The 55755-nt window shown below is 68.2% G+C and carries 51 protein-coding genes and 1 tRNA gene (1 of these 52 running past the window's edge); 32 read left to right on the forward strand and 20 right to left on the reverse strand.

Annotation, left to right across the window (positions count from 1 at the left end; genetic code table 11):
* Positions 1 to 825, reverse strand: partial view of a Bug family tripartite tricarboxylate transporter substrate binding protein gene (locus PSQ40_RS05510; protein WP_409338551.1) — the 5' portion only. The gene continues 168 nt to the left of window position 1, outside the view; the window shows 825 of its 993 coding nt (coding positions 1-825); its start codon is at positions 823 to 825; its stop codon lies beyond the left edge, outside the window.
* Between the two features lie 126 nt (positions 826 to 951).
* Here PSQ40_RS05510 and PSQ40_RS05515 point away from each other — a divergent pair, with 126 nt between their 5' ends.
* On the forward strand, positions 952 to 1770 hold the full coding sequence (locus PSQ40_RS05515; protein WP_273949428.1) for an IclR family transcriptional regulator: 819 nt from the start codon (positions 952 to 954) through the stop codon (positions 1768 to 1770).
* Positions 1771 to 1838: 68 nt separating this feature from the next.
* Here the strand turns inward: PSQ40_RS05515 and PSQ40_RS05520 are convergent, their stop codons facing one another.
* Positions 1839 to 4682 carry a diguanylate cyclase domain-containing protein gene (locus PSQ40_RS05520; RefSeq protein WP_273949431.1) on the reverse strand — a complete coding sequence of 948 codons (2844 nt, stop codon included), beginning with the start codon at positions 4680 to 4682 and terminating at the stop codon, positions 1839 to 1841.
* Between the two features lie 324 nt (positions 4683 to 5006).
* Here PSQ40_RS05520 and PSQ40_RS05525 point away from each other — a divergent pair, with 324 nt between their 5' ends.
* From PSQ40_RS05525 to xseB, 4 genes are all read left to right on the forward strand, one after another.
* Positions 5007 to 5144, forward strand: coding sequence for a hypothetical protein (locus tag PSQ40_RS05525; protein ID WP_273949433.1), 138 nt, complete (start codon positions 5007 to 5009; stop codon positions 5142 to 5144).
* A gap of 10 nt (positions 5145 to 5154) precedes the next feature.
* The gene (locus PSQ40_RS05530; RefSeq protein WP_273949436.1) at positions 5155 to 6138 is read left to right on the forward strand and encodes a DUF6976 family protein; all 984 of its coding nucleotides are present in this window, start codon (positions 5155 to 5157) and stop codon (positions 6136 to 6138) included.
* A 274-nt stretch (positions 6139 to 6412) separates the two neighbouring features.
* Positions 6413 to 8161 (forward strand): exodeoxyribonuclease VII large subunit, encoded by a 1749-nt coding sequence (gene xseA, locus PSQ40_RS05535; protein WP_273949438.1) that lies wholly within the window; start codon positions 6413 to 6415, stop codon positions 8159 to 8161.
* The gene (gene xseB, locus PSQ40_RS05540; RefSeq protein ID WP_273949441.1) at positions 8158 to 8517 is read left to right on the forward strand and encodes an exodeoxyribonuclease VII small subunit; all 360 of its coding nucleotides are present in this window, start codon (positions 8158 to 8160) and stop codon (positions 8515 to 8517) included. Before xseA ends, xseB begins: the two co-directional genes overlap by 4 nt.
* A 92-nt stretch (positions 8518 to 8609) precedes the next feature.
* On the opposite strand, the gene PSQ40_RS05545 is transcribed toward xseB, so the two are convergent.
* From PSQ40_RS05545 to PSQ40_RS05555, 3 genes are all read right to left on the reverse strand, one after another.
* Positions 8610 to 9317, reverse strand: coding sequence for a response regulator (locus PSQ40_RS05545; protein WP_273949443.1), 708 nt, complete (start codon positions 9315 to 9317; stop codon positions 8610 to 8612).
* Positions 9314 to 11044, reverse strand: a complete 1731-nt coding sequence (locus PSQ40_RS05550; protein WP_273949445.1) for an ATP-binding protein — start codon at positions 11042 to 11044, stop codon at positions 9314 to 9316. The genes PSQ40_RS05545 and PSQ40_RS05550 overlap by 4 nt, the downstream gene beginning before the upstream one ends.
* Before the next feature lie 115 nt (positions 11045 to 11159).
* A complete protein-coding gene (locus PSQ40_RS05555; protein ID WP_273949448.1) occupies positions 11160 to 12128 on the reverse strand; it encodes a dioxygenase family protein in 969 nt (322 codons plus the stop codon).
* Positions 12129 to 12509: 381 nt separating this feature from the next.
* Between PSQ40_RS05555 and PSQ40_RS05560 the strand changes: the two genes are divergently transcribed.
* Complete coding sequence (locus PSQ40_RS05560; RefSeq protein ID WP_273949451.1) at positions 12510 to 13880, forward strand: dicarboxylate/amino acid:cation symporter; 1371 nt, start codon at positions 12510 to 12512, stop codon at positions 13878 to 13880.
* A gap of 157 nt (positions 13881 to 14037) precedes the next feature.
* Here PSQ40_RS05560 and PSQ40_RS05565 read toward each other — a convergent pair whose 3' ends face one another.
* The 6 genes from PSQ40_RS05565 to PSQ40_RS05590 all read right to left on the reverse strand — a co-directional run bounded on the left by PSQ40_RS05565 (position 14038) and on the right by PSQ40_RS05590 (position 19609).
* Positions 14038 to 14793 (reverse strand): hypothetical protein, encoded by a 756-nt coding sequence (locus tag PSQ40_RS05565; protein WP_273949453.1) that lies wholly within the window; start codon positions 14791 to 14793, stop codon positions 14038 to 14040.
* Between the two features lie 85 nt (positions 14794 to 14878).
* A complete protein-coding gene (locus tag PSQ40_RS05570) occupies positions 14879 to 16153 on the reverse strand; it encodes an ROK family transcriptional regulator (RefSeq protein ID WP_409338552.1) in 1275 nt (424 codons plus the stop codon).
* Complete coding sequence (locus PSQ40_RS05575; protein WP_273949457.1) at positions 16101 to 16568, reverse strand: RbsD/FucU family protein; 468 nt, start codon at positions 16566 to 16568, stop codon at positions 16101 to 16103. The genes PSQ40_RS05570 and PSQ40_RS05575 overlap by 53 nt, the downstream gene beginning before the upstream one ends.
* 58 nt (positions 16569 to 16626) lie before the next feature.
* Positions 16627 to 17451: an ATP-binding cassette domain-containing protein gene (locus PSQ40_RS05580; protein ID WP_273949460.1), complete on the reverse strand. Its 825-nt coding sequence runs from the start codon at positions 17449 to 17451 to the stop codon at positions 16627 to 16629.
* Positions 17451 to 18401: an ABC transporter permease gene (locus tag PSQ40_RS05585; RefSeq protein ID WP_273949463.1), complete on the reverse strand. Its 951-nt coding sequence runs from the start codon at positions 18399 to 18401 to the stop codon at positions 17451 to 17453. The genes PSQ40_RS05580 and PSQ40_RS05585 overlap by 1 nt, the downstream gene beginning before the upstream one ends.
* Before the next feature lie 197 nt (positions 18402 to 18598).
* A complete protein-coding gene (locus PSQ40_RS05590; RefSeq protein WP_273949466.1) occupies positions 18599 to 19609 on the reverse strand; it encodes a sugar ABC transporter substrate-binding protein in 1011 nt (336 codons plus the stop codon).
* 182 nt (positions 19610 to 19791) lie between these two features.
* On the opposite strand from PSQ40_RS05590, the gene PSQ40_RS05595 reads away from it, so the two are divergent.
* Positions 19792 to 20727 carry a carbohydrate kinase family protein gene (locus PSQ40_RS05595; RefSeq protein ID WP_337961818.1) on the forward strand — a complete coding sequence of 312 codons (936 nt, stop codon included), beginning with the start codon at positions 19792 to 19794 and terminating at the stop codon, positions 20725 to 20727.
* A 57-nt stretch (positions 20728 to 20784) separates the two neighbouring features.
* Here PSQ40_RS05595 and PSQ40_RS05600 read toward each other — a convergent pair whose 3' ends face one another.
* Positions 20785 to 21327: a nucleoside 2-deoxyribosyltransferase gene (locus PSQ40_RS05600; protein ID WP_273949468.1), complete on the reverse strand. Its 543-nt coding sequence runs from the start codon at positions 21325 to 21327 to the stop codon at positions 20785 to 20787.
* A 163-nt stretch (positions 21328 to 21490) separates the two neighbouring features.
* Here PSQ40_RS05600 and PSQ40_RS05605 point away from each other — a divergent pair, with 163 nt between their 5' ends.
* Positions 21491 to 22177 (forward strand): SOS response-associated peptidase, encoded by a 687-nt coding sequence (locus PSQ40_RS05605; protein WP_273949469.1) that lies wholly within the window; start codon positions 21491 to 21493, stop codon positions 22175 to 22177.
* Positions 22178 to 22405: 228 nt separating this feature from the next.
* Here PSQ40_RS05605 and PSQ40_RS05610 read toward each other — a convergent pair whose 3' ends face one another.
* From PSQ40_RS05610 to PSQ40_RS05625, 4 genes are all read right to left on the reverse strand, one after another.
* Positions 22406 to 23533 (reverse strand): NAD(P)/FAD-dependent oxidoreductase, encoded by a 1128-nt coding sequence (locus tag PSQ40_RS05610; RefSeq protein ID WP_273949470.1) that lies wholly within the window; start codon positions 23531 to 23533, stop codon positions 22406 to 22408.
* A gap of 33 nt (positions 23534 to 23566) precedes the next feature.
* Positions 23567 to 25120: an amidase gene (locus PSQ40_RS05615; protein WP_273949471.1), complete on the reverse strand. Its 1554-nt coding sequence runs from the start codon at positions 25118 to 25120 to the stop codon at positions 23567 to 23569.
* Between the two features lie 109 nt (positions 25121 to 25229).
* Positions 25230 to 26225 carry a Bug family tripartite tricarboxylate transporter substrate binding protein gene (locus PSQ40_RS05620; protein WP_273949473.1) on the reverse strand — a complete coding sequence of 332 codons (996 nt, stop codon included), beginning with the start codon at positions 26223 to 26225 and terminating at the stop codon, positions 25230 to 25232.
* Positions 26226 to 26271: 46 nt separating this feature from the next.
* Complete coding sequence (locus tag PSQ40_RS05625; RefSeq protein ID WP_409338557.1) at positions 26272 to 27615, reverse strand: D-serine ammonia-lyase; 1344 nt, start codon at positions 27613 to 27615, stop codon at positions 26272 to 26274.
* A gap of 151 nt (positions 27616 to 27766) precedes the next feature.
* Here PSQ40_RS05625 and PSQ40_RS05630 point away from each other — a divergent pair, with 151 nt between their 5' ends.
* Entirely contained in the window at positions 27767 to 28726 is a 960-nt protein-coding gene (locus tag PSQ40_RS05630) for a LysR family transcriptional regulator (protein WP_273949478.1), read from the forward strand.
* Between the two features lie 120 nt (positions 28727 to 28846).
* A tRNA-Met gene (locus tag PSQ40_RS05635) sits at positions 28847 to 28923 on the forward strand.
* Between the two features lie 177 nt (positions 28924 to 29100).
* Here PSQ40_RS05635 and PSQ40_RS05640 read toward each other — a convergent pair.
* Entirely contained in the window at positions 29101 to 29997 is an 897-nt protein-coding gene (locus PSQ40_RS05640) for a LysR substrate-binding domain-containing protein (protein ID WP_273949481.1), read from the reverse strand.
* Positions 29998 to 30187: 190 nt separating this feature from the next.
* Here PSQ40_RS05640 and PSQ40_RS05645 point away from each other — a divergent pair, with 190 nt between their 5' ends.
* From PSQ40_RS05645 to PSQ40_RS05675, 7 genes are all read left to right on the forward strand, one after another.
* Positions 30188 to 30937, forward strand: a complete 750-nt coding sequence (locus tag PSQ40_RS05645) for an SDR family NAD(P)-dependent oxidoreductase (RefSeq protein ID WP_273949484.1) — start codon at positions 30188 to 30190, stop codon at positions 30935 to 30937.
* 38 nt (positions 30938 to 30975) lie between these two features.
* A complete protein-coding gene (locus PSQ40_RS05650; protein ID WP_273949486.1) occupies positions 30976 to 31962 on the forward strand; it encodes a TRAP transporter substrate-binding protein in 987 nt (328 codons plus the stop codon).
* A 91-nt stretch (positions 31963 to 32053) separates the two neighbouring features.
* A complete protein-coding gene (locus PSQ40_RS05655) occupies positions 32054 to 32569 on the forward strand; it encodes a TRAP transporter small permease (protein ID WP_273949488.1) in 516 nt (171 codons plus the stop codon).
* A 30-nt stretch (positions 32570 to 32599) separates the two neighbouring features.
* The gene (locus PSQ40_RS05660) at positions 32600 to 33859 is read left to right on the forward strand and encodes a TRAP transporter large permease (RefSeq protein ID WP_273949490.1); all 1260 of its coding nucleotides are present in this window, start codon (positions 32600 to 32602) and stop codon (positions 33857 to 33859) included.
* Positions 33860 to 33890: 31 nt separating this feature from the next.
* The gene (locus PSQ40_RS05665; RefSeq protein ID WP_273949493.1) at positions 33891 to 34745 is read left to right on the forward strand and encodes a transketolase; all 855 of its coding nucleotides are present in this window, start codon (positions 33891 to 33893) and stop codon (positions 34743 to 34745) included.
* The gene (locus PSQ40_RS05670; RefSeq protein WP_273949495.1) at positions 34742 to 35746 is read left to right on the forward strand and encodes a transketolase family protein; all 1005 of its coding nucleotides are present in this window, start codon (positions 34742 to 34744) and stop codon (positions 35744 to 35746) included. Before PSQ40_RS05665 ends, PSQ40_RS05670 begins: the two co-directional genes overlap by 4 nt.
* 106 nt (positions 35747 to 35852) lie before the next feature.
* Positions 35853 to 36266: a FlxA-like family protein gene (locus tag PSQ40_RS05675; protein ID WP_273949496.1), complete on the forward strand. Its 414-nt coding sequence runs from the start codon at positions 35853 to 35855 to the stop codon at positions 36264 to 36266.
* 108 nt (positions 36267 to 36374) lie between these two features.
* On the opposite strand, the gene PSQ40_RS05680 is transcribed toward PSQ40_RS05675, so the two are convergent.
* Entirely contained in the window at positions 36375 to 36962 is a 588-nt protein-coding gene (locus PSQ40_RS05680; protein WP_273949499.1) for a DUF7482 domain-containing protein, read from the reverse strand.
* Between the two features lie 296 nt (positions 36963 to 37258).
* Between PSQ40_RS05680 and PSQ40_RS05685 the strand changes: the two genes are divergently transcribed.
* The gene (locus PSQ40_RS05685) at positions 37259 to 38407 is read left to right on the forward strand and encodes a GGDEF domain-containing protein (protein ID WP_273949502.1); all 1149 of its coding nucleotides are present in this window, start codon (positions 37259 to 37261) and stop codon (positions 38405 to 38407) included.
* Positions 38408 to 38557: 150 nt separating this feature from the next.
* Here the strand turns inward: PSQ40_RS05685 and PSQ40_RS05690 are convergent, their stop codons facing one another.
* On the reverse strand, positions 38558 to 38722 hold the full coding sequence (locus PSQ40_RS05690; RefSeq protein WP_273949505.1) for a hypothetical protein: 165 nt from the start codon (positions 38720 to 38722) through the stop codon (positions 38558 to 38560).
* A gap of 262 nt (positions 38723 to 38984) precedes the next feature.
* Between PSQ40_RS05690 and PSQ40_RS05695 the strand changes: the two genes are divergently transcribed.
* The 3 genes from PSQ40_RS05695 (at position 38985) to PSQ40_RS05705 (ending at position 42258) form a co-directional block, all read left to right on the forward strand.
* Positions 38985 to 39875 (forward strand): GGDEF domain-containing protein, encoded by an 891-nt coding sequence (locus PSQ40_RS05695; protein WP_273949514.1) that lies wholly within the window; start codon positions 38985 to 38987, stop codon positions 39873 to 39875.
* Between the two features lie 37 nt (positions 39876 to 39912).
* Positions 39913 to 40650, forward strand: a complete 738-nt coding sequence (locus PSQ40_RS05700; protein WP_273949516.1) for a Crp/Fnr family transcriptional regulator — start codon at positions 39913 to 39915, stop codon at positions 40648 to 40650.
* 66 nt (positions 40651 to 40716) lie between these two features.
* Complete coding sequence (locus tag PSQ40_RS05705; protein WP_273949518.1) at positions 40717 to 42258, forward strand: methyl-accepting chemotaxis protein; 1542 nt, start codon at positions 40717 to 40719, stop codon at positions 42256 to 42258.
* Between the two features lie 89 nt (positions 42259 to 42347).
* Here the strand turns inward: PSQ40_RS05705 and PSQ40_RS05710 are convergent, their stop codons facing one another.
* The gene (locus PSQ40_RS05710; protein WP_273949521.1) at positions 42348 to 43031 is read right to left on the reverse strand and encodes a glutathione S-transferase family protein; all 684 of its coding nucleotides are present in this window, start codon (positions 43029 to 43031) and stop codon (positions 42348 to 42350) included.
* 218 nt (positions 43032 to 43249) lie between these two features.
* On the opposite strand from PSQ40_RS05710, the gene PSQ40_RS05715 reads away from it, so the two are divergent.
* The 11 genes from PSQ40_RS05715 (at position 43250) to hutG (ending at position 55730) form a co-directional block, all read left to right on the forward strand.
* Complete coding sequence (locus PSQ40_RS05715) at positions 43250 to 44179, forward strand: LysR family transcriptional regulator (protein WP_273949523.1); 930 nt, start codon at positions 43250 to 43252, stop codon at positions 44177 to 44179.
* Positions 44180 to 44613: 434 nt separating this feature from the next.
* A complete protein-coding gene (locus PSQ40_RS05720) occupies positions 44614 to 45579 on the forward strand; it encodes an ABC transporter substrate-binding protein (protein WP_273949525.1) in 966 nt (321 codons plus the stop codon).
* A 4-nt stretch (positions 45580 to 45583) separates the two neighbouring features.
* On the forward strand, positions 45584 to 46453 hold the full coding sequence (locus PSQ40_RS05725; protein WP_273949526.1) for an ABC transporter permease: 870 nt from the start codon (positions 45584 to 45586) through the stop codon (positions 46451 to 46453).
* Entirely contained in the window at positions 46450 to 47229 is a 780-nt protein-coding gene (locus PSQ40_RS05730; RefSeq protein WP_273949527.1) for an ABC transporter ATP-binding protein, read from the forward strand. Before PSQ40_RS05725 ends, PSQ40_RS05730 begins: the two co-directional genes overlap by 4 nt.
* 70 nt (positions 47230 to 47299) lie before the next feature.
* A complete protein-coding gene (gene hutC, locus PSQ40_RS05735) occupies positions 47300 to 48073 on the forward strand; it encodes a histidine utilization repressor (protein WP_273949927.1) in 774 nt (257 codons plus the stop codon).
* A gap of 52 nt (positions 48074 to 48125) precedes the next feature.
* On the forward strand, positions 48126 to 49706 hold the full coding sequence (hutH, locus tag PSQ40_RS05740) for a histidine ammonia-lyase (RefSeq protein ID WP_409338553.1): 1581 nt from the start codon (positions 48126 to 48128) through the stop codon (positions 49704 to 49706).
* Between the two features lie 61 nt (positions 49707 to 49767).
* Complete coding sequence (gene hutU / locus PSQ40_RS05745; RefSeq protein ID WP_273949530.1) at positions 49768 to 51492, forward strand: urocanate hydratase; 1725 nt, start codon at positions 49768 to 49770, stop codon at positions 51490 to 51492.
* Between the two features lie 30 nt (positions 51493 to 51522).
* The gene (locus PSQ40_RS05750; RefSeq protein ID WP_273949533.1) at positions 51523 to 52167 is read left to right on the forward strand and encodes a HutD/Ves family protein; all 645 of its coding nucleotides are present in this window, start codon (positions 51523 to 51525) and stop codon (positions 52165 to 52167) included.
* Positions 52168 to 52169: 2 nt separating this feature from the next.
* Positions 52170 to 53411 carry an imidazolonepropionase gene (gene hutI / locus PSQ40_RS05755; RefSeq protein ID WP_273949536.1) on the forward strand — a complete coding sequence of 414 codons (1242 nt, stop codon included), beginning with the start codon at positions 52170 to 52172 and terminating at the stop codon, positions 53409 to 53411.
* Between the two features lie 36 nt (positions 53412 to 53447).
* Positions 53448 to 54845: a formimidoylglutamate deiminase gene (locus tag PSQ40_RS05760; RefSeq protein ID WP_273949540.1), complete on the forward strand. Its 1398-nt coding sequence runs from the start codon at positions 53448 to 53450 to the stop codon at positions 54843 to 54845.
* 69 nt (positions 54846 to 54914) lie between these two features.
* Complete coding sequence (gene hutG / locus PSQ40_RS05765; RefSeq protein ID WP_273949543.1) at positions 54915 to 55730, forward strand: N-formylglutamate deformylase; 816 nt, start codon at positions 54915 to 54917, stop codon at positions 55728 to 55730.
* The last annotated feature ends 25 nt before the right edge of the window (positions 55731 to 55755 follow it).

A 55755-nucleotide genomic window follows, 5' to 3' on the forward strand; every position in this document is an offset into this window, starting at 1 on the left:
CAAGTGCTCGAGCACCGGGGCCGGGGTGCCGGCCGGGGCCAGGAAGCCGAACCAGGTGTTGGCCTCGAAGCCTTTGAGGCCCGATTCGGCCACGGTCGGCACCTGGGGCAGTTGGTTGGAGCGTTTGTCGGAGGTGACCGCCAGCGCCCGCAGTCGGCCCCCCTTGATGTGGCTGAGGGCGGTCGGGACCGAGGCGACATAGACGTCAATCTGTCCCCCCATGAGGTCGGTCAGGGCCTGGGCCGAGCCCTTGTAGGGCACGTGCTGCATCCGGATGCCAGCGGCCTTGTGCAACTGCTCCACGGCCAGGTGAGCGACCGTTCCATTGCCCGGGGTGCCAAACAGCAAGCGGTCCGGGGCCTTGCGGGCCGCGTTCAGCAACTCCTCGAGGTTTTTGAGCTTGGAGTCGACCGGCACCACGATGACCAGCGGGGCGGTGGCGGCCAGCACCACCGGCTTCAGGTCTTTCAAAGGGTCGTAGGGCAGCTTGGCGTAAAGCGTGGGGTTGATGGCCAGGTTGCTGGTTTGGCCCAGCACCAGGGTGTAGCCATCGGCCGGGGCCTTGGCCACCGCGTCAACGCCCAGGTTGCCACCGGCGCCAGGCTTGTTGTCCACCACCACGCTCCACTTCGGGCCATCGGACAGCTGCTGTCCGACTGCGCGGGCAATGATGTCGGTGCCCCCGCCAGCGGGAAAGGGCACCACCAGTCGGACCGGTTTGCTGGGAAAGGTGTCGGCCTGGGCCAGGCCGAAATGGGCGCCGAGGCCCAGCAGGGGCCAGGCCAAGAGGGTGGCCTTGAGCAGGCTGCGATGGGTGAGGTTCACGTTGTCTCCTGTGGTCAAACCGGGGGAAGGGAGGCCTGTTGGGGGCGGCCTTTGTCTTGGCGGTGGACTTTAGGAGTTCGTTTCAACAAGTACAATGCGGTTTCACTGTGCAGACCAAGGTCCACCATGCGAAACAAAAAACAAGCGCCTGAAGGGGGCGATCCAGGTCCGGCCGACGCCTCTGTGGCCACGGACAGCGACGCGGGGGCGGGCAGCCCGGGCGGGGTGGTGGCGGTCACGCGGGCGCTGCGCCTGCTGGAGGCCTTTGGCATGGACGACGCTTTCCTCAGCCTGGCCGAGTTGAGCCGCCGCACCGGCATGCACAAGACCACCGCCCTGCGCCTGGCCCGCACCCTGGCCGCCGACCACTACCTGGTGCAGCGCGACGACGGTGCCTGGCGCCTGGGCCGGGCCGCGGGCTGGCTGGGGGCCTGTTACCAGGCCACCTTCGATGTGCACGACCTGGTGGAACCCGTGCTGCGCGAGCTCACCATCCAGACCGGCGAAAGTGCGTCTTTCTACGTGCGCGAAGGCGAGCTGCGCACCTGCCTGGCGCGGGTCGATGGCCCGCGCACCATCCGCCACCATGTGCGCGTGGGGCTGGGGCTGCCCTTGAACCTGGGCGCGCCGGGGCGGGTCATCCTGGCGTTCTCGGGCGAGCCCGGCGAGCCCTACGAGTCGATTCGCCAGCGGGGCTACCACCTGTCCTTGGGCGAGCGCGAGCCCGAGGTGTCCAGCGTGTCGGCGCCGGTGTTTGGCCTGCACTGGAAGTTGCTGGGGTCGGTCTGCATTTCAGGGCCGACTTCGCGCCTCAACGAAGCGGTGTTGCTGGACCTGGCGCAGACCATCATCCAGGCGGCCAATCAGCTGTCCTACGCGCTGGGCGGCAGCCGCAAGCCCGCGCTGGCCGCAGGCCCGCTCAAGGCCAACGCCTGGCACCCCTGAGGCGCTGCCTGGGCTGCGCGCGGTCTGTGTGCGGTCTGTGCGCGGGGCCGTGGCCTCGGGGGTAACGCTCAGCGCGCGGCGCTCGCGGCGGCAGCCCCGTCGGCACGGGGTGGGCGGCCTTTGAGCCGGCGCTTGGCCTCGTACATGGCCTGGTCGGCCAGGGTCAGCAGCTGGCTGGGTTGCTGGCCATCGGTCGGGTGGAAGGCCACCCCCACGCTGGTCGAGACTTGCACCTCGGTGCCGGAGGGCAGGCGCACCGGCTGGCGCACCGCGTGTTCCACGCGCTGGATGATCAGCTGGGCTTCATCGGTCTGGTGCAGCGAATTCAGCAACAGCACGAATTCGTCGCCACCGAGGCGGGCCACGGTGTCGTGGGCCCGCACCGCGTCCAGCAGGCGCTTGGCCATGGCCTTGAGCAGCAGGTCGCCGGCCTCGTGACCGTGTTGGTCGTTGACGGCCTTGAAGCCGTTCAAGTCCAGGTAGCACACAGCGGTCAGGGTCTTGGCGCGCTCGTGCAGCGCAAAGGCCTGGCGCATGCGGTCCGACAGCAGCAGCCGGTTGGGCAGGTGGGTCAGCGGGTCGTGGAAGGCGATGTGCTCCACCTGCGCCTGGTACTGCTTCATCTCGGTGATGTCCTGCAGCAACCAGAGCGACTCGTTGCTGTCTTCTGACAGCTGGACCCCGTTGAGGTCGATCCACAACGTGTCGCCATTGGCCTTGCGCATGGGCATCTGGCGGCGGAAATGCTGGCCGCTGCGCAGGGTGGCGTAGGCATCGCGACCGAAGGCCTCATGGTCCTCCGGCGAGGCGTACAGGCATTCGGTGGGCTGGTTCAGCAGGGCGCCGGGCTCGTAGCCGAAGATGCGCTCCAGGGCGCGATTGCGCCAGACCATGCGCCGGTCTTTGACGCGGGCAATGCCCAGCATGTCGTTGTCCAGCATGGCTTCTTGCTCGCTGTTGAGCTGGCGCAGCTGCTTGCGCATGGCGAACAGCTCGGTCACGTCGTACATGACGGTGCGGCTCATGAGGAACTGCCCGTCGGCGTCGCGCAACGCGGTGGCCTGCATGCTGATGCGCCGCGTCTCGCCATGGCGTCCGGTCAGGTTGAACTCCAGCGGGCCCACCTGGCCTTGCTCGATGAGGCGGGGCATGTGCTCATCGAAGCGGGCGCGGCCGGCTTCGTCAAAAAAGTCCCTGGGCCCCAGGTGGCCCAGCGCCTCTTCGCGGCGGCAACCCAGCCAGGACAGGGCCAGCGAATTGATCCGGACAAAGCGCCCCTGGGCGTCCAGCGAGTGGTAGCCGCAGGGGGCGTTGTCGTAGAGGTCCTGGAACTCATGCGAGACCCGTTGCAGCGCCTCCTCGAGCGCCTTGCGCTCGGTGATGTCGCGCCCCACCGACTGCCATTCGAGCAACTGCCCGTCTGCGTCGTAGAAGGCCTGGTTGATGAAGTGGCACCAGCGCACCTGCCCCTCGCCGTTGAGCACGCGGTTCTCGATCGACATCACCGGGCGTTCCGGGTGGGTGGCGGCCAGCGCGGCCTGCACCCGCTCGAGGTCGTCGGGGTAGACGACCGGCGACCACACCTGGCCCAGGATCTCTTCGCGGCGCACGCCGAACTGGCGGCAGAACGCCTCGTTGACGTAGCTGAGGGTCAGGTCGGCCCGGAAGCGGCAGATCAGCTCGGACTGCTCCTCGAGGATGGACCGGTACTGCTCCTCGCGCAGCTTGATCTCCTGCGTGCGTTCCTCGACCTTGTGTTCGAGGCTCAGGTTGGCCTCACGCAGCTCGCGCTGGCTGCTCAGCAGGTGCTGGGTCAGCTGGCGCAGGCTGTCGCGCAGGTGGCCGAACTCCAGCGTGTTGGCCCGGATCTCAAAGTCAGCCCCTTCGCCGGTTTCGTCGATCCGGCGCGCCATCTCGGCCAGGCGCTCCAGGGGCTGGCTGAAGCGCTGGGCGATCCAATAGATCATCAGCATCAGCAGGGCCGTCAGCAGCAGGGCCAGGGTCACGATCAGGCGGTGCACCTCTTGCACCGGGGCCAGGGCCTGGTCCAGCGGTTGGCGCAGCACGATCTTCCAGCGCAGGCTCTGGGCGGTGAATGAGGGCACCTCGACAGAGGCGGTCAGGTAATCCCCCCCATCGCCCCAGGCCTGCACCCGGTAATCGTCCAGCAAGGGGGGCTCCTTCAGTGTGCGCATCAGGTCGGCCTGGCCGGAGGGGTGCAGCACTGCGCCAGCCTCGCTGACGATCAGCAACTCGATGCCATTCGGGGCCCGCACCCCGGCGCTGGCCTGTTGCACCAGGCGGGTCACCCAGGTCCAGTTGAGGTGGGTGGCGGCAACCCCCAGCACGCGGCCGTCGGGGGCCCGGATGGGGGCAGCAAAGTCCAGGAAGCGCAGTGGCTCCTTGGCGTTCTCGGCGCCCAGCAGTTTGGCCAATAACACCGCTTCATGGGCGTCGCCGACATAGGGGCCTTGGAGTCCGCCGCTGAACCAAGGCCGCTGTTGCACGGACTGGCCCAGCAGCAGCCCGCCGGTGGCGCTGCGCACCCGGCCAGTCGGGTCGGCAATGCCGATCCACGAGTAGGCCGGGAAGGTTTGTTTGAGTTCGTCCAGGTAGGACGACGACAAGGCCGAGTCCAACTCGCCCGAGGTCAGCAGGTGGTTGCGGCTCAACAGCGCGATGTCGCGCTCGCGTTCGAGCATGCCGTCAGCCAGCGCATGGGCGACCGGGCGGCCCACATGCAGCAGGGCCTCACCGCTGCTGCGCAACACGCGCTCGGTGGCCAGGCGGTCCGCGTACACGGCCAGCAGCAGCGCGACCAGCAGGGACGCGCTGCCGAACAGCAGGGTCAGGCGGGCGCGCGACGAGCGCAGCCAGAGGGTGTCACGAAAGGGGGCTAAAGCAGCAGGCATGCAATCGAACCTGGCGGGAGGGACGCTCATTTTGCTTGGAACTGGGGCGAGGCCGATGGCATTTCTCGCAATTCACGGGGAGGGCTTGCCCCGATGACTGCGCGCATCAGACCGATCAAGTCAGCGACTGGCAGTTGATAAGCTTGATCTAGGTTAAATATTTCGCCCAAAATAACCCACAAATTTACCGTTATATTTGCTAAATTAAAGCCTTTGATAGGTAAATTTATTAAAGGTGAATTTGATATGGCAATTCCTGCACTTGGTCACCCCTGCTGGCAAAAGTTGGCCGCCGGCGGTTTGTCAAAGATCCGGACCCAGCACTTGGGCACCCAATTGCTGGCCAAGCGCATCGAGCGCAGCACCGATCCCCTGCCGGCCCGGGCCGCTGAAGTGCATGCCTTCTTCACCAAATGGGAACGCATCTTGCCGACCGAAATTGCCCAACTGACCACTGTTTGAGGACCGAACCATGAACGAACTGATTTCCGTGCAGGCTGCGGCCGAGCTGATCCGCCGGGGCACCCCCCTGAGCCTGGCCGGTCCCGAATCGGCGCTGGACCAGTTGCCGGCCGGCAACTGGATTGGCGGCACCATCCCGTACTTCATGGTCGCCTCGGGCGGCGTGGTGGTGCAAGAAGGCCAGGTGTTTGCCACCGACCTGTCGCCCGCCGGTGAAGTGAGCATTGCCAGCTACGGCCCCGAGTCGCTCGGCGACATCAGCCGCAACGGCCCGGACAACGGCTTTGCCGTGACCATCCTGCCCGCGGGCAGCAGCTCGCACCAGAAGTTTGCCGCCGACGCCGCCAACTTCGAAGACGCGTTTCTCAAACCCACCGTGGGTTGGATCGCCGGGGTGCACCTGTCGGACCTTGGCCAGCAGACCCCCAAGGTCTATGACGGCCGCACCGCCACCAAGTACGAAGACCGGGCCGTGGTGGCCTACGTCAAGCTGCCAGACGACAAGCTGGCCTCGATCGAGATCGTCAACCTGTTCGAGCCCGAAGAAGGCGACCTGCTGCAGTTCGAGCAGACCACCTTCAGCGTCGACCAATGCCTGGTCAACGGCCAACCCACCAACTTTGCCAGCTACGTGCGTCAGCGCGGCCTGGAGAGCGGTCAGTTGCCGCTGGTGGGCGACTTTGCCGGCGCGCACCTGAACGTCTCGCTGCAGAGCGTGGGCGAAGCCGGCGGCACCGTGGTGCTGTACGCCCCGGTGTTCCCCGGCGTGGACTACCGCTTTGCCAAGCCGGTGGGGGACTACGCGGCGGCCTTCCGCGCCCGCCTGGCCGACCAAAACACCGACGGCCTGGCGCTGTCCTGCAACTGCATCTTGAACTTTGTCTTTGGCGACCTCGAGGGCAAGGCCATCGGGGGCATGGCGGGGCCGATCACCTTCGGTGAGATCGCCTACCAATTGCTCAACCAAACCATGGTGAGCGTGCGCATCCAGTGAGGCACTGCCCCGATGCGTCCGGGGCCGCGGGCCGTGGGTGACACCGCCCGCCCGGCCCCAGACCGGTTTCCTGAGCGGCCCCTGGTGGGCCGTTGTCGTTTCAGCACCGCCAACCCGGGCCTTGAGACCTCGCTGCGCCGCCTTGTCGCGCCGCCAGGACTGCCTGCGGTTGGGTGCCCCGGCGCCAGCGCCCAGCGGCGATGGGCGGGATCGTGTTCGTGGTTCCCAGGGGCCGGCCCGCTAGGGCGGGGCCGGAGGCACTAACATCCGGGGCATGAGCGACACCTACCTCGTCACCACTTACGCCGACAAAGACCAGGTCAAGGCCCTGGGGGCCCGCTGGGATCCGGCGCGCCGTCAGTGGCGGGTGCCCGCGGGGCTGGACCTGGCCCCGTTCGCGCGCTGGCTGCCGCACAGTGCGGCCGGGGCCGCAGCGCCGCCAGGGGGCGACCCCTCGGCTTCGGGCGCGCTGCCTTTGACCGCGCCGGCGACCGTGTCGTCATCGCTGGCCCCCCTGGGGGCGCAGGGCATCCCGCTGTCGCGCCTGCTCAACGGGGTGGCGCTGGCCGTGTCGGAGGCTTTTCGGGACGGGGTCTGGACCACCGTGGAACTGGTCGATGTGCGCATCCGTCAGCACGTCTACCTGGAGCTGGCCGAGCGCGACGCCCACGGCAGCACGCTGGCCAAGGCGCACGCCATGGTCTGGTCCAACCAGGCGCAGCGCATCTTGCCGCAGTTCCAGCAGGCCACCGGGATCGAGCTGGCCGCGGGGCTCAAGCTGCTGGTGCGGGCGCGCCCGGTGTTCAAGGCGCAGTATGGGTTTTCGCTCGAGATCGACGCCATCGACCCCCACTACACCCTGGGCGATCTGGAGGCTAGCAAACGCGAGATCCGTGAGCGCCTGACCCGCGAGGGCCTGTTCGAGCGCAACCGCCAGCTGCCCCCGCCCTGGGACTTCAACCACATCCTGGTGGTGGCGCCCGAAGGCGGTGCCGGCCTGGGCGACTTCCAGGCCGAGGCGTCGCGGCTCGAGCGCCACGGCCTGTGCCACTTCCGCTATGTCTACAGCCGTTTTCAGGGCGAGGGGGCCGCGAGCGACATCCGCCAGCAGCTGTTGGCCGCGCTCGAGCAGATCGACGCCAACCACCCGTGGCAGCCCGATGCGGTGGTGCTGATCCGGGGCGGCGGTGCCGTCAACGACCTGGCCTGGCTCAACGATTACGCGCTGGCCCGCTGCCTGTGCGAGCTGCCCGTGCCGGTCTTCACCGGCATTGGCCATGAGCGTGACAACACCGTGCTCGACGAGGTGGCGCAACAGCGTTTTGACACCCCGTCCAAAGTGATCGCCGGCATCGAGCAGCAGATCCGCGAACGCGCCTGGCAGGCCCAGGCCCTGTTTGAGGCCATCACCCAGCAGGCCCGGCGCACGCTGGAGCAGGCGCGCTGGCAGGTGACCGACTGCCACCACCAGGTGCAGGTGGGGGCGCGCAGCCAGCTGGCGCAGGCGCGCAGTCAGGTGGCCAGCCACCTGGGCGAGCTGCGCGTGCAGGCCGCGCACACGGTTCGGCTGGGCGCCGAGCTGGCGCAGGCGCGGCTGTCGGAGGTCAAGACCGAGGCGCGCGCGCAGCTGTTCAGCGCCCAGCGCGAGGTGCCGGCCCTGATCAACGAGGTGCGCGCGGAGGCCCGCCAGGCGCTGCGCAGTGCGCGGCTGCAGACGCGCGCCGAGCTCGGCACGGTGACCGGTCTGTCGTCGGCCGCGCTGCGGCAGCAAAAAGAGCAACTGCAACACCGCTGGACCGAGCTGACCCAGCAGGCGCGCCAGTCGATCGTTGACGCCCGCGAGGGCAGCACCAGCCTGATGCGCGAGATCGCGGGCCAGGGCCCGAGCAAAACGCTGGGCCGCGGGTTTGCCGTGGTGCGCAGCGCGCGCGGCGAACCCATCACCAGTGCCTCGGCCGAGGCCGGGGACATCACCCTTCAATTCCATGACGGCCAGCGGGCCGCCCAACTCCTCAAGCCATGAAGCACACGTTCAAGGAATCCTACGGCGTCCTGCAACGCCACGCCCAAACCCTGCGTGAGCAACGCGAACCCAACATCGACGACCTGCTGCAGATCGTCGAAGAGTCGGTCAGTGCCTACAAGATTTGCCAGGCGCGCATCGATGCGGTCGAAAAGGCGCTGGAGAAAGAATTGGGCAGCGAGGCGGCCGCGGGGGCCGCAGGCGTGCCGTCGGGCACCGAGCCGGAGGCCGCCGTGGCCGCCAGCCCGGCGCCGCGCCGTGCTGCCAAGGCGGCCCTGGCGTCTGCTTCGTCCGCTGCCCCCGTTTCACCGCCTGCGCCGCAACCCCCGGTCAACGACGACGACATCCCGTTCTGACCGACCCTGGACCAAGGCGCGTCCAGCCCGGGCTGACGGGGCCCCGGCACGGCATCGGCCCGCCCCCCCCGGGGGCTTGGCTGGCCTGGTCTTCAGCCCACAGCGCTGTCCGGTTCGGGTTCCTCCAGCACAAAGCCCACGCCGTACACCGAGCGGATCCATTCGCTGCCCGGTGCGGCCTGGTTCAGTTTGCGGCGCAGGTTCTTGATGTGGCTGTCGATGGCGCGTTCGGTCACGTCAAGCTCGTTCGCGTACACCCGGTCCAGCAGTTGCTGGCGCGAATAGGTGCGGCCCGGGCTGGCGTGCAGCACCTGCAGCAGTTCGAACTCGCGCCGGGTCAGCTCAAGCGCCTGCTGGTCCAGCGTGGCCTGCCAGCGCTCCGCATCCAAGTGCAGTCGCGTCGGGGCCGGGGGCGGGGCGGTGGCGGGCTGGGCTGCGCTGCGGCGCAGCACGGCCTTGACCCGGGCCACCACCTCGCGCGGGGAAAAGGGCTTGCAGATGTAGTCATCAGCGCCGGTTTCCAGGCCCAGCAGGCGGTCCAGTTCCTCGACCCGGGCGGTGATCAGGATCACGGGCAGCTGGGGCTCGCGCTGGCGAAGGTCGCGCAACAGGCTCAGGCCATCCAGGCCAGGCAACATGATGTCGAGCAGCAGCAGGGCCGGGCGTTGCGCCTGCAGCGCCTGGGCCGCGCTGAGGCCGTCGTGGAAGCACTGCACTGGGTAGGCGGCGGCCAGCAGGTAGTCGGCCAGCACGCTGGCGATGTCGACTTCGTCTTCGACGATGAAAATCGGGGCGGTCATGGGGTGTGGCTGGGCGCCGGGGCCGCCTGACTTGTCGTCCCAGGCGGCGTTGGAGCCTTTGAATTCAGTGGCAGGTAGAGGCTGGCCCGCAGGCCGCCCAGGGCTGACAGCGTCAGCGTCAAGCGCCCGCCATGGGCTTCGACCAGGCGCTGGACGATGCTCAATCCCAGGCCCGAGCCGCCCAGCGCCCGGTTGCGCGAGCTGTCGGCGCGGTAGAAGCGCTCGGTCAGGCGCTGCAGTTCGTCGGCGCGCGGCGCCGGGGCGCTGTCGTCGACATGCAGCCACAGCCCCTCGGGGGGGCTGCTGCCTTCGCGCGGGCCCACCGCCTCGGCCGAGACATGCACCTGCCCCCCGGCCTGGGTGTAGCGCAGGCTGTTTTCCAGCAGGTTCATGAACACCTGCTGCAGTCGGCGTTCGTCGCCTGGCAGCTGCCAGTGGGTGGGGGCCTGTTCGCACAGCGGGTCCAACGTCAGCCGCAGGCCGGCCTGCGCAAAACGCTCGCGCATCCAGTCCACGCTCTCCTTGAGCAGGGGCAATGGCTGCACGGAGTCGGGCAGCGGCAGGGCCGGCGCGTCGGGCTCGTGCAGGCTCAGGCGCAGGTCGTCCACCAGTTGGCCGAGCCGCATCACCTGGCGGTGCAGGCGTTCGGTGGTGCTGGCGTTGAAGGGGCGGATGCCGTCTTGCAGCGCCTCGATCTCGGCCCGCATGGCGGCCAGCGGCGTGCGCAGTTCGTGCGCCACATCGCTGAGCCAGCGCTGGCGCGAGGCTTCGAACGAGGCCAGTTCCTGGTTCATGTGGTTGAAGGTTTGGCTCAAGGCGGCCAACTCGTCATCGCCCTGGGTGGGCAGCGGCGCCGCCGGCTGGCCCCGCGCCACCTGTTGGGCCGCCTGGATCAGGGCGGTGATGGGACGCAACCAGCGCTGGCTCAGGCGCCACGAAATCAGCAGCGCCAGCAGCAGGCCCACGCCACCAGCCCACAGCGCAAACTGCAGTTGCTGGGCCAGAAACGCCTGGTTGGTTTGGCCCCCGAGGTGGCGCAGGGGCAGCACCGCGAGGTAGCCCACGGTGCGCCCCTGGTGGTCGATCGGGCTGCGCAGCGCGGCGGCCAGCGGTTCGCTGGGCACGGCGCCGGCCAGGCGCTGCTGGCCATCGGGCCCCAGCAACACCAGCCGCGGGTAGACCGAGTCGGGGCCGCCGCCGTCGGCGGGTTTGGGGCCCGGTCCCCGGGGTCGCGGGGGCGGCTCGGACTCGGGGCGCGGCGGCCAAGATGGGGGCTGTGGGTGGGGCTGTGGGTCGCCGGGCGACGGGGGGCCTGGTGGCCCATCGCCGCGGTGGGCGGGGGGGCCGGAGCGGTCGAACGGCGGGCCAGGTGGTTGGCCCGGTCCGCCGCCCGGGTTCGGACCCCGTGGCAGGGCCCCCGGTGGCCCACTGGGGGCCCCTTGGGACACCAAGGCGGCGTCGCCCTCGCGGGGGGCGGGGCGGCGGCGCAGCAGTTGCGACCAGGCGTCGGGCTCGTCGCTCAGGAACGCCCAGCTGCCTTGCTCGGCGTAGCGTTGGGCCAGTCGGCTGTTGAGCCAGTCCATGCGGCTCAGTTCGATCTCGGCGACAAAGTCGCCCAGGCTGTGTTGCAGGCCCCAGCGTGTCAGCGCGAGGAACACCAGCACGATGCTCAGCAACAGGCCGCTGAGGGCCAGGAACAGTTTGCGCGGCAGGGTGAGGCGGGGCATGGCGTGCAGCAACACGGCGCCAGGCAGCGCCGCCGGTCAGGAACAAAGCGCGATTTTGCGGCATGCGCAGAGCGCCGGTGCGCCGGCCTGGGCCGACGCGCCGGGGGGCGCCGCTTCAGGCGGCGATGGCCACCGTGATCGAGGCCTTGTAGCCGTCGGTGAGGTTGCCGCTGAGGCTGACCATCTCCAGCGCGTAGCCGTCGCTGAACACGTTGTCGGTCGCAAAGCTGATGGCGGCCAGGTTGCTGACGCTGGCGCTGTAGCCGCTGGCGCTGCTGTAGACGGTCTTGAGGGTGTCGGTCGGGAAGGCCAGCTGCGAGGTCTTGATCTTGTTGCTGGCGTTGGTGGCCTTGGCCAGGCTGGGGTAGACCTCGAAGTGCATGTGCGGCATGCGGCCCGAGTAGCAGCCCGGCACGATGGTGGTGAAGGTGACCTGGCCGCTGCTGTTGGTCGCTTGCACGCCGCGGAAAGCGTTGTCGCTGAGGTTGCTGGTGCTGTAGACCGAGTAGGTGCCCTCGCGCGAGCAATGCCAAAGGTAGATGGCATAGCCGGCCAGGCTGGCGCAGTTCTGGTTGGTGTTGATGAGGGTCAGGGTCAAGGTCAGGGGCACCCCGCCCAACACGGTGCTGCTGCCGATGTTGCTGCGGATGTCCGAGCGCACGATGCCCGACAGGGCCAGCACGTTGTAGGTCTGGTTGCTGGCGGTCGAGCCATCGGCCGGGTAGGGGCCGGCCGTTTCTTCGGGGATGGCGGTGCAGCTGGTGGTGGTGGTGTCGGTGCTGCTGCTGGCCGAGCTGCTGCCACTGCTGCTGGCGCTCGAGCTGCTGCTGGCGCTGCTCGAACCCGATGCCGTGCCGCTGCTGCTCGCGGAACTGCTGTCCGTGCTGCTGCTGGCGGTGCTGCTGGTGCTGCTCGAACTGCTGGTGCTGCTGTCGCTGCTGCTGCCACCGCCGCCGCAGCCGGTCAAGGCCATCAGGCCCAGCGAACCCAGGGTGCCCAGGGCTTTGCGGCGGTGGGTGTGGGACGGGGCCCCCGCAGCGGCGGGGACCAGCCAGGAGGACTCGGTGGGGACGGGGAGCGACACGGAAGCGGCCGGCCGGGACAGGTCGGTCGCAAGGCTTGTCGAGGGGGCGGTGAAGGGCTTGGGCATGTCGATTCAGGCGTTGGGGTGTGGGAGCGCCAGTGTGCTGAGGCACTTGGGAGAAATCTGGGAGCCGGTGGGCGCGCTGTGGCGCCAGCGTGGGGCTGTGTGCTGTGGACCGCTGGCCGCAGCGCAGGGGGCGGAGCTCGGGCGTGGAGCACGGGGGGAATCGGTCCATTGAGGGCCCGGCACTGACCCTGCCTGAATCAAAACTGACAGCTAGATCAAATTTGTGGTTTTCCACAATGCTAGTAAACCCTAGGCCTCATAGAATGCCGGACCTTTTTGAAGGCCCGGTCACCGGCTGGGCTGCCCTTTTCATCCATGACTACCCCTCAAAATTCCCAAGTGGCCCACCCGGCCGCTGCCGTGCCCACCAAGCGCCCGCTTTACAAATCCCTGTACGTCCAGGTGCTGGTGGCGGTCACGCTCGGCGTCCTGCTGGGCCATTTCTACCCCGCCCTGGGCGCGGACCTGAAGCCGCTGGGCGACGGCTTCATCAAGCTGATCAAGATGATCATTGCGCCGATCATCTTCTGCACCGTGGTGGTCGGCATTGCGGGCATGGAAGACATGAAGAAGGTCGGCAAGACTGGCGGCCTGGCCTTGCTGTACTTTGAGATTGTCAGCACGCTGGCCCTGATCGTTGGGCTGGTGATCGTCAACCTGGTGCAACCGGGCGACGGCATGCATGTGGACGCCAGCACCCTGGACAGCAAGAGCATTGCGGCCTACACCGGCCCGGGCAAGATGCAGGGCACGGTGGATTTCCTGCTCAACGTGATCCCGAACTCGGTGGTGGACGCGTTTGCCAAGGGCGAAATCCTGCAGGTGCTGCTGTTTGCCGTGCTGTTTGGCTTTGCCCTGCACAAGTTCGGCGGCCGCGGCACGCTGGTGTTTGACTTCATCGAGAAGACCTCGCATGTGCTGTTCGACATCGTCGGCATCGTCATGAAGGTGGCCCCGATCGGTGCCTTTGGCGCCATGGCCTTTACCATTGGCAAGTACGGCATTGGCTCGCTGTTCAGCCTGGGCAAGCTGATGGGCACCTTCTACGCCACCTGCCTGATCTTTGTCTTTGTGGTGTTGGGCCTGATTGCCCGCCTGCACGGATTCAGCGTCTGGAAGTTCATCAAGTACATCAAGGAAGAGCTGCTGATCGTGCTGGGCACGTCCTCGTCCGAATCGGTGCTGCCGCGCATGATGGAAAAGATGGAGAACCTGGGCGCCCGCAAGTCGGTAGTCGGCCTGGTGATCCCGACGGGTTACTCCTTCAACCTCGATGGCACCTCGATCTACCTGACCATGGCCGCCGTCTTCATCGCGCAGGCCACCGACACGCCGATGACCCTGACCCAGCAGATCACCTTGCTGGCCGTGCTGCTGCTGACCTCCAAGGGCGCCGCCGGTGTGACCGGCAGCGGCTTCATCGTGCTGGCCGCCACCTTGTCGGCCGTGGGCCATGTGCCGGTCGCGGGCTTGGCGCTGATCCTGGGCATCGACCGCTTCATGTCCGAAGCGCGCGCCCTGACCAACCTGGTTGGCAACGGTGTGGCCACGCTGGTGGTGGCCCGCTGGACCGGGGACCTGGACATGCAGCGCCTGGAGGCTGGCCTGAACCACGAAACCTGGCAAGAAGCCGACGCCCCCGAGGTGTTGCTGGACCAGAAGACCGAAACCTTCGGCGGTCGCTGAGGCCGTCGGTGCGGCGCTTGGTCAGGCGCCCGGTCAGGCCTTTGCTGGTCGGCCGGGCCGGTGGCCTGTCACCGCTTGGGCGGCGCGGGCGGGGCTTCAGCCCAGACCAGCCCGCCCAGCCCGGGCTTGCGGCACGGCTCGCCGGTCAGCACCGGTTTCAGAACACGTACTGCACGCGCAAGGTCAGCATGTTGGCCTTGCTGCCGTAGGCCTTGCCCATCAGGTAGCCCAGGTGGTAGCGCAGTTCTTCGCGCGGCCCCAGCGACAGGCTGCCCTTGACCATCGGGCCGTGTCGGTGCGACTGCTGGCGGCGCGGCGACAGGTCGTCCCAGGGCCCCAACTCGCCAAACCCCATCCAGCCCGGGTGCACCCCGGGCCGCCAATGTTGTGCCACTTGCCATTGGTATTTGAGCTGGGTCGGCGTGGGCCGTTCGGTCTGCAGGCTGCGCTCCCAAAACAGGTTGGTGTTGAGCTGGGTGCGGCCGAATTCGGTTTGCAGCACCGGTCCAAGCTCCAGCAGGCGGCCACTGCCCGGGCCCTTGTTCCAGGCCAGGTTGCTGTGCATGGCCAGGTCAAACGGGTATTGGCCCTGGGTCAGCAAAACATCGTTTTGCCAGTTGACCGACTCGGTCCTGACGCGCTCGGGGTGCTCGCCCACATAGCTGACAAACACCTCGGTGTACCAGCGGCTGTTGACGCCGTAGCCCAGGCCGATCTCGGGCCAGACACGGGTGCGGCCGCGCCGCGGGTCCACGGTCCAGTAGCGGAAATCCACGTTCATTTCACCCGCCCCGTCGTAGACCGTCACCAGGTAGTAGCTGGGCGCGGCCTGGGCGGGGACGGCGCCCACCAGGGCGGCCATCCAGGCCAGGGCGAACCAGGTCAGGTGGGGGAGGGGGCGGCGCTCGAACATGCCTGTTGAGCATTGCGCGAAGTGCCTGACAGGTCAAACAATTAGTTACATTCCCGACCCATTTTCCCGGAGAACCGGCGCGGCCTCAGTTCGCCACTTTGAGGAACAGGTCCGGCGCCGGCGCAAAGTTGGCGTACAGCGGCAGCAAGGCGCCGCCCAGCGCCCCAGCGTCCGAGCCAATGGTGCCGGCCAGCAGTTGTGGGCGGGCCACACCTTCCCAGCTGTAGCGGTCCAGCGCGCGCTCGGTGTGGGTCAGCAGCGCGTCCAGCAGGGCGCGGTCAAAGGCGCCGTCAAGGATCACGCCGTCCAGGTCCAGCAGGCAGGAGGCGCTGTTGCTGGCCAGCGCGATGGCCGTGCCCGCGGCCTGCAACCAGGCCTCGGTGTGGGGCTGCCAGGGCGCTTGCAGGGCGCGCGCGTCGCTGGCGGCGCGCGGGTCCAGGCCGGCGGCCTGAAAGCGTTGCTCCAGCTGCACCAGCGAGGCCACGCTGAGCAACTGGGCTGGCGCGTCCCGCCCGCCGGGGCCGCTCGGGGCCAGGCCCAGCGGCAGCGAGCCGATCGCCCCGGCGTTGCCATGCAGGCCCGCGCGCAGGTGGCTGTCGATGACCAGACCGCCGCCAATGAAGGTGTCGACAAACACGTACAGAAACGACTTCAGGCTGCGCCCGCGTCCAGCCACCAATTCGGCCACGCAGGCGGCCGCTGTGTCCTTGAGGGTGGTGGCGGGCAGGCCACAGCGCTGTTCGAGTGCCAGGCGCAGGTCGGTGCGTTCCCAGCGCTGGGCCAAGTCTGCGGGGTAGCCCAGCAGCGGCTGCCAGCCGCCCAGGGACAGCGGCGCGGCCACGCCCACGCCCTGCAGGCGCTCGGCCGCCGCGGGGCCCAGGCGTTGTTTGAAAGCCTCCACCTGCTGGCAGACCTGGTTCAGCACCTGTTCCGGGTCGGGGTAGGCGTGGTCGGTGCTGGCGCGTTCACGCACCTGGCCTTCAAAGTCGATCAGCAGCACGTCGAGCCGGCGTCGGCCGACCTTCACGCCCACCGACCAGGCCCCCTCGGGGTTCAGCCCCAGGGGCACCGAGGGCTGGCCCACCTTGCCGCGCAGGGGCGCCTGCTTGAGCAACAGGCCATCCTCGATCAGGCGTTTGGTGATCAGCGACACGGTCTGGGCCGTCAGGTGCGTCAGCCGCGCCAGTTCGGCCCCGGGCAGGGCCCCGTGCAGGCGCACCGCTTGCAGCACGACCCGTTCGTTGTACTGGCGCAGGCCGCCCTGGCTGGAGCCGCGCGGGCGCAGGCGCGGACTGGTGGTGGCGGTGTCAGGGGACAAGGGCTTCTCCAAGGACGCCTTTTTGGAAGATGAAGTTGCCATAGGGTTGCAGTTCGCCGGTCAGGACAATGGCCTGGGCCGCGCGCACCCGATCGTAAAACGCAAATCGCTCCACGGCCTCGCATTGCGCGGGCAGGGCATGCCCCTCGGCTTCCAGCATGGCCACCACGCTGCGCTGCTGGGCGCTGAGGTAGCCCTCGGGCGTGCCACAGACCTGCATGCAGGTGATCGGCTGGGCCACCGACGCGTCCAGCGGCAGCAGCGACAGCACCGCGCGTGCGCAGCGTTCCACGCTGATCCCGGGCAGGTGCAGCACGGGCCGCGCACCCGAGGGGTGGCGCGACAGGGACTGGGCGGTGAAGTTGGCGTCGGCGATCACGATGGCGTCGCCGTGGCCCATCTCGGCCAGCACTTTGAGCAGGTCGGGGCTGAGCAGGGGATCAATACCTTTGAGCATGGGGCGACTGGGGTCGGGGCTGCAGGGCGTGGGGCGTGGTTGGGGCGGTGGTGCGGACTCAGTTCGCCAGGCACTCGGCGGGCAGGGCCTCGGGCGCCAGGGCCCCGGTCATCACGGCAACGGTGTCACTCATGCTGATCTTGCGGGGGTTGAGCACCGCGGCGCGCTTGCCCAGTCGGGCCACATGGATGCGGTCGGCCACTTCAAACACATGCGGCATGTTGTGCGAGATCAGCACCACGGGCAGGCCCTGGTCGCGCACGCGGCGGATCAGCTCCAGCACCATGTTGCCTTCTTTGACCCCCAGCGCTGCGGTGGGTTCGTCCATGATCACCACATGCTGGGCAAAGGCCGCCGCGCGGGCCACGGCCACGCACTGGCGCTGGCCCCCCGACAGGGTTTCCACGGCCTGGGTCATGGAGCGAATGCCGACCTTGAGGTCCTGCATGCGCGCGATGCTCTGGGCCAGCATTTCCTTTTTGTCCAGGCGCCGCAGCAGCGTGCCTTGCCAGCCGGGGCGGCGCAGTTCGCGGCCCAGGAACAGGTTCTCGGCGATGGTCATGGCGGGCGCCACGGCCAGGTCCTGGTAGACGGTTTCGATGCCGGCGCGGCGCGCGTCCATCGGGCTCTTGAACTGCACAGGGCGGCCGTCCAACAAGATCTCGCCCTCATCGGGCACGGTGGCGCCCGACAGCGCCTTGATCAGCGAGGACTTGCCCGCGCCGTTGTCGCCGATCACGGCCAGGATCTCGCCGGCCCGCAGGTCGAAGTCGGCGCCATCGAGCGCGGTGACCTGGCCATAGCGCTTGACTAGGCCACGGGCCTGCATCACCAGTGGCTGGGTGCTGGCGGTCGACGGGGTGGAGGTGGGTGAGCGGCTCATCAGCGGGCTCCCTTGCGAGACAGTTGATCGGTGGCCACGGCCAGGATGACCAGGATGCCGGTGATCAGCACCTGGTAGATGGAGGACACGCCCATCAGCGTCAGCCCGTTGCGGAACACGCCCACGATCAGCGCGCCCACCAGGGTGCCCAACACCACGCCGCGGCCGCCAAACAGGCTGGTGCCGCCCAGCACCACGGCGGTGATGGCGTCCAGGTTCTCGGTCTGGCCGGCGTTCGGGTCGCCGACCCCGGTGCGGGCCACGCTCAGCAGCGAAGCGACGCCGTAGCACAGGCCGGCCATCACGTACACGCCCAGCAGCACACGCTGGGTGGGGATGCCCACCAGGCGGGTGGCCTCGGCATTGTTGCCGACCGCGTAGACATGGCGCCCAGCCGCGGTGTCGCGCAACACGAACCAGGCCAGCAGGTACAGGCCGATCATCAGCAGCGCGCCCCAGGCGAACTCGGTCTGACCGAGCTGGAAGGTGTTGCCCAGCGCGGTCAGCAGCGGGGGCAGGTCGGTCACGGTCTGCGAGTTGGAGTACAGCTGGGTGATGGCGAACGCGATGTTCATGGTGCCCAGCGTGACGATGAAGGACGGCAGCTTGACGCGTGTCACCAGCAGGCCATTGAGCAGCCCGAACGCGGTGGTCGCCGCCACCCCGCAGAGGATGGCCAGCGGCGCGGGCAGGCCCAGCTCGGTGGCGAACTTGCTCATCACGATGCTGCCCAGCGCCATCACCATGCCGCAGCTCAGGTCGATGCCGGCGGTCAGGATGATCAGGGTCTGGCCAATGGCAATCACGCCGACCACCATCACCTGCTGCAGGATCAGGCTGAAGTTTCCGGCGCTCAGAAAACGGTCGCTCTGGGTGGCAAAAAAGAGGCAGGCAGCGAGCAGGGCCACGAGGGGCCCCAGCGTGGCCAGGGGGGGCAACTTGTCTTTCACGGGAATCCTTCCTGGGAGGGGCCACCTCCCGGGCCGTGACAGGGGCCTGGGGGGGCGTGGGGCACCGCGGGCGGTGCGGGCATCGGTGTGGGGCCAAGGCGGCGCGACAGCGGCCGAGGCTCGGTGGCGAGGGCGGTGACGGGGGGCGGCAGGCGCTCAGGCCCCCGTTCCCCGGCCCGGTCGGTCAGGCCAGGGGCTTACTTCTTGCCCCAGCACAGGTCGGTGCCGGTTTTGACGCTCTGGCTGGGCACGCCGGCCTGGGCGTTGGCCGCGATCAGGGTCACGCCGGTGTCGGTGTAGCCGCTGGGCTTCTGGCCGGTCTTGGCGTAGGTGACGCCGGCTTCGACACCGAGCGCCGCCATCTTGAGCGGGTACTGCTGGCTGGTGGCCGCGATCACGCCGGCCCCCACGTCCTTGATGCCCTGGCAGCCGCCGTCCACCGAGACGATGACCACGCCTTTTTCCTTGCCGGCCTTTTTCAGGGCGTTGAAGGCGCCGGCTGCAGCGGGTTCGTTGATGGTGTAGACCACGTTCACGTCCTGCACTTTCTGCAGGCAGTTCTCCATCGCCGTCTGGCCCTTGGCCTGGTCGCCGTAGCTGTCGGCCATGCAGACCACGGCGGGGTCTTTGCCGAGTTCATTGCTTTTGGCGTCCGGGGCATTGAGGCCAAAGCCCTTGAGGAAGCCGTTGTGGCGTTGGGCGCCCACCGGGTGCCCGGGGAACAGGTCCAGCGTCACGATGCGGGCTGGCTTGCTGCCCAGGGCGGCGCGTGCGTACTGGCCGATCAGCACCCCGGCCTGGTAGTTGTCGGTGGCGAACAGCGCGTCGGTGCCATCGATCGGGTCGGTCGGGCTGTCCAGGGCGATCACCAGCACGCCCTTGTCGCGCGCCTTCTTGATGCTGGGCACGATGGCCTTGCTGTCGCTGGGCGTGATCAGGATGGTTTTGGCGCCGGCCGCGATCATGTTCTCCATGGCGGTGACCTGGCCGGCGTTGTCGCCGTCGGTCTTGCCCGCGCCGGTCAGCAGCTTGGCCCCTGCGGTCTTGGCGGCCTCGGCAGCGCCTTCCTTCATCTTCACAAAGAACGGGTTGGTCTCGGTCTTGGTGATCAGGCCGATCACGGGCTGGCTCTGGGCCTGGGCAGCGCCCGAGGCAATCAAAGCACTGGTGGCGGCAGCCGCCGCGAACAGGGTGAGGGCAGGGCGCATGGGGTCTCCTGGTGGCGTTTTGGGTGGGGGCCAGCGCCGTGGCTGGCTGGTGACGTGACAGGGACGAATTCTGCGCACCGGTGTTTAATAAATCAAGTGGATTGATTAATGGTTTTCCCGATGTTCGAGGTGACTCGGGGCTGCGATGCTCGGGGCCTGTTGAGCGGCGTGCGCCGCAAAGGATGTTCAAGATGATGGTGGTCAGTGGTGAAGCCCTGATGGATGTTTTTGCGGCCGGCGACACGCCCACCGGTCTCCTGATGGATGCCCGCATCGGCGGCTCGCCGCTCAATGTGGCGCAGGGCCTGGCGCGCCTGGGGCAGCGCGTGGCCTTCTTTGGCGGCCTGAGTCGCGGCTTCCTGGGGGACCGCCTGCTGCAGGCTTTGCAGCAGGCCGGGGTCGACACCGCTTGCGTGCAGCGCCTGGACGCCCCCACCACCTTGGGCCTGGTGGGCTTGGATGCCCAGGGCGTGCCGTCCTATGCGTTTTACGGCGAGGGCGCGGCCGACCGCCTGTTGCCGCTCGCGGCGGTCGATGCGGTGCCCGCCGCGCAGGCCTACCACTTTGGTTCCTACGCCATGGTGGTGGAGCCCGTGGCCAGCACCCAGCGCGCGCTGGTCGAACGTGAACACAGGCGCAGCCTGATCGCCTACGACCCGAACATCCGCCTCAATGTGGCGCCCGACCTGGCGCGCTGGCGCGACACCCTGGCCTGGATGCTGCCGCGCACCCACCTGCTCAAGGTCAGTGACGAGGACCTGGGCCTGCTGTTCCCGGGCGTGGCGACGGCCACGCTGGCGCAGGGGTGGCTGGCGCAAGGGGTGCGTCTGGTGGTGGTGACCCGCGGGGCCGAGGGGGTGGTGGCCTGGACGGCTCAGGGCCGCCACGTGGCCCGCCCCGCGCGGCCGGTGAACGTGGTCGACACCGTCGGCGCGGGCGACACTTTCCAGGCGGCTTTGCTGACCCGGCTGGCCGAACAGGGCTGGCTGAGCCCGGCGGCCCTGGCGTCGCTGACGGACGCGGCGCTGGCGGACCTGCTGGACTTCGCGGCCCGTGCCGCGGCCATCACCTGCTCGCGCCGTGGCGCCGATCTGCCTGACCGCGCCGAGCTGGGTTGAGCTAGCCAAGCCCGTCCCGGAGGGGCGGTGTCCGGCGCGGCCGCCCTTGGGGTCCCCTCAGGGGGGCGCAGCCCCGGGCAGCCAGCCGCGCAGGCGTTCCAGCGCCGCGCGCAGGCCCTGCAAGCCGGTCTCCGGCCCGACCACCACGGCGCTCAGGCTGTGCGCCAGCATCAGGTTGAGCGGCAGGCCGAAGTCCTCGACGGTGCAACCCTCGGCGTCCACGCCGTGCTGGTGCTGGCCCGCCATGCGCTCCAGCAGGCTGCCCGCGCGCGGCAGGTAGCCGACCACCGGCTTGCCCAGGGCGAGCGCGAACGAGGCCTCCCACACCGTGCCGCTGTCGGGCTCGCAGCCCCGGAAATCCCGCAGGTTGGCAACCACCGCATCGGCGCTTTGGATCAGTTGCCGGTTGGCCTGGTAGATGCGCAGCGACAGCGGGGCGTCGCCCTGGGCGCTCAGGTCGCCGTCCAGCGGGTACAGGCCCACCAGGCCCAGCTCGGCGCACAGCGCCTGCATCTGGCGTCCACGCTCGCGCGCGTCGGGGTAGAACACATCGGGGCCCGCCAGGTACACGCGGGGCTTCAAATCAGGGGCACAGGACATGGCCCAAGTATCCGCTGCCTGGGGTGGTCCGGCTGCCTGAGGGCACGGGTGGCACCCGAATTGGCGAATTGGCGGGACTGCGCCCCGGTGTCACCCTGTCGCCAGCCTTTCGCCACTCCGTCGCCACCCTGTCACGGGCGGCGGGCCGTTAACATCGCCGCCCATGTGTGCCCATTTTGAAGCCGTCTACAACCCCGAACGCCTGCGCAAGACCTTTGGCCTGTCGCTGCCCGAAGGCGGTCGGCGCGATGTGTGGCCGGCCTACCCGGCGGCCTTCATCCGTTACCCGCGCCCGCTGGCGGCGGCCCCGGCGACCGGCGAGGGGGACGCGCCGGAGCGCGAGGCCCTGCTGGGCCGATTCGGCCTGATCCCGCACTGGGCCAAGGACGCCAGCGTGGCCCGCCACACCTACAACGCGCGCAGCGAAACCGTGGCCAGCAAGCCGAGCTTTCGGGATGCGTGGCGCCTGGGGCGGCGTTGCATCGTGCCGGCCGAGGCGATTTACGAGCCCGACTGGCGCTCGGGCAAGGCGGTGCCCACGCGCATCGTGCGCGCCGATGGCGAGCCCTGGGCCCTGGCGGGGCTGTGGACCGGCTGGCGCGATGCCACCGGGGCCGTGCAGCGCAGCTTCACCCTGCTGACCGTGAACGCCGACCAGCACCCGTTCATGAAACAGTTTCACCAGCCCAACGAAGAAAAGCGCATGGTGGTGGCGCTGCGCGCGGCCGATTTCCGCACCTGGCTGCAGGCCCCGTTGGCCGAGGCGGCGGCCCTGGTGCGGGCCAGTCCCGCGCAGGACTGGCAGGCCGATGCAGGCCAGGACGCCGAGCCCGGCGCTGGCGCGGGCTGACCACGAGGGCTTGAACAAGGTTGGAAGAACGGCTCGGGACCGGGCGCGTAGCAAGGGTGCAGAGAACGGGCGCGGAGGACGTGCGCAGAGAACGGGCGCAGAGGACGTGCGCGGAGAACGTACGCAGAGGACGGCCGCAGACCGACCCGTTTGAGCCGCGGCGGTGGGCCGTCGGCCGCCCCGCCCGTGGGGCGGCCTTGTCCGCCTCACCGGGCCGGGCGTGCCCCCTCAGGCGCGCAGGCGCCGCGGGCTCAGACCGTCCACATCGACCCCGGCCGCCACCAGCGCGTCGACCGGCTCGCCAAGGATCAACTGGCGCGCCAGCAGGGAGGCCCCGGCGGCACTTTGGATGCCGTAGCCCCCCTGGGCCGCGAGCCAGAAAAAGCCTTCCTGTGCCGGGTCCCAGCCGATCACCAGGTCGCCATCGGGCACAAAGGAGCGCAGGCCAGCCCAGGTGTGGGCCGGGCGGCGGATCTGCAGCGTGGTGGCTTCTTCGATGTGGTAGATGCCGGTGGCGATGTCCAGTTCTTCGGGCACCACATCGTGGGGCTCGGTTGGGTCGGCATTGGCGGGCGAGCCCAGCAGTTGCCCCGCGTCGGGCTTGAAGTAGAAGCTCTCGTCGATGCCCACCACGGCCGGCCAGCGGCTGCTGTCCAGGCCCGCCGGGGCGGCGAAGGTGAAGGCGCTGCGGCGGCAGGGTTGCAGGCCAATTGGCGCCACACCGGCCAGGCCTGCCAGCACATCGGCCCAGGCACCGGCGGCATTGATCAGCTGGCGGCCCTGCACGCGTTGACCGTTGGCCAGCTCGACCTGCCAGACCCCGTCGACGCGCTGCAGGGCCTGGACTTCGGCGTCGCAGCGCAGTTCAACGCCGCGTTGGCGCGCCCCGCGCAGGTAGCCCTGGTGCAGGGTGTTGACGTCCAGGTCGGCGGCCAGGGGCTCGGCCATGCCGGCCACAGCGGCTTCAGGCCGCAGGCAGGGCACGGCGGCCAGCAGTTCGGCCTGGCTCAGCTCACGCACATTGGGCGACTGGGCGCGGGCCTGGCTCAGGGCCTGGTCCAGCAGCGGTCGCTGGGCTTCGCTGGCGATGTAGACCACGCCGCGGGGCGACAGGATGGGGTGCGGCCCGAAGACCTCGGGCGGCGACTCGTAGAAGGCGCGGCTGGCGCGCGTCAGGGCCTGGATGTTGGGCGTGCCATAGGTTTCCATGAACATCGCGGCCGAACGCCCGGTGCTGTGGTAGCCGGGTTGGGACTCGCGCTCCAGCAGCAGCACGCGACCGTGCTCGGCCAATTGCCAGGCCACGGAGGCGCCTGCGATGCCGGCGCCCACAATCACATAGTCATGAATCGACATGGGGTTTCTTTCTGGGTCTCGAGGGCCGGGCGTTCAAACCGCCGACACCGTGCCCGTGCTGGCCGCACGACCGTCGAGGCGCGGCTGGCCCACCGCGTCGCGTGCGTCTGGCGCCGCGGTGACGATGGAGGTCAGCGCGGGTTGGGCCGGCTTCAGGCGGGACAGGTCGGGGCGCGGGCGTTGCAGGCCTTCGATGCGGGCAAACGCGTGCTCCATCGCCTGGCCGGTGCCCAGTGTGTGGTGGTCGGCCCGGAAGCGGCCGATCACCTGCAGGCCAAACGGCATCTGGGCGTGGTCCAGGCCGCAGGGCAGGCTGAGCGCGGGGTGGGTGCTCAGGGTACTGACGTAGGTCAGGGCCAGCCAGCGGTAGTAATTGGCCTGCGCCTCGCCGTTGATGTGGCTGGCGTACAGCTCGGTCCACGGGAAGGGTGAGACCGGGGTGGTCGGGGCCAGGATGATGTCGAAGTCGGCAAAGGCCTGCTGGAAGCGGCCCAGCAATCGGGTCTGCTCGGCCTGGGCCCAGGCGCTGTCGAGCAGGCTCATGGCGGCGCCCATCTCGTAGTTGGCACGGGTGTTGGGGCCCAGGCTGCCCGGGTCGCGCTGGTAGGCGTCGCTCAGGCTGGCCACAAAGGCCTCGGCACGCAGCACGTCAAAGCACTTGTGGGCGTCGCCGAGCTCGAACTTGACCTCGTCGCAGTTCGCGAACAGGTGCTTCATGGCGGCGATTTTTTCGCGGAACACGCGGCGGATGTTGTCGTCCACGGCGCAGGTGCCGAAGTCCTCGGTCCAGCCCACGCGCAGGCGGCTCAGGTCCACCTCGGGGGGCACCAGGAAGCTCAGCGGGTCGAGCGGGTAGGTCAGCGGGTCACCGACCGAGGGGCCGGCGCTGGCGGCCAGTTGCAGGCAGGCTTCGGCCACCGTGCGGCCCATCGGACCGACCACCGAGATGGGGGTCCAGCCCAGCAGCTTGCGCGAACTCGGCACCACGCCGGGCGAGGGGCGAAAGCCCACCACACCGCACTTGGCCGCCGGGATGCGCAGTGAGCCCCCGGTGTCCGAGCCGGTGCACACCGGCAGCATGTCGCAGGCCAGCGCCGCGGCCGAGCCGCCCGACGAGCCCCCGGCGTTCAGGTTGGGGTTGAACGGGTTGCCGGTGGCGCCCCAGACCACGTTGCGCGAGTTGGCGCCTGCGCCCATTTCAGGGATGTTGGTCTTGCCCGCCACGATGGCCCCGGCCGCGCGCAGCCGAGCCACCAACACGTTGTCGGCGCTGGGGATGTTCTCGCGGTAAATGGGCGAGCCGTAGGTGGTCAGCAGGCCTGCGGTGGCCTCGAGGTCCTTGATGCCGGCAGGCAGACCATGCAGCAGGCCCAGGGGCTGACCCTGCATGACGGCTTGTTCGGCGGCACGCGCTTCGCTGCGCGCGCGGTCGAAGCAGGTGGCGGTCACAGCGTTGACAAAGGGGTTGGTCTGGTCGATGCGCTCGATGCAGGCGTCCAGCAGTTCGACGGGCGACAACTGGCGCGCGCCGATCAGGCGGCGCAATTCGGGGGCGGTCAGCTCAACCAGTGCGGTGGTGTGGGCCATGGATTTGTCTCCAGGAGGCGGGGCGTTGGACAGTGGGGGCACACCGGTCGCTGCAGCGCCGGTGGCCGTCGGTGGGTGGCGGGCCCACAGGGGGGCCGCCCGCTGGCGCTCAGTCTAGTTTGATCTGGGCGCGCTGAGCGATGGCGCGCATGCGCGGCAACTCGGACTCGATCAGGGCCGCAGTCCCGGCCGCCGACACATGGTTGGGCTCGAAGCCGACTTCGATCAGCTTGGCGCGGGTTTCCGGGTCGGCCACCACGTCGGCGAGGGCTTTTTCAAGCTGGGTCTTGACGGCGGGCGGCAGGCCCCGCGGCGCCACGATGGCCAGCCAGGTGTCCATGTCGAGGTCGGGGTAGCCGCTCTCGGCCAGCGTCGGCACCTGGGGCAGCAGGGTCGAGCGTTTGGCTGTGGTCACCGCGATCGCCTTGATCTTGCCGCCCTTGAGCTGGGGCAGGGCGGCCGACACGGTGTCCACCGTGAACGGGATCTGGCCGCCCATCAGGTCCACCATGGCGGGTGCGCTGCCCTTGTAGGGCACATGCAGCAGCTTGGTGCCGGTGGCGTAAAGGATCATTTCAGCGGCAAAGTGCGAGGTGGTGCCGCTGCCGTAGGACCCGTACGAGTAGGTGCCTGGCGCAGCCTTGGCGGCCGCCACGAATTCTTTCACGTTGTTCACCGGCACGGCCTTGTTGGCCAGCAAGATCAGGCCGGTGCGGCCCGCGATGCCGATGGGCTCGAAGCTCTTCACCGGGTCGTAGGGCAGCTTGCTCTGGATGGCGGGGTTGACCGTGAAGGTGGTGCCCGAGCTGACCAGCAGGGTGTAGCCGTCGGCCGGGGACTTGGCCACGAAGTTGGCGCCGATCACCGTACCAGCGCCGGCGCGGTTGTCGATCACCACGCTCTGGCCCAGCTTGTCCGACAGCTTCTTGCCAATCAGCCGACCCAGGATGTCGGTCGAGCCCCCGGGTGGGAACGGGATCACCAGCGTGATCGGCTTGGCGGGCCAGGCCCCTTCGGCCGCCTGGGTCAGCGCGGGCCAGGTGGCGGTGCTCAAGGCGCTGGCCAGGGCCAGCAGGGGCAACAGGGGGCGGGTGCGGTTTTTCATGGGCGGCTTTCGCAGTGGGCAGGGAGGGAGCGGAACGGGGTGGAGCTCAGGGCTTGGATGGGGCCCGCACTGACTGGCGGCCCCGTTGCACAAAGCGGCTGAATTCAAGTTCGGGCACCAGCAGGCCCCCGGTGGTCCACACCAGGTGGGTGGCTTGGGGCAGGTGCGGCAGCAGGCCCTGGGCGGCCAGCCAGGCCTGGCCGGCCTCGCTCTGGCACAGCTGCTGAGGCCCACTGAAGCCGGCCGCCGCCGAGGGCTCGATGCGCTGGTCGGCATGGTCCAGCACCTGCACCAGGTGCTCGAACAGGGTCTCGTCGCGCACCGTGAAGACGCCCGACAGCAGCGGGCGCATCAGTTCGGCGGCCAGCAGCGAGGCGCGCGGCACGGCCAGGCCATCGGCCTCGGTGTGGTTGTTCAGGCCGATGTCGTAGACCGAGGGGTGGGCGCCCTCGGGGCTCATCATTTGCAACATGAAGCAGGGCGACTGCACCGGCTCCGCAAAAAAGCAATGCACATGCGGGCCTAACAGCTGGCGCAGGCCGAAGGTGATGCCCCCCGGCGCGCCGCCCACGCCGCAGGGCAGGTAGACGAACAAGGGGTGTTCGGCGTCCACGGTCACACCCTGGGCCTGGAGTTGCTGGCCCAGGTGCAGGGCGGCGGCGCTGTAGCCCAGCAACAGCGAGAGCGAACGCTCGTCGTCGACAAAATGGCACAGCGGGTTGGCGGCAGCTTGCTGGCGGCCCGCGGCGACGGCTTTTTCGTAGTCGCCACCGTGTTCCACCACGTCGACACCGCGCTGGCGCAGGCGTTCTTTTTTCCAGGCCTTGGCGTCCGACGACATGTGCACCACGGCCTGAAAGCCCAGCGCGGCCGACAGCACGCCAATGCTCAAGCCCAGGTTGCCGGTGCTGCCCACAGCCACCTGGTGGCGCGCGAACAGGGCCCGGGCCGGGCCCTGACCCAGCACGCGGTAGTCGCTGTCGATGGTGATCAGGCCGTGTTCCAGCGCCAGGGCCTCGGCCCATTGCAGCACCTCATGGAAGCCGCCGCGGGCCTTGATCGAACCCACCACCGGCAGCGCGTGGTCGCCCTTGATCCACAGCGCGCCATGCTCGGGCGCCAGGCCCAGAGCGGCTTGCAGGGCCGGGGCGGGCAGCAGCTCGGACTCGATCACGCCCTGGCGGGCGCGCAGTTCGGGCGACAGCTCGGCCAGCAGCGGCGCGAAGCGGGCAAACCGGGCCGCCGCTTCACGGGTATCGGCCAGACTAATGTGGCCGCCCTCGGTGGTGGGCATCTCGGCCGCCACTTGGGGCTGGCGGGCCGGGTTCAGCCACAGCGCGGGTTGGGCGGCGCGCAGCAGCGTGTCAGTGGGCGCGGAACTTGCAGGCAAAGTCATGGTCAGGGTAAGCGCTGTGCGCCGTTAAAACAGGTTGCCAGCCACCGATTCAGGCCGCGGCCGCTGGGCAGTACATGGGTGCATTCTTCATGTCGACGCACGCCACGGCAAAGCATTTATAGTGCGTTAAACATTAGTGAGAGTAATGGAAACCAGGCTTTCTCCGTCTTTGTTGGCTTGGCTGCGCTGCTTTGAAGCGACGGCCCGCCACGGCAGCTTCACGCGCGCAGCGGGGGAGCTGTGCATCACTCAGGGGGCGGTCAGCCAGCAGGTCAAGCAGTTGGAGCAATGGCTGGCGCGGCCTTTGTTGATCCGCACGCCGCGCAGCTTGGTGCTGACCCCCGAGGGCAAGTGGCTGGGGGTGGTGTTGCGCGAGAGCTTCGAGTCCATCGAGGGCACGCTGTCCCAGCTGCGGCGTGCGCCGCGCAGCGACGGCCCCACCACGCTGAGCTGTTCACCCTCGTTCGCGATGCGCTGGCTGACCCCCCGGCTGGGGCATTTCATGGGCCAACACCCCGAGGTGGGCCTGCGGGTCTACGGCGAGTTCCACGCGCTGGACCGCACCCGCATGGTGCACGACGGCATCGAGGTGGCGGTGCGCTTTGACCCGGGCCAGTACGAGGACGTGCAGGCCACCCAGTTCCTGGACGAGTGGCTGGTGCCCGTCGCCAGCCCGGCGTTCCTGGCCCAGCACCCTGAGTTGCAGACCCCGGTCGACCTGAACCCCGGCTGGCTGTTGCACGATGCCAGCCCCTGGGACGGTGGCGATGAGTTTGCCGAATGGCTGCACTGGTTCCAGGCCATGGGTTGCCCCGCGCCCGAGCTGAAGCAGGGCCAGCGCTTCAACCTGTCCCAACTGGCGCTGGGGGCGGCGCTGGCCGGGCAGGGGGTGGCCATGGGCCGCGCCGCGCTGGTGCTCGACGACATCGTCACGGGCCGCTTGGTGCCGCTGTTCGGCCGCAGCGTGCAATCGCACGCCAGCTACCACTTTGTGTCCCAGCGTTTCCCCTCGGAGGCCATGCGCCTGATCGAGGCCTGGTTGCACGACGAAGCCCGACAGTTTCGGGCCTTGCGCGCCCAGACCCTGCCCGCACCGAGGGCCTGAGTGCGTGGCGGGGGCCCTGGGCGGGCGACAGGCGGGCACTGGTTTGGGGCATGCGTCGTCTTTCATTACAAAAAATTGAATGAAGTCATATCGACATGACGGAAAGTGTTATAATTGCGGTGCGCGATGGAGCAGCCTGGTAGCTCGTTGGGCTCATAACCCAAAGGTCGTAGGTTCAAATCCTACTCGCGCAACCAACACCGGGGCAGCAGTCCGGTCTCCATTCAGGACCGCTGTCCCACCCCGCCAAACGCTCACCGCCCGTGGGCGTTTTGCATGGGGCGCCCGGTTTGCCGCCACCGCGTGTGGCCAGGGGGCGCTGCCACCGGGCCTGGACCTGGGCCTGGGGCCGGCCCACCGGCCGCGGTGGGCGCTCAGCCCGCGCTGGGGGTTTTGGCCGCTTCACTGTGCAGCCACGACAGAAAGGCCTCTACCGCCGGGCGCTTGGCGTGGCGCTCCGGGTAGACCGCGAAGTGGGCCTTGACGCGGATGGCATGCGCCTTGCCAAACACCATTTGGAGCTTGCCTTCGGCGAGGTGGCCGCCGGCATTCACCACGCTTTCCAGGGCCACGCCCAGCCCCTGGGTGGCGGCGTCAAGCGACATCTGCGCGCGGTCAAAGCGCACCGGAAACCGGTCGGGCGCGCGCAGCCGGGTGAAGCGGTTGAACCAATCTGACCACTGCACCACGCTCACATTGCTCTGGATCAGCGGCACCTCCAGCAACTGCTCCATGCGTTTGAGGCCGTGTTCCTTGATGAACTCGGGGCTGGCCATGGGCACGATGGCCTCTTCGAACAGCGGCTCGACCACCAGGTCGCCCCATTGGGGAATGCCATAGCGCAGGTCGATGTCGGCCTGGCCCAGCGCAAAGTCACTCGGCGTGTGGGCCGCCGACAGGTTCAGTGAAATGTCGGGGTAGGCCTGGGCAAAGCGGCGCAGCCGCGGCATCAACCAGAGGCTGGCGATGCTGGGCGCCGAGTGCACGTACAGGCTGTTCCGGATCCCCTGTCGCAGGTCGTCGGTGGCGGTGGCAATGGCGGACAGGGCGGCCCCCACATGCAGCAGGTAGTGCTCGCCCGCCGGGCTCAGGCGCACGCCGTGCGCGCTGCGCTCAAACAGGCGGATGTCCAGCAGCGCTTCTAGCCGGGAGATCTGGTGGCTGACGGCCGAGGCTGTCAGGTGCAATTCAGCCGCCGCCAGCGCAAAGCTGCGGCGGCGTGCCACGGCTTCAAAGGCTTGCAGGTTGGCAATCGGAGGCAAGGCGGGCATGGGGACAACCCTGTCGTCAGATGAAGGATTGTCATCTTACGTTGATATTACTTCGCTTGTCATCATCTACCCACCCTCCCAGAATCCGGTCTCAGAACAGGAGACCTTCGGCACCAGGCCCCGGCAGCGGGGCTGGCCAAGCCGAGCCGGGGGCTCCTGCGCACCGACCCACCACCAGGAGATATTCACCATGCTGCTCACCAACCAAGTTGCCATCATCACCGGCGGGGCCGGCCTCAATGGCCTGGGTTTTGCCACCGCCCGCCTGATGGCGGCCCAGGGGGCCAAGGTCGCCATCCTTGACCTGGAGCGCGCCAACCCGGCCGCCGCCGCCGCCTTGCTGGGCGAAGGGCACCTGGGGCTGGTGGCCGACGTCACCGACAAGGCCTCGTGCGAAGCCGCCGCCGCCGCCGTGCTGAAGGCTTTTGGCCGCATCGACACCTTGGTCAACAACGCGGGCATCACCCAACCCGTCAAGACCCTGGACATCAGCGGCGCCGACTACGACCGCATCCTCGATGTCAGCCTGCGCGGCACGCTGTACATGTCGCAGGCCGCCTTGCCTGCGATGCGCGCGCAAAAAGGGGGCTCCATCATCTGCATCTCGTCGGTGTCGGCCCAGCGGGGTGGCGGCATCTTTGGCGGCCCGCATTACTCGGCCGCCAAAGCCGGTGTGCTGGGGCTGGCGCGGGCCATGGCGCGGGAGTTCGGCGTCGACGGCGTGCGCGTCAACAGCATCACGCCGGGCCTGGTCGAAACCGACATCACCCAGGGCAAGCTCAGCGACGAGAAGAAGGCCGAGATTTCCGAGACCATCCCGCTGGCCCGCCTGGGCCGCCCTGCCGACATCGCGGGCGCCTGCGTGTTCCTGGCCAGTGACTTGTCCGGCTACTGCACCGGCATCACGCTCGACGTCAACGGCGGCATGTTGATTCACTGACCGCCCCCTCATCCCAGAACTCAAAAGGAGACATTCCCATGCCAACCCCCCAACGCACCCGCCGCCTGATCGCCCTGGCCACCATGGCCACCCTGTTACCCCTGTCCAGCCTGGCCCAAACCACCAAGCTGACCCTGGGCCACGGCGCCGCGCCGGGCAACCCGCGCCACGAGGCCGCGGTCAAGTTTGCCGAAGTGCTCAAGGCCAAGACCGCGGGCCGCATCGAGGTGCAGGTGGCGCCGTCGGCGCAGCTGGGCGATGACGCCGCGATGGTGACGGCGCTGCGCACCGGCGCCTTGGACATGAGTGCCAATTCGCAAGGGGCGGTGTCGGCCGCCGTGCCCGAGTACGCGGCCTACGGCATGCCCTTCCTGTTCGACACACCGGCCCAGGCCTTCAAGCTGCTGGACGGCCCCCTGGGGCAGGAGTTGGCGCAGAAGTCCTTTGACAAGGGCATGGTGGTGCTGGGCTATTGGGACAACGGCATCCGCCACATGAGCAACAGCAAGCGCCCGATCACCAAGGTCGAGGACATGAAGGGCCTGAAGATGCGCACCCCGCCCGACGCGGTGCTGGTGGACATCATGCAGGCGCTGGGCGCTGAAGCGCAGCAGATCAAGTTTGCCGAGTTGTACGTGGCCTTGCAGCAAGGCGTGGTGGACGGGCAGGAGAACCCCCTGGTCAACATCCATGCCAGCAAGCTGTACGAGGTGCAAAAGCACCTGGCCCTGACCAGCCACATGTTCCAGATGACGCCCTTCCTCATGAGCAAGCGCAGCTGGGACCGCCTCTCGGAGGCCGACCGCAAGGCGGTCACCGACGCCGCCACCGAAGCCACCGCCCTGCAACGCAAGATGTCGCAGGAAGCGGACGACAAGCTGCTGGCCGAACTCAAGGCCAAGGGGGTGCAGGTCACCCAGGTCGACAAGAGCGCCTTTGCCAAGGCCACCTCGGCAGTCGATGACAAGTGGTTGGCCACCCCGATGGGTGCTTACCTCAAGAAGGTCATCGCGGCCGCGCGTTGACCCGCCAGGGCGGGCATGGCCCGCCCTTCCATTCAGACGCTGCATGGGGCCGGTGCATCCGCCGGGCCCATCCAGCCCAAGGAGTTTTCCGATGAACTTCATCGAACTGGCCGTCATTGGCCTGTGCCGTCTGTTCCTTTGGATCAGCACGGCCGTGATCTTCGTGATCCTGGTTGCCAACACCGTGCTGCGGTATGCGACCGGTAGCAGCCTGCAGTGGGCCAACGAAGTGCCCGAGTTGCTGTTCCCCTGGCTGGTGATGTCGGGCGTGGTGCTGGCCGCGGCGCACGGGGCCCACATCACCACCACCTTCCTGATGGAGGCCATCCCGGCCACCTGGCGCCGCCGGACCGCCATCGCGACATGGCTGGTGGTGGCTGGCCTTTACGGCACCTTGGCTTGGGCCACCTGCCAGATGCTGGACATCGTGCACGACGAGAAATCACCCATCTTGCAAGTGCCCGGTTCCTTGACCTACGGCTGTGTCGCGGTTGGGCTGCTGATGCTGGGCTTGCTCGCCATGAAATCGGCCTGGAACGCTTGGCTGACGCCAGCCATGTCGAATGAACCGCTTGACGAGCCTGTGGCGCCCGAAGCGCACTGGTAAGCCGCCGCACACCCCGCCAAGGAACATGCCATGAGTGCACTCATTCTGATCGTCTTTCTCTCCGGCGCCGTGCTTGCGGTGCCCATTGCCCACGCGCTGCTGATGGCGGCCATGGCGGCGGCCGCCACCTCTGACAAAGTCCCCCTGGATTTGCTGGTTCAGCAAATGGTGGCGCAGGTGCAGAGTTTCCCGCTGATCGCCATTCCGTTCTTCATGCTCACCGGCTCGCTGATGATGGGCGGACGCCTGGGGACGTCGCTGGTGGGCGTGCTGTCCACGCTGATCGGCCGTTTCCATGGCGGCCCGGCGCAGGTGGGGGTCTTGTCGTCCACCCTGTTTGGCGGCGTGTCGGGTTCGGCCGTGGCAGATGCCTCCGCCATCGGCTCGCTGTTGATCCCCTGGCACAAGCGACTGGGCTATCCGCCGGCTTTCTCTGCGGCCACCCTGGCCGCTGCCGCCACCATCGACATCCTGATTCCCCCATCGATCCCGATGATTTTGTTTGCGTTGACGGCCAACGCTTCGATTGCCGCGCTGTTTGTGGCCGGCATCCTGCCGGGCATGCTGATGTGCGGTGGCTTCATGTTCATGTGCTGGTGGGTGGGCAAGCGCCGCAATTTCCCGCGCGATCTGGCGCCCATTGACTGGCGCGTGTTCGGCACCCATTTGCTGTACGCGTCTCCCGCGCTGTTGCTGCCGGTGCTGATCGTGGTGTTCCTGCGCTTTGGCATCGCCACACCGACCGAGGTAGCCGTGCTGTCCACCTTGTACGCTGGCGCGGTGTCGTTGCTGGTCTACCGAGACCTCTCGTTCAAGCGATTGAACGACGCCGTGGTGTCCGCGGGGCTCGCCACAGGGGTCGTGCTGTTGGTGATCATGGCTTCAGCCGCCATTGGCTGGTTGCTCACCTATGACCAGATGCCCGCTGGCGTGGCGGCCTGGATCACCCAGAACGTGAGCCAGGACTGGATCGTCATCTTGATCATGAATTTGCTGATGTTGTTCATCGGCATGTTCATCGACCTGCCTGCCGCGGTGCTGCTGCTCACACCCGTCTTCTTGCCGCTGGCCGCGAGCATTGGCATGGACCCGGTTCAACTCGGAATCATGATGGTTGTGAACCTGGCGATTGGGCTGTACACGCCGCCGGTGGGCACCACGCTGTTCATCACCAGCGCGCTGGCCAGAGTGAAGGTGGGTCAGACCGTGCGTGAACTGGGCCCTTTCTACCTCGTGGCATTTCTGGTGCTGGCGCTGGTGTCTTACTGGCCCGCGTCGATCTTGCGCTGAGCGCCCCCTTATTTTTTTCAGGAGCTATTCCATGATTTCATCCGCAGAACGACTCCCTGCGTTGGCGCAGTGCGCGCACCGCATTCGCCGCTACGCCCTGCGCATGGGCGAAGTCCAGGGCCAAGGCTACATCGGCCAGGCCCTGGGCTGGGCCGATGTGCTGGCGGTGGCCTATGGCCATGCGCTGAACTTCAAGCCCGATGACCCGCAGTGGGAGCAGCGCGACCGCTTTTTGCTGTCCCACGGCCACTACGCCATTGCGTTCTACGCGGCCCTGATCGAGGCCGGCATCATCCCCGAGTCGGAGCTGGAGACCTACGGCAGCGACGACAGCCGTCTGCCCATGTCCGGCATGGCCAGCTACACCCCGGGCATGGAGATCTCGGGCGGTTCGCTGGGCCAGGGCCTGCCGATTGCAGTGGGCATGGCCCTGGGCCTGCGCCACAAGCAGAACCCGGCCTTTGTCTACAACTCCATGTCCGACGGCGAGCTCGATGAGGGCTCGACCTGGGAGGCCGCGATGTCGGCGGCCCACCACGGCCTGGCCAACCTGATCTGCCTGGTCGACATCAACAACCAGCAGGCCGATGGCCCGTCCACCCAGGTGCTGGGCTTTGAGCCTCTGGCCGACAAGTGGGCCGCCTTTGGCTGGCATGTGCAGCGTGTGGACGGCAACGACCTGGCCGCCGTGCTGGCGGCTTTTGACGCCGCGCGCGGGCTGACCGAGCCCAAACCGCGCGTGATCCTGTTCAACACCCTGATGGGCAAGGGCGTGCCGTTCCTGGAGACCCGCGACAAAAACCATTTCATCCGGGTCGATCCACCCGAGTGGCAGCAGGCCCTCGCCGTCCTGGACCAGTCTCAAGCCGAAGGAGCCACCGCATGAACACCGTTGCCGACAAGAAACCCCGCCTGACCACCTCCGCCATGATCGCGTCCATCGCGGGCGAGGGCCAGCGCGTCAAGGCCGCCCCCTTTGGCAAGGCCCTGGTGGCCCTGGCGGCGCAGCGCCCCGACCTCGTCGGCATGACCGCCGACCTGGGCAAGTACACCGACCTGCACCTGTTCGCCCAGGCGTACCCCGAGCGCTACTTTCAGATGGGCATGGCCGAGCAGCTGTTGATGGGCGCGGCCGGCGGCATGGCCAAGGAAGGCCTGCTGCCCTTTGTCACGACCTACGCGGTGTTTGGTACCCGGCGCGCCTACGACTTCATTCACCAGGTGATCGCGGAGGAGAACCTCAACGTCAAGATGTGCTGCGCGCTGCCGGGCCTGACCACCGGCTACGGCCCCAGCCACCAGGCCACCGAGGACATCGCCATGATGCGCGGCATTCCCGGCCTGACCATCGTGGACCCGTGCGATGCGCTGGACATCGAGCAGGCCGTGCCCCAGATCGCCGCCCACCCGGGCCCGGTCTACATGCGCCTGCTGCGCGGCAATGTGCCCCTGGTGCTGGACGAGTACGACTACCAGTTTGAACTGGGCCAGGCCAAGCGCCTGGTCGACGGCAACGAGGTGCTGATCATCTCCAGCGGCTTCATGACCATGCGCGCACTGGAGGTGGCGCAAAGCCTGAAGGCCGACAACATCGGTGTGGCGGTGCTGCACTGCCCGACCATCAAGCCGCTGGACGAGGTGACGGTGCTGGCCGAAGTGCTGCGCCAGCCGCGCCTGGTGGTGGTGGCCGAGAACCACTCGGTGGTGGGCGGTCTGGGCGAGGCGGTGGCCAGCAGCCTGCTGCAAAACGGGGTGCAGCCGGCGCGCTTCCGCCTCGCCGGGCTGCCCGATGCCTACCTCGATGCCGGGGCCTTGCCCACCTTGCACGACCGTTACGGCATCAGCACCGAGGCCTTGGCCGGGCGCATCAAGCGCTGGCTGGACTGAACAGTGCGCGCCGGCACCGACCGGCGCGGGCCCGCCCGGGCCTCAAGTTTGCGCCCCGCTGGCCGATGATGAGGCAGCACGCCAATCAAGGGGAGGGGGGCGCACCATGTCGATTTCACCGGTGTCGAGCACACCACCTTCCCCCGGGGGCGGCGCGAGCGACGACGGCCTGCGGGCCCAGATCACCAAGCTGACCCAGCAGATCGCCAAGCTGAGCGTCAAGCTGCAGGCGCTGGTGCGCTCCGATGCCCCGGCCAAGGAGAAGCTGGCGCAGACCAAGGTGCTGCGCCTGCAAATGGATTTGCTGAGCCAGCAATTGGCCCAGTTGATCGCCGAACAAGCACGCCGCCAGCAAGGCAGCGCGGCCGCCACCCAAGCCTGGGTGCAGAACGCCCTGACCCAGGCCGAGCGCCGCGAGCGTTCGGCCGCCGGTACCTACAACCCCCGCGGCCATGTGACCGACGCCGTGTCGTGGCCGCCGTCCAATCCCCTGCTCACCGGGCTCAACACCCAGGCCTGAGCGTGCCGGGCGACAGCCGCCGCCATGGCTGGCGCTCGCGGTGGCGCGGCAGGCGGTTCGCTGTGGGTTGCGGGTTGAGCGGGCCCTGAGCCGTGGCTGACCGCGGCCTCAGGGCCAGCTGACGCCCTCCAGGCGACCGCGCCCCTCGATGGCCAAGATGGGGCAATTCAACACCAGGTCGGTGGCTTGCACGGTCAGCAGGCCCTCGTCCTCGGCGGCCAGGATGGCCTGCTCCGAGCGCAGTTCCCGCGCTTGCGAGGCTTGCTTCCAGGTCACGGTGGTCAGGCGCCACAAGGGGCTGTAAGACAGGTCCTGGCTGGCAGGACCCACCGGTTGCGGGGCCGACTGGAACACCGGGGCCTGCTGGAAGTTGCTCACTTTGTAGACCCGTTCCAGCAGGTTCAGCCCCGCGGGGGCGCGGGCTGAGCGCGCCAGTCGAGGGGCATGGTTGGCCTTTTGCTCGACCGCCAGCGCGGCGTCCGACACATCGGTGGTCACGTACCGCGCCTCCAGGCCGTCGATCCAGCCGATGCGCAAGGGCAGGCTGATGGTGCGGGCGGCGGCGGGCGCGGTGGCGGCGGGCGCGCCCGCCTGCGGGGCGGTGCTGCAGCCGCTCAGCCAGGCACAGGCCAGCGCCAAGGCCAGGCCGATCAGGGGGCGTTGGGGGGCCAGCGAAGAAGTCAAATCACGGGTCATGGCGTCTCAGGCATCCAAGGTGGGGGCGGCAGGTCCGAAGCCGCGCGGCGAAGCGAGGGGGAGGGCGGGACGGCGTCGTGGGCCGCCGCACCAGCCATTTTGAGGGGGTTTGGGCTGGCCTGGCAAAGCCCCCAAGCAGGTAGGATTTCACTTCCGAGGGGCTTTGTCCTTGGGGCGGCTGGTCGGCGCTGACCCGTCGGCATGGTATTTTCAGAACACCCATGCCCGAGGCGGTGAATGCCTGCCGATCCTCGATTTCGACCTTCCGACCCAACGGCCCGCCTCAACGACCGCCCATGACCCCTTTGGACCTCCGCAGCTTCAACCTGTTCGGTGGCCTGGTGTGCACCACCATGGGCTTGGTGCTGCTCGCGGTACGACTGCATTTCCGCAGCCCGGTGCAGGGCTTGGGGCATTGGGGCGTGGCGCCGCTGATGGCGGTGGCCTCGGCGCTGCTGTTCGGGCTCGAAGGGCGGGTGCCGTCAGCGCTGGTGCTGGTGGGCGGCAATGGCCTGCTGCTGGGCTGCAACATCGCCATGCTGGCGGGCACCAGCCGCTTTTTGCACCGGCCCTGGCGCTGGTGGCCCTGGCTCACGGGCACGGCGTTGTGCTTGCTGGTGCTGCTGTGCTTCTCCAGTGTCTGGCCCGATTACCGGGTCCGCATGATGACCTTTGCCTCGACCATGGCCTGGGTCTGTGCCGCCCATGCCCGCTTGCTGTGGGTGCATGGGCGGGGCTTGTCGGCGCGCCTGATGGGGGCGGCGATGGTCTGGCAGACCGGCGTCCTGCTGGTCCGCGCCGTGGCGACCTGGTGGATCGACCGGCCGGACACCCAGCGCTTTGAGCCGGTGTCGGTGATCCACACGGTCTATGTCGGCACCTTTGGCTTCTCGGTCATGCTGCTGCTGGTAGGTGGTTTGCTGATGTTCAGCGAATACCTTCGGCAGCGCTTCGAGCACCTGGCCACCCACGACGACCTGACGGGCGTGCTGAACCGCCGCGCCCTGGCCACGCGGATCGACCAGGCCCACGCCCGTTGGCAGACCCAGCGCCAGCCCTACGCCTTGCTGTTGATGGATGTGGACCATTTCAAGCGCATCAACGACGCCCTGGGCCACCAGGCCGGCGACCGGGCGCTGGCCCGGGTGGCCGCCACCTTGCAGCAAGGCCTGCGCGCCTCGGACACCCTGGGCCGCTACGGCGGTGAGGAGTTCATGGCTTTGGTGACCGGGGCGGATGCCGAGCTCGCCTTGTCGCTGGCCGAGCAACTCTGCCAGCGGCTGGCCCAGCAGGCCGATGACGACCAGGCCCCCGCCTGCACCGTCAGCATCGGGGTGGCGGTGGTGGGCGCGGGCGACCCCCAGAGTGACTCGGTGCTGGCCCGGGCCGATGCCGCGCTCTACCAGGCCAAGGCCGCGGGGCGCAACCGCGTGGTGCTGGCCTGAGGCCGTTCGCCTGGGCCCACAGGCGGTGGTCAGCGCCCCGATCGCCCCGGCGGCTTCGGCTGGCGCCTTGAGGCGGTTGGTACGGAGGCGTCAAGGCCCTGCCGAGGGGGGGGCGCCGATCTGCGTTTTTTGCGCACTTGTTCTTGCAATTCACGCATTTTTAAGTGGATATTTGCCGGGATCTGCTGGATTCAATCCGCGGCTTTGGTGAGTCCCAAAAAAATCACGCTTTGGCCAAGTTGTTGCAAAAAGTGTCATGTATCTGACAATTTTGCCTTGCTGGCTTTTTCCCAGGCTGCGGACAATGGCAGCCATGTTGGGATCCTGTCTCTCAGACCACTTGGACTGGTTTTTTGAGGCATGGCAGCGTCCGGTTTGGAGTGTTTTTCTGCTTTAAATGCTCCTGAATAAAATGATCAATAGAATTCAAAGTCGAGTCGGCTTAAAAACCTGGACTGAATATGGCCAGTTTTTAACCTATGCCGAAGGTCGATTTCGGCGCTCAGCGCTGGTGGTGCAAATCACGGCCTGCCTGGCCTGGGGCGTTGCGGCGGTCGTGGCACCAGCCGACGCCCATTTGGACTGGGGCCTTTTGCTGCTCTATGGCCTGATGATTCTGGCCGCCGCTTTCTTGACCGATCGCGGCGCCAGCGCCGTGGTGCGGGCGATCGGTCGGGCCACTTTCGCGCTGGTCATTGCCAATGCCCTGGCCCATGTGGTGCACGCATCGCCAAGCGCTTTGTACTGGGTGCTGGCGATTGCCTCGTTGGTGGTGGTGGCCATGTCGCCTTTGCACCATGAGCCATTGGCATTCATGGTCTGCGCCAGCCTGATCGATGCCACCTTGCTTTGGCCCCGGCGGCTGGCCATTCTGCAGTCGCCGGAATGGGCCTGGATGGCTTGTCTGGTGGTGTTTGCCCTGGTGTTTGGACTGTTGTTGAACAGCCTCTACTTTCTGGAGCGCCTGCGCTTGTACCAAACCAATCGCCGGTTGGCGGAATTGGCTTACCGGGATGGTTTGACCCAGCTGAACAACCGGCGTGCTTTCATGACGCAGCTGGAGCGGGCCGTGGTGTCCGCAGAGGCCCACGAGCTGCATTTTCTGCTGGTCGATGTGGACGACTTCAAGTGCGTCAACGACCGCTATGGCCATGCCATGGGAGACCAGGTGTTGCGCTCGGTGGCGGCTCGCATCCGGGCGATTGCGGGTGATGCGGCGTGCGCGCGCATCGGGGGCGAGGAGTTTGCGGTGCTCAGCCGTGGTGGGCGGGCCCAGGCCGAAGCCCTGGCGGTCCGCATCAACGCGGCCTTCACCGACCGCCCGATCGAACACCTGTGGGTGACGGTGAGCACGGGCGTGTCTTGTTTTCGCCCTGGCATGACGGTGGGGCAACTCATGAATGAGGCCGATCTGGCCCTGTATGACGTCAAGAAAATGGGTAAGAACGGTTACTCATTTGCGGCCTGACGCGCGTCGCACGGGCCCATGCTGTGAAGGTGAATGGATGAAAGTTTTATCGACCGGGCGCATGTATGCCCGCGATTTGATTGGCAAGAGTAAATGGTTTAGTACGTGGTCATCTGTTGATATTGATGATTTTTTTATCAAGAGTGAGCTGCGTTCTTATTCAAAATTTGACTTGCTCTATCAAGATTATCGTGCGGAGGAGTTGATTTTTCTGGTGACCGGTTCGGCATGGGCTTGCCTGAGGAATGAACAGGGCTTGGTTCGGTTCGGCTTGGTGCAGTCCTCGATTTTGATAGGGCTTTCCCAGTTATTAGGAAAAACATTTTCTGATGAGCCCTGCTATGAGTTCTATGTGGCCGAGGATGCCTTGGCGCTGGCGATTCCGACCGCGGTGTTGAAGCAGCGCCTGGCCGCCCGTCCAGTGCTGTGGCAAACCGTGGCGGAGGCCGCCATCCTGTACCAGCGTCACTGCATCAAGCTGGCCCTCCTGCTCTATGCCGGGCCGACCAAGGAGCGTTTGATCTCGGCCTTGTTCCAGTTTGGGGTGTCGGCTTCGATCCGCTCCAGCGACCTGAATGAGGGCGGGGTTCACATTTCGCAGGAGGACCTGGCGGTGTTGATTCAGGCCTCGCGCCAGCACGTGAACCGGGCGCTCAAGGAGCTTGAGGCGGAGGGGGTGATTGCGCTGGGCTACAAGCGCATCGACATCCTGAACCCGACCGAGCTGGAGCGCCGGGCCTTGGCGCGCCTGCTTTACCAGTCGCCCGGCGACTGATGGACCCACCGGGGTCGAAACCCCTCGCCCCCTTTTTGGGGGCCTTGAATCTGATCGGAGCTTGCCATGAGGATGAATTTACCGGTGTCTCAACGGGCGTTCGAGTTTGCGCCCGAGGCGACGCTGATGTCGATGACCGACACCAGCAGCCGCATCACCTATGCCAACAGTGCTTTCCTCGAAGTCAGTGGCTTCGAGCGCGAGGAGTTGATGGGCCAGCCGCACAACCTGGTGCGTCACCCGGACATGCCGGTGCAGGCCTTCGAGGACATGTGGGCCACGCTCAAGTCCGGCAAGTCCTGGACCGGTCTGGTCAAGAACCGCCGCAAGAACGGCGACCACTACTGGGTGCGGGCCAACGCCACCCCGGTGTCGCGGGGCGGGCGGGTGAGCGGCTACATGTCGGTGCGCACCCGACCCAGCGCGCAGGAGGTGCAGGCCGCCGAGCGCCTGTACCGCGACTTCCGCGAAGGCCGCGCCGCGGGCCGGGCGTTTCACCAGGGGCTGATCGTGCGCACCGGCTGGCGCGGCTGGACCGCCTGGCTGCAGACCCTGTCGGTGCGGGGGCGACTGCGCTGCGCCATGGCGGTGCCGGCCGTGGCCAGTCTGGCCGGTGCCGCGCTGTGCGGGGTGGCGCCCGAGGCCCTGGTCGCGTGGGCTTTGGCGGCGTTGGGCCTCAGCACCGCGGTGGGGGCCTGGCTCGAATCTCAGATCGCCCGACCCCTGGGGCTGATCGAGCGCCAGGCCCTCAGCGTGGCCGCCGGCCAGCCCGCCGAGAACGTGCACCTGAACCGGGTGGACGAGATCGGCATGATCCTTCGCGCCGTCAACCAGGCGGGCCTCAATCTGCGCTCCCTGGTCGACGATGTCGGGGCCCAGGTGGGGGGCGTGCAAGCCGCCAGCGCCGGCATGGCCGCAGGCAACCAAGATCTGCGGGGCCGCACCGAGCAGGCGGCGGCCAGCCTCGAGGAGACCGCCACGTCGATGGAGCAGATCAACGCCACCGTCAAGAACAACGCCACCTCGGCGTCCCACGCGACGACCCTCGCGGCGAGTGCCAGCGAGGCGGCAGCACAGGGCGGGGCGGTGGTGGGGCAGGTGATCGCCACCATGCAGGACCTCAGCGCCGCCAGCAGCCGGATCGCCGAGATCATCGGGGTGATTGATGGCATCGCCTTCCAGACCAACATCCTGGCCCTGAATGCCGCCGTCGAGGCCGCGCGGGCAGGCGAGCAGGGCCGCGGCTTCGCGGTGGTGGCCGGTGAGGTGCGGCACCTGGCCCAGCGCTGCGCCAGTGCCGCGCGCGAGATCAAGGGGCTGATCGGCGACAGTGTGGCCAAGGTGGACAGCGGGGTGGTGCAGGCCGACGAGGCCGGTCGGGCCATGCGGGAGATCGTGACCCAGGTGCAGCGGGTCAATGGCCTGATTGCCGAGATCAGCCACGCCACCCAGGAGCAGGCCAGTGGCATCGGCCAGGTCAACCTGGCCGTGTCGCACCTGGACGACATGACCCAGCAAAACGCCGCCTTGGTGGAGCGCTCGGCCGCCGAAGCCGAGTCCTTGCAACGGCGGGCCGAGCGCCTGGCCGAGTCGGTGAGCGTGTTCTAGCGCCGAGCGCAGGCCGCGCCAGTGTTGGCCAGGCCCCCGCCAGCGCGGTGGCACGGTGGCACGGTGGCACGGTGGCGCGCCCGTCAGGCTCACATCACGACGGGGCCGCCCTTGGCGATGGCGCGCTGGTAGGCTGGGCGTTGGTTCATGCGCTGGCGGTAGGCCTGCAGGTGGCGGTAGCGCTGGGGCTGGTCGGCCCGCGACAGGGCGGCCTCGACGGCAAAGCTCATCTGAAAATCGGCCAGGCCCAGGGCCTCGCCGGTGAACCAGGGGCGTTGGGCCAAGTGGGCGTCCATGAAGGCCATGGCGGTGTCCACGTTCGGGTTGATCAGCTTGGCCTGCACCTGGCCGCACAGCGCGCGTGCGATCGGGCGCACAAAGAACGGCATCGGCTGCGTGGGCAGGGTCATGAAGACCAGCTTCATCACCAGCCAGTTCATCAGCGAGCCCTCGGCGTAATGCATCCAGAAGCGGTGCTCGCGGTGCTGTGCGGTGCCGCGTGGGGGTTCGAGGTCAGCGAGTTCGCCGCCCAGCCCTTGGCCATAGCGCTCGGCCAGGTACTCCAGGATGGCGCCCGACTCGGCCACGGTGATGTCGCCATCGGTGATCACTGGCGACTTGCCCAGCGGGTGAATGGCCTTGAGCTCGGGGGGCGCCAGGCGGGTTTTCTTGTCGCGCTGGTAGACCTTGATGTCATAGGGCAGGCCCAGTTCTTCGAGCAGCCAGAGCACGCGCTGCGAGCGCGAGGTTTCGAGGTGGTGGACAGTGATCATGGTGGTGCTTGCACAGACGTTGGGAGGGGGCGTGGCCGCCTGGTTGCGGGCCTGGTGTCTGGCGGGATTGTCCCTGCTTTGACGGTGCGGCCCAAGCCCAAAGCCCCGTGCCAGCGCGGCGCAAGGGCCTGCTTTACCATCGCTTTACCGCTCGCTCCGAGTCGTCGCGTCACAGAATGCTGTGCGGGCGTCGGCAGCGCCCGCCCGGAACCCCCCCCATGGACCAACTCGACGCCTTGCATGCCCTGCTGGCCGTGATCGACCACGGCGGCTTTGCCGCGGCTGCCCGCGCGCTGAACACCTCGCCAGCCAAGGTCACACGGCTGATCCAGGACCTCGAGCACAAGCTCAACGCCCGCCTGCTCAACCGCACCACGCGCACCCTGTCGCTGACCGAGGCCGGCGAGTTGTATGCGGGCCGGGTCCGCCCGGCGGTGGAGGCCTTGCGCGCGGCGCAGGACGAAGTCACCACCTACAACAGCCTGCCCTCGGGCGTGCTCCGGGTGAATTCCCTGCTGGACTTTGCCGTCACCCAGTTGATCCCGCGCGTGCCGCGCTTCTCGGCCCTGTACCCGCAGTTGGAGCTGGACGTGCAGGTGGCGGACCGGCTGCAGATGACGCCCGACCTGGACGCCGACCTGACCATCCTGTTCTCGCGTCAGCCCCTGCCGAGCGGCGACTTTGTGGCCCGTCGCCTGGCCATGACCTCGGGCGTGTTGTGCGCCGCGCCCCAGTACCTGAAGCGCCATGGCCTGCCCCTGCACCCCAAAGACCTGGTGCGCCACAACTGCCTGATCCCCAGCAGCAAGGAGCTGCCCGAGACCTTCATGCTGACCTGGGTCGGAGAGGGGGCGGTGGACCCGTTCGAGTTCCACCCCGGTGCGCCGAAGTTCCACTCCAACAGCCCCGAGGCCTTGCGCCACGCGGCGCTGCACGGCCTGGGGCTGGTGGGCATGTTGTCGGTGCACGCCCAACCCTATCTGCGCAGTGGCGCCCTGGTCCGGGTCTTGCCCGACTGGGTGGGCGAACGCTGGGAGATCTGGGCGGCGTACTCGGGCCGCAAGCACGTGCCGCGCAAAGTGCACGCCTTGCTGGACTTCCTGCGCCAAGAGCTGGGCGACCCGCTGCACGACCCCTGGTTGTTCTGAGCCCGGTCGGGCCGCGCGCAGGCCCGGCGCGCCCAGCGGTGTTCCGTGCTTGCCATCGCGGCCCATCGGCACCCGCACTGCGACCTGGAAGGTGTCGGGCACGTCGAGGTGAAGCGGCTGGCCCACGCCTTCCGACGGGATCCGCGCGTGCCGACTGAGCTGTCCTGGCACACCGTTTGCATGGCTTTAGCCAGCTTGGCTAACAGCTCCTGTATAGACAGCATATTGGTGCAAATCCTGATGAGGTGCACCAGCTTGGTGATTCACACTCCAGCCCTCACAGGCCTTGGGGCTGAGGCATCGGGCAGTCTGTCGACGTGGCTTGTATAGACAGCAATTCACCCGCTCCGCATGACGGTCCGGGTGGGCAAGTGCACGGGGCCTCAGGGCGCTGTGTGGGAACTGGTTTTCTTCAGCAATTTAGGAGCAGAGAAATGGGTCGTTCTACCTTCAAAGTGGCGTCGCTGATGGCGGCCGTGGGTCTGGCTGTGGGCCTGGCGGCGCCCGCGCAAGCGCAGGAAACCAAGATCGTGCTGGGCATGTCCGGCTGGACCGGTTTCGCGCCGCTGACCCTGGCGGACAAGGCCGGCATCTTCAAGAAGCACGGCCTGGACGTCGAACTGAAGATGATCCCGCAGAAGGACCGTCACCTGGCCCTGGCCTCCAAGGCCATCCAGTGCGCGGCCACCACGGTCGAGACCCACGTGGCCTGGAACGCCAACGGCGTGCCCATCGTGCAGATCTTCCAGATGGACAAGTCCTACGGTGCCGACGGCCTGGCCGTGCGCAACGACATCAAGGGCTTTGCCGACCTCAAGGGCAAGACCATCGGCGTCGATGCCCCCGGCACCGCACCGTACTTTGGCCTGGCCTGGATGTTGAGCAAGAACGGCATGAGCCTGAAGGACGTGAAGATCACCACCCTGGCCCCGCAAGCCGCGGCCCAGGCCTTTGTGGCCGGTCAGAACGACGCCGCCATGACCTACGAGCCCTACCTGTCCACGGTGCGTGACAACGCCAGCGCGGGCAAGATCCTGGCCACCACGCTGGACTACCCGATGGTGATGGACACCGTGGGCTGCGACCCCACCTGGCTCAAGGCCAACGCCAAGGCCGCCCAGGCCCTGACCGATTCGTACTTCGCGGCGCTGGAGATGATCAAGGCCGAACCCGCCAAGTCGCACGAGCTGATGGGCTCGGCCGTCAAGCAGACTGGCGAGCAGTTCGCCAAGTCGGCCGCCTACCTGCGCTGGCAGGACAAGGCCGCCAACCAGAAGTTCTTCGCCGGTGAACTGACCGCCTTCATGAAGGACGCCACCACCATCCTGCTGGAGGCCGGCATCATCCGTAAGGCGCCCGAGAACCTGGCCGCCACCTTCGACGCGAGCTTCATCAAGTAAACCCATGGCCGCTCCGACTGCATCCTCTGCCGGCGCGTCCTTGCCCACGGCGCAACCACCGAGCCTGCAAAGTCCGGCACCGGCCGCCCGCTCGGGCTGGCGGCCGCTGGAGCCCGTGAGCCCGCGCGCGCGCTGGGCGCTGGGCTTGGGTTTTTTCGTGCTGTTTGTGGCCGTTTGGGCCGGCTTCACCCTCGGCGGCTATGTGTCGCCCACCTTCTTGGCCAGCCCGGTCACGATGGCCCAGGAGGCGTGGCTGCTGTTCACCGAGTACGGTTTCCACAAGGACATCGGCATGACGGTGTGGCGCGTCCTCGGGGGCTTCGTGCTGGCTTCGGTGCTGGCCGTCCCGCTGGGCATCGCGATGGGGGCCTACAAAGGGGTGGAGGCGTTCTTTGAGCCCTTTGTCTCGTTTTGCCGCTACCTTCCCGCGTCGGCCTTCATCCCGCTGCTGATCCTGTGGGCCGGCATCGGCGAGTTGCAGAAGGTGCTGGTGATCTTCATTGGTTCGTTCTTCCAGATCGTGCTGATGGTCGCGGTCACCGTCGGGGGGGCTCGCAAGGACCTGGTCGAGGCCGCCTACACCCTGGGCGCCAGTGGCCAGGGCGTGGTGCGCCGCGTGCTGATCCCGGGCGCTGCGCCCGAGATCGCCGAGACCCTGCGCCTGGTGCTGGGCTGGGCCTGGACCTATGTGATCGTGGCCGAGCTGATTGGCTCGTCCTCGGGCATCGGCCACATGATCACCGACAGCCAGGCGCTGTTGAACACCGGCCAGATCATCTTCGGCATCATCGTCATCGGCCTGATCGGGCTGGTGTCGGACTTCGCTTTCAAGGCCCTGAACCGGCGCCTGTTCGTGTGGAGCTTTTTCAAATGAGCCAGCTGTCCATCCAGGGCGTGTCACGCACTTTCGAGTCGAACCGGGGTCAGAAGACCCAGGCCTTGCTGCCGGTGGACTTCGAGGTGCGGGACAACGACTTTGTCACCATCCTCGGCCCCTCGGGCTGTGGCAAGAGCACCTTGCTGCGCATCGTGGCCGGCCTGGACCACCCCACCAGCGGCCGTGTGCTGCTGGACGGCCAGCCCGTTCAGGGCCCGGGGGCCGACCGCGGCATGGTGTTTCAGAGCTACACCCTGTTCCCGTGGTTGACCATCGAGCAGAACGTGCGCTTTGGCCTGCGCGAGCGGGGCCTGAGCGAGGCGCAGCAAAAAGAGCGCAGCGACTTCTTCATCGCCCGCGTCGGCCTGCGTGGCTTCGAGCACCACTTTCCCAAGCAGCTCTCGGGCGGCATGCAGCAGCGCACGGCGATTGCCCGCGCGCTGGCCAACGACCCCAAGATCCTGTTGCTTGACGAGCCCTTTGGGGCGCTCGACAACCAGACCCGGGTGCTGATGCAGGAGCTGCTGCTGGGCATCTGGGAGGCCTCGCGCAAGACGGTGCTGTTTGTCACCCACGACATCGACGAGGCCATCTTCATGGCCAACCGCGTGGCGGTGTTCAGTGCCCGGCCCGGTCGCATCAAGACCGAGCTGGCGGTGGATTTGCCGCACCCGCGCCACTACACGATCAAGACCAGCCCCGAGTTCATGGACCTGAAGGCGCGCTTGACCGAAGAGATCCGCGCCGAGTCCATGGCCGCCGCCACCCACTGAGCGGCCCACCTCGTTACCATTGCGCCCCATGTCGCCTACCCCTGCCAGCCGCCGCAAAGCCGCCTCCCAAATGCCCTCGGTCAGTTCGACCGTGGCCTCGGTGAGCGCCGCCGCGCCGGCCCCGGCGCTGGCCCTGTACCAGCAGATCAAGGACCACATCTCGCGCAAGATCCAGGACGGCTCCTGGCCGGCCGGCCACCGCCTGCCGTCCGAGCACGAGCTGGTGGCGCAGTTTGGCATCTCGCGCATGACCGTCAACCGCGCGCTGCGCGAGCTCAGCGAGCAGGGGCGCATCGTGCGGGTGGCCGGTGTGGGCAGCTTTGTGGCCGAAGAAAAGCCGCAATCCACGCTGCTGCAGATCGCCAACCTGGCCAGCGAGATCCGCCAGCGCGGCCACGATTACCGCTGCGAGGTGCTGACGGTGGAGCGCATTTCGGCCTCGATGGAAGTGGCTGCTGCGCTGGATTTGCGCCTGGGCGATTCGGTGTTCCATTCGGTCTGCGTGCACCTCGAGGACGGGGTGCCGGTGCAATTGGAGGACCGCTACGTCAACCCGCGTGTGGTGCCCGACTTTGGCGCCCAGGACTTCACCCAGATGCAGCCGTCCGAGTACCTGGTGCGCAACGTGCCCTTCGACCAGGTGGAGCATGTGGTCGACGCCGTGCTGCCCAGCGCCGAGCAGGCCGAGCAATTGGCCATGCAGGTGCAGCAACCCTGCCTGCTGCTGACGCGGCGCACCTGGACGCGTGGCGTGCCGGTGACCGTGGTGCGCTGTTTGCATCCGGCGTCGCGCTACCGGCTGGGCAGCCGTTTTCGCGCCGACGGCAACCCGGTTTTTGGCTGAACACCGGGTGTTCAGCCCCTGATTTTGTTTTGCGTTAACTTGTATAGACAGGATGGTCAACATGACATCAACAAGCCTTCACAACCCCGCCACCTGCGCCACCCTGGTGTTGCAGCCGGGCCAGGTCAGCCTGGCGCAGTGGCGCCAGATCCAGGCCGGTGGGGTGACCCTGGCCCTGCACGGCTCGGCGCGCGAGGCCATCCTGGCGGCCCAGGCCAGCATCCAGCGCATCGTCGATGAGGACCGGGTGGTCTATGGCATCAACACCGGCTTTGGCAAGCTGGCCAGCACCCGCATCGCGCACGAGCGCCTGGCCGAGTTGCAGCGCAACCTGGTGCTGTCGCACAGCGTGGGCACAGGCGAGGCGCTGCCCGCACCGGTGGTGCGCCTGGTGCTGGCGTCCAAGGCGGTGAGCCTGGCGCGTGGTCATTCGGGCGTGCGGCCCGAGCTGATCGACGCCTTGCTGGCGCTGGCCAATGCCGATCTGCTGCCGGTCATCCCGGCCAAGGGCTCGGTCGGTGCCTCGGGCGACCTGGCGCCGCTGGCCCACCTGGCTTGCGTGCTGATCGGCGAGGGCGAGGTCATGACCCCCGAGGGCGGCCGCCTGGGGGGCACCGAGGCGCTGGCGCGCATCGGCCTGAGCCCCTTTGTGCTAGGGCCCAAGGAAGGCCTGGCCTTGCTCAACGGCACCCAGGTGTCGACCGCGCTGGCGCTGACCGGCCTGTTTGGCGCGGAAGAGGTGTTTGCCGCGGGCCTGGCCGCTGGCGCGCTGTCGCTCGAGGCCATCAAGGGCTCGGTCAAGCCGCTCGATGAGCGCATCCACGCCGCGCGTGGCCAAGCTGGCCAGATCGCGGTGGCGGCGGCGCTGCGCGAGTTGCTGGCGGGCAGTGACATCGTGCACTCGCACGAGCACTGCGGTCGCGTGCAGGACCCGTACTCGATCCGCTGCGTGCCCCAGGTCATGGGCGCCTGCCTGGACAACCTGCAACACGCCGCGCGCGTGCTGGTGATCGAGGCCAATGCCGCCTCGGACAACCCCCTGGTGTTCGACAACGGCGACGTGATCTCGGGCGGCAACTTCCATGCCGAGCCGGTGGCGTTTGCCGCCGACATCATTGCGCTGGCGGTGTCCGAGGTGGGCGCGATTTCGGAGCGCCGCATGGCCTTGCTGCTGGACACGGGGCTGTCGGGCCTGCCAGCCTTCTTGATCCAGGACAGTGGCGTCAATTCGGGTTTCATGATCGCCCAGGTGACGGCCGCGGCGCTGGCCTCGGAGAACAAGTCGCTGGCGCACCCGGCCAGCGTGGACAGCCTGCCCACCTCGGCCAACCAGGAAGACCATGTGTCCATGGCCACTTTCGGCGCGCGCCGCCTGACCGACATGGTCAACAACACCGCCGTGGTGGTGGGCATCGAGGCCATGGCCGCGGCCCAGGGCCTGGAGTTTCAGCGCCCGCTCAAGAGCTCGGCCGCCGTCGAGGGCCTGCTCGCCGGCATCCGCCAGCGCGTCGCCTTTTTGGCGCAGGACCGCTACCTGGCACCCGACATCGAGGCCATGCGCCTGTGGGCCCGCCAAAGCGATTGGCCCCGTTGCCTGACCGCGGCCCTGCCCAGTTTTGCCTCGGCCGCCTGAGCCGACCCTGTTTTTTGTCCCTTTCTGCTGCCTTCATCCCCCGACCTCAGGAGTGTTGACCATGAACGCCAACGATTCTTTCATCACCGCCACCCCGGCCGACCCGCGCCATGACGCCAGCCGCGTGATCCGCGCCCCGCGCGGCGCCGAGAAGACCTGCAAGAGCTGGCTCAGCGAAGCCGCCTACCGCATGCTGCAAAACAACCTCGACGCCGAGGTGGCCGAGCGCCCGCAGGACCTGGTGGTCTACGGCGGCATTGGCCGCGCCGCGCGCAACTGGGCCTGCTACGACGCCATCCTGGAGTCGCTGCGCCAACTGGAGGACGATGAGTCCCTGCTGATCCAGTCGGGCAAGCCCGTGGGCGTTTTCAAGACCCACGAGAACGCCCCGCGGGTGCTGATCGCCAATTCCAACCTGGTGCCCAAGTGGGCCACCTGGGAGCACTTCAGCGAACTCGACCGCCAGGGCCTGTTCATGTACGGCCAGATGACGGCCGGCAGCTGGATCTACATCGGCACCCAGGGCATCGTGCAGGGCACTTACGAGACCTTCATGGAAGCCGGCCGCCAGCACCACGGTGGCAGCCTGCAGGGCAAGTGGATCCTGACCGCGGGTCTGGGCGGCATGGGCGGTGCCCAGCCCCTGGCCGCCACGTTTGCGGGCGCGGTGTCGCTGAACATCGAGTGCCAGCAAAGCAGCCTCGATTTCCGCCTGCGCACCCGCTACATCGATGAACAAGCCCGTGACCTGGACCACGCCCTGGCCCTGGTGGCCGAGTACACGGCGGCCGGCAAGGCGGTGTCGATCGGCCTGCTCGGCAACGCGGCCGAGCTGCTGCCCGAACTGGTGCGCCGCGCCCGCGCCGGCGGCCCCCGACCCGACCTGGTGACCGACCAGACCTCGGCCCACGACCTGGTCAACGGCTACCTGCCCGCGGGCTGGAGCGTGGCCCAATGGCGTGCCGCGCAACAAGACGAAAGCCAGCACCCGGCGCTCAAGAAGGCCGCGGCCCAGTCCTGCGCCCTGCATGTGCAGGCGATGCTGGACTTCCAGGCCCTGGGCGTGCCGGTGGTCGACTATGGCAACAACATCCGCCAGGTGGCGTTCGACGAGGGCGTGAAGAACGCGTTTGACTTCCCGGGCTTTGTGCCGGCCTACATCCGCCCCTTGTTCTGCGAAGGCAAGGGCCCGTTCCGCTGGGTGGCCCTGTCGGGTGACCCGGAAGACATCTACAAGACCGACGCCAAGATCAAGGAGCTGTTCCCCGAGAACACCCACGTGCACCGCTGGCTCGACATGGCGCGCGAGCGCATCGCCTTCCAGGGCCTGCCGGCGCGCATCTGCTGGCTGGGCCTGGGCGAGCGTCACAAGGCTGCGCTGGCCTTCAATGAGATGGTCAAGAACGGCGAACTCAAGGCCCCCATCGTGATCGGCCGCGACCACCTGGACACCGGCTCGGTGGCCAGCCCGAACCGCGAAACCGAGTCCATGAAGGACGGCACCGACGCCGTCAGCGACTGGCCGCTGCTCAATGCCCTGCTCAACACCGCGGGCGGCGCCACCTGGGTCAGCCTGCACCACGGCGGTGGCGTGGGCATGGGGTATTCGCAGCACTCGGGGGTGGTCATCGTGGCCGACGGCACCGAGGCCGCCGCCCAGCGCCTGGCCCGTGTGCTGTGGAACGACCCCGCCACCGGGGTCATGCGCCACGCCGATGCCGGCTACGAGAGCGCCCAGGCCTGCGCACAGCGCCATGGCCTGAACCTGCCGATGCTGAAGGGCTGAGCCGTGCCGCCGGCACCGCAGCAGACCCCGATGACGTTCGCTGAGTGGCACTTCTTCGACCGCCGCACGTTGGTGGCCACCCCCTGGAAGAACGGGGGCGGGGTGACCCGCGAGATCGTCTGCCAGCCGCCCGGGGCCGACCTGACGGGTTTTGACTGGCGGGTGAGCATTGCCCACATCGCCAGCGATGGGCCGTTTTCGGCGTTCCCGGGCGTGGACCGCGTGATCACCCTGCTCGACGGCGCCGGCGTGCAACTTGATTCAGCCGATGGCCACGTGTCGCATGGCCTCGACACGCCTTGGCGGCCCTTTGCCTTCGCGGGCGAAGCACCCATCCACAGCCGACTGCTGGGCGGGCCCTGCGATGATTTCAATGTGATGACACGGCGCGGCGTCTGCCGGGCCTCGGTGCAGGTGCTGCGGGCCCCCGCGGCCGGCCCGGCGCTGCCGCTGGGCAGCCCGCCCGCCGGCCTGTGCATGGTGCTGCAAGGCGCCTGGTCGCTGGTGGGGCCGGCCCCGCGGCGCCTGAGCGAGGGCCAGGGCCTGTGGTGGGCTGGCGTGCCGGGGGCTGGGCCGGTGCCTGCGACGCCGGCGCTGCGGGCCGAGGCGCCCGACGCGGTGTTGCTGTGGGTGGCCGTCGAGCCCCACAGCGTCTCGAATGAACTCAAGGAGTGACCATGACGCATGCACAAGCGCCCGGGGCGGACGGCCTCTGGGTCCACTGGCAGGGCTGGCCCGGTGGCCTGGCCGAGGGGGTGCCCGCCGACAGCAACGCGCTGTGGGTGCAAGGCGGCCAGGTGCAGTGGGTGGGGCGCGAGGACACTGCCCCAGTGCCCGCCGATGCGGTGCGCCACGACGCCCGCGGCGCCTGGTTGACCCCCGGCCTGATCGACTGCCACACCCACCTGGTCTACGGCGGCCAGCGGGCCAACGAATTTGCACTGCGCCTGGCGGGGGCCAGCTACGAGGACGTGGCGCGTGCCGGGGGCGGCATCGTCTCCAGCGTGCGCGCCACCCGGGAGGCGTCTGAGGACGCCTTGCTGGCCAGCGCCAGTGCGCGCCTGCAAAGCCTGTTGGCCGAGGGGGTGTGTGCGATCGAGATCAAGTCCGGCTACGGCCTGAGCCTGGCGCACGAACGCAAGCAGTTGCGCGTGGCACGTCGCCTGGCCGAGCTGCACGGGCTGACCGTGCGCAGCACCTTCCTGGGCGCGCACGCCTTGCCGCCCGAGTACGCGGGCCGCAGCGGCGACTACATCGATCTGGTGTGCCACGAGATGCTGCCCGCGCTGGCCGCCGAGGGCCTGGTCGACGCGGTGGACGTGTTCTGCGAGCACATTGCGTTTTCGCTCGCCGAGACCGAGCAGGTGTTCCAGGCCGCGCAGGCCCTGGGCCTGCCGGTCAAGCTGCACGCCGAGCAGCTGTCGGACATGGGCGGGGCCGCGCTGGCGGCGCGCTATGGCGCCTTGTCGTGTGACCACATCGAGCACCTGTCGCCCGAGGGCATCGAGGCCATGCGCGCCGCGGGCAGCGTGGCGGTGCTGCTGCCGGGCGCTTACTACAGCCTGCGCGACACCCACTTGCCCCCGATCGCCGGGCTGCGCGCCGCCGGGGTGGCGATGGCCGTGTCGACCGACCACAACCCGGGCACCTCGCCCGTGCTGAGCCTGCTGCTGATGGTCAACATGGCGTGCACGCTGTTCCGCCTCACCGTGCCCGAGGCTTTGGCCGGGGTGACCCGCCACGCGGCGCAAGCGCTGGGCCTGCAGGCCACACACGGCGTGGTCGGCCCGGGCCGACCGGCCAACCTGGTGTTCTGGCCGGTGCAAGACCCGGCCGAACTGGCCTACTGGGTCGGGCAGCGGGCCCAGCCCACGGTGGTGCGCCAGGGCCGCATCGTGCAGCGCGCCTGCGGCGGCTGATTGGAATCGACCACTTTGGATGCTTGGACTTCACTCATGAGTGCTCGTCAATTGTTTGCTGAACACGCCCTGCTGCCCACCGGCTGGGCGCAGAACGTGTGGCTGGCCTGGGACGCCCAGGGCCAGTGGACCCAGGTGCAAGCCGGCACCACGCCCCCGCCCGGCGTGGCCCGGGCGGCTGGCCCGGTGCTGCCGGGCCTGCCCAACCTGCATTCGCACGCTTTCCAGCGCGCCTTTGCCGGTCTCACCGAGTACCGCAGTGCGCAGGCGGGTCAGAGCGACAGCTTCTGGAGTTGGCGCACCCTGATGTACCGCTTTGCCGGCCACCTGACGCCCGAGCGGCTGGAGGCGATTGCCACCTGGCTCTACCTGGAGATGCTGGAGGCGGGCTACACCTCGGTGTGTGAGTTCCATTACGTGCACCACCAAAGCGACGGCCAGCCCTATGCCGACGCCGGCACGCTGTCGCGCTGCCTGCTGCGCGCGGCCCAGCGCGTGGGCCTGGGCCTGACCCTGCTGCCGGTGCTGTACCAGACCGGCGGCTTTGGCCAGCAGGCCCCGCACGCAGGGCAGCGCCGCTTCTTGAATGCCACCGACGCCCTGTTGCGCCTGCTGCAGGACCTGGCCCCCGACGCCACGGCCCAGGGGGCCCGGCTGGGCCTGGCGCCCCATTCGCTGCGCGCCGTGCCCCCCGACAGCCTGCGCGACGCCGTGGCCGGCCTGACCGCGCTGGACCCGTCAGCGCCGATCCACCTCCACATCGCGGAGCAGACCCAGGAAGTGGACGACTGCCTGCTTTGGACCGGGCAACGCCCGGTGCAATGGCTGCTCGACCATGCCCCGGTGGACGGCCGCTGGTGTCTGGTGCACGCCACCCACATGAACGAAGGCGAGTACCGCCGCGCCGCCGCCCGGGGCGCCGTGGCCGGCCTGTGCCCCAGCACCGAAGCCAACCTGGGCGATGGCCTGTTCGACCTGCCCCTGTGGACCGAGGCCGGTGGCCGCTGGGGCCTGGGTTCGGACAGCCATGCCTGCGTCAACGCGGCCGAGGAGATGATGCTGCTCGAATACGGCCAGCGCTTGCAACGCCGCCAGCGCAATGTGCTGAGTGCCCCCGACCAACCCCATGTGGCCACTGCCATCACCCTGCAGGCCGTGGCGGGGGGCGCCCAGGCCAGTGCCCGGCCCGTGGCGGGCCTGGCCGTGGGGCAGCGTGCTGACCTCGTGGTGCTGGACCCGCAGCACCTGGCCCTGGCCGGCCTGTCGGCGCAGGACATGTTGTCGGCCCATGTGTTTGGCAGCCACCGCAGTTCGGCCATCGCCCAGGTGATGACCGGCGGGGTGCTGCGTGTGCAGCAGGGTCGCCATGCCTTGCACGAGGCCGCGGCACCCGCCTTTGTGCAGGCGCGCAGTGCCTTGCTGGCAGCGGTGTGACCGCCTCCGCGCTACCCTGACCTTGTTTGGATTGCCCTTGTTCTGATCGACGCTTGAACCCTGTTTGCCATGGCCCATTTCCACACCACCGAAGCCCCGTTCCGTTTTCGCCGCGGCCGCACGCCGCTGCTGATCTCTTTCCCCCATGTCGGCGCCCATGTGCCCGAGTGCGTGGCCAGCCGGCTGAGCCGCGCGGGCGTCGAGGTGCACGACACCGACTGGCACCTCGAGCAGCTCTATGCCTTTGCCGACACTTTGGGCGCGTCCATGCTGGTGGCCACCCACTCGCGCTATGTGATCGACCTGAACCGCCCGCCCGATGGCGCCAGCCTGTACCCGGGGCAGAGCGTCACCGGCCTGTGCCCGATCGACACCTTTGACGACACCCCGCTTTACACCCGCGGTGAGGCGCCCGACGCGGCCGAGGTGGCCCAGCGCCGCGAGCAGGTCTGGCTGCCCTACCACGCGCAACTCGAGGCCGAGCTGCAGCGCCTGCGCGCCGAACACGGCGTGGCGCTGTTGTGGGACGCGCACTCGATCCGCTCCGTCCTGCCGCGGTTCTTTGAGGGCAAGCTGCCCGACCTCAACCTGGGCACCGCCGACGGCGCCAGCTGCGACCCCGCGCTGGCGCAACGCCTGCTCGCGGTGGCCCAGGGTGCACCGGGTCACACCGCGGTGCTCAATGGGCGGTTCAAGGGGGGCCACATCACGCGGCATTACGGTCGACCGGCGCAGGGCTTTCACGCGGTGCAGCTGGAGATGACCCAAAGCAGCTACATGGACGAGGCCATGCCGTTTGCCTACCGCCCCGACCTGGCGGCCCAGATCCAGCCCACCTTGCAGCAGCTGATCGAGACGATGCTGGCCTTTGGCCGCGCGGCCTGAGCCCGGTCCCGACGTGGCCCGGCCT

Origin of the sequence: Curvibacter cyanobacteriorum (assembly GCF_028649475.1) — a bacterium.
Lineage (GTDB): Bacteria > Pseudomonadota > Gammaproteobacteria > Burkholderiales > Burkholderiaceae_C > Curvibacter > Curvibacter cyanobacteriorum.

Coding starts and splice junctions, on each gene's coding strand:
- PSQ40_RS05515 (WP_273949428.1), top strand. CDS start 952: ATGCGAAACAAAAAACAAGCGCCTGAAGGGGGCGATCCAGGTCCGGCC.
- PSQ40_RS05520 (WP_273949431.1), bottom strand. CDS start 4,682: ATGCCTGCTGCTTTAGCCCCCTTTCGTGACACCCTCTGGCTGCGCTCG.
- PSQ40_RS05530 (WP_273949436.1), top strand. CDS start 5,155: ATGAACGAACTGATTTCCGTGCAGGCTGCGGCCGAGCTGATCCGCCGG.
- xseA (WP_273949438.1), top strand. CDS start 6,413: ATGAGCGACACCTACCTCGTCACCACTTACGCCGACAAAGACCAGGTC.
- xseB (WP_273949441.1), top strand. CDS start 8,158: ATGAAGCACACGTTCAAGGAATCCTACGGCGTCCTGCAACGCCACGCC.
- PSQ40_RS05545 (WP_273949443.1), bottom strand. CDS start 9,317: ATGACCGCCCCGATTTTCATCGTCGAAGACGAAGTCGACATCGCCAGC.
- PSQ40_RS05550 (WP_273949445.1), bottom strand. CDS start 11,044: ATGCCCCGCCTCACCCTGCCGCGCAAACTGTTCCTGGCCCTCAGCGGC.
- PSQ40_RS05560 (WP_273949451.1), top strand. CDS start 12,510: ATGACTACCCCTCAAAATTCCCAAGTGGCCCACCCGGCCGCTGCCGTG.
- PSQ40_RS05565 (WP_273949453.1), bottom strand. CDS start 14,793: ATGTTCGAGCGCCGCCCCCTCCCCCACCTGACCTGGTTCGCCCTGGCC.
- PSQ40_RS05570 (WP_409338552.1), bottom strand. CDS start 16,153: ATGGCAACTTCATCTTCCAAAAAGGCGTCCTTGGAGAAGCCCTTGTCC.
- PSQ40_RS05575 (WP_273949457.1), bottom strand. CDS start 16,568: ATGCTCAAAGGTATTGATCCCCTGCTCAGCCCCGACCTGCTCAAAGTG.
- PSQ40_RS05580 (WP_273949460.1), bottom strand. CDS start 17,451: ATGAGCCGCTCACCCACCTCCACCCCGTCGACCGCCAGCACCCAGCCA.
- PSQ40_RS05590 (WP_273949466.1), bottom strand. CDS start 19,609: ATGCGCCCTGCCCTCACCCTGTTCGCGGCGGCTGCCGCCACCAGTGCT.
- PSQ40_RS05595 (WP_337961818.1), top strand. CDS start 19,792: ATGTTCAAGATGATGGTGGTCAGTGGTGAAGCCCTGATGGATGTTTTT.
- PSQ40_RS05600 (WP_273949468.1), bottom strand. CDS start 21,327: ATGTCCTGTGCCCCTGATTTGAAGCCCCGCGTGTACCTGGCGGGCCCC.
- PSQ40_RS05605 (WP_273949469.1), top strand. CDS start 21,491: ATGTGTGCCCATTTTGAAGCCGTCTACAACCCCGAACGCCTGCGCAAG.
- PSQ40_RS05610 (WP_273949470.1), bottom strand. CDS start 23,533: ATGTCGATTCATGACTATGTGATTGTGGGCGCCGGCATCGCAGGCGCC.
- PSQ40_RS05615 (WP_273949471.1), bottom strand. CDS start 25,120: ATGGCCCACACCACCGCACTGGTTGAGCTGACCGCCCCCGAATTGCGC.
- PSQ40_RS05620 (WP_273949473.1), bottom strand. CDS start 26,225: ATGAAAAACCGCACCCGCCCCCTGTTGCCCCTGCTGGCCCTGGCCAGC.
- PSQ40_RS05630 (WP_273949478.1), top strand. CDS start 27,767: ATGGAAACCAGGCTTTCTCCGTCTTTGTTGGCTTGGCTGCGCTGCTTT.
- PSQ40_RS05640 (WP_273949481.1), bottom strand. CDS start 29,997: ATGCCCGCCTTGCCTCCGATTGCCAACCTGCAAGCCTTTGAAGCCGTG.
- PSQ40_RS05645 (WP_273949484.1), top strand. CDS start 30,188: ATGCTGCTCACCAACCAAGTTGCCATCATCACCGGCGGGGCCGGCCTC.
- PSQ40_RS05650 (WP_273949486.1), top strand. CDS start 30,976: ATGCCAACCCCCCAACGCACCCGCCGCCTGATCGCCCTGGCCACCATG.
- PSQ40_RS05655 (WP_273949488.1), top strand. CDS start 32,054: ATGAACTTCATCGAACTGGCCGTCATTGGCCTGTGCCGTCTGTTCCTT.
- PSQ40_RS05660 (WP_273949490.1), top strand. CDS start 32,600: ATGAGTGCACTCATTCTGATCGTCTTTCTCTCCGGCGCCGTGCTTGCG.
- PSQ40_RS05665 (WP_273949493.1), top strand. CDS start 33,891: ATGATTTCATCCGCAGAACGACTCCCTGCGTTGGCGCAGTGCGCGCAC.
- PSQ40_RS05670 (WP_273949495.1), top strand. CDS start 34,742: ATGAACACCGTTGCCGACAAGAAACCCCGCCTGACCACCTCCGCCATG.
- PSQ40_RS05675 (WP_273949496.1), top strand. CDS start 35,853: ATGTCGATTTCACCGGTGTCGAGCACACCACCTTCCCCCGGGGGCGGC.
- PSQ40_RS05680 (WP_273949499.1), bottom strand. CDS start 36,962: ATGACCCGTGATTTGACTTCTTCGCTGGCCCCCCAACGCCCCCTGATC.
- PSQ40_RS05685 (WP_273949502.1), top strand. CDS start 37,259: ATGACCCCTTTGGACCTCCGCAGCTTCAACCTGTTCGGTGGCCTGGTG.
- PSQ40_RS05690 (WP_273949505.1), bottom strand. CDS start 38,722: ATGGCTGCCATTGTCCGCAGCCTGGGAAAAAGCCAGCAAGGCAAAATT.
- PSQ40_RS05700 (WP_273949516.1), top strand. CDS start 39,913: ATGAAAGTTTTATCGACCGGGCGCATGTATGCCCGCGATTTGATTGGC.
- PSQ40_RS05705 (WP_273949518.1), top strand. CDS start 40,717: ATGAGGATGAATTTACCGGTGTCTCAACGGGCGTTCGAGTTTGCGCCC.
- PSQ40_RS05710 (WP_273949521.1), bottom strand. CDS start 43,031: ATGATCACTGTCCACCACCTCGAAACCTCGCGCTCGCAGCGCGTGCTC.
- PSQ40_RS05715 (WP_273949523.1), top strand. CDS start 43,250: ATGGACCAACTCGACGCCTTGCATGCCCTGCTGGCCGTGATCGACCAC.
- PSQ40_RS05720 (WP_273949525.1), top strand. CDS start 44,614: ATGGGTCGTTCTACCTTCAAAGTGGCGTCGCTGATGGCGGCCGTGGGT.
- PSQ40_RS05725 (WP_273949526.1), top strand. CDS start 45,584: ATGGCCGCTCCGACTGCATCCTCTGCCGGCGCGTCCTTGCCCACGGCG.
- PSQ40_RS05730 (WP_273949527.1), top strand. CDS start 46,450: ATGAGCCAGCTGTCCATCCAGGGCGTGTCACGCACTTTCGAGTCGAAC.
- hutC (WP_273949927.1), top strand. CDS start 47,300: ATGCCCTCGGTCAGTTCGACCGTGGCCTCGGTGAGCGCCGCCGCGCCG.
- hutH (WP_409338553.1), top strand. CDS start 48,126: ATGGTCAACATGACATCAACAAGCCTTCACAACCCCGCCACCTGCGCC.
- hutU (WP_273949530.1), top strand. CDS start 49,768: ATGAACGCCAACGATTCTTTCATCACCGCCACCCCGGCCGACCCGCGC.
- PSQ40_RS05750 (WP_273949533.1), top strand. CDS start 51,523: ATGACGTTCGCTGAGTGGCACTTCTTCGACCGCCGCACGTTGGTGGCC.
- hutI (WP_273949536.1), top strand. CDS start 52,170: ATGACGCATGCACAAGCGCCCGGGGCGGACGGCCTCTGGGTCCACTGG.
- PSQ40_RS05760 (WP_273949540.1), top strand. CDS start 53,448: ATGAGTGCTCGTCAATTGTTTGCTGAACACGCCCTGCTGCCCACCGGC.
- hutG (WP_273949543.1), top strand. CDS start 54,915: ATGGCCCATTTCCACACCACCGAAGCCCCGTTCCGTTTTCGCCGCGGC.